General features: G+C 32.0%; 54 protein-coding genes, 1 tRNA gene and 1 rRNA gene (1 of these 56 running past the window's edge). 21 read left to right on the top strand and 35 right to left on the bottom strand.

Annotated features, from left to right (window positions below; genetic code table 11):
- Positions 1 to 263 carry the 3' portion of a class I SAM-dependent methyltransferase gene (locus tag B3578_RS05495; RefSeq protein WP_257468107.1) on the top strand. The gene continues 487 nt to the left of window position 1, outside the view, so only the last 263 of its 750 coding nucleotides appear in the window; its start codon lies off the left edge, out of view; it ends in the stop codon at positions 261 to 263.
- A gap of 70 nt (positions 264 to 333) precedes the next feature.
- Here the strand turns inward: B3578_RS05495 and B3578_RS05490 are convergent, their stop codons facing one another.
- From B3578_RS05490 to B3578_RS05475, 4 genes are all read right to left on the bottom strand, one after another.
- Positions 334 to 1026, bottom strand: coding sequence for a GLPGLI family protein (locus tag B3578_RS05490; protein ID WP_286495559.1), 693 nt, complete (start codon positions 1024 to 1026; stop codon positions 334 to 336).
- A 27-nt stretch (positions 1027 to 1053) separates the two neighbouring features.
- The gene (locus tag B3578_RS05485; RefSeq protein ID WP_291047202.1) at positions 1054 to 2088 is read right to left on the bottom strand and encodes a hypothetical protein; all 1035 of its coding nucleotides are present in this window, start codon (positions 2086 to 2088) and stop codon (positions 1054 to 1056) included.
- A gap of 140 nt (positions 2089 to 2228) precedes the next feature.
- Positions 2229 to 5066, bottom strand: a complete 2838-nt coding sequence (polA, locus tag B3578_RS05480) for a DNA polymerase I (RefSeq protein WP_291047200.1) — start codon at positions 5064 to 5066, stop codon at positions 2229 to 2231.
- A gap of 96 nt (positions 5067 to 5162) precedes the next feature.
- Positions 5163 to 5495: a 2Fe-2S iron-sulfur cluster-binding protein gene (locus B3578_RS05475; protein ID WP_286495515.1), complete on the bottom strand. Its 333-nt coding sequence runs from the start codon at positions 5493 to 5495 to the stop codon at positions 5163 to 5165.
- Positions 5496 to 5638: 143 nt separating this feature from the next.
- On the opposite strand from B3578_RS05475, the gene B3578_RS05470 reads away from it, so the two are divergent.
- Positions 5639 to 6430, top strand: a complete 792-nt coding sequence (locus tag B3578_RS05470) for a TIGR00266 family protein (RefSeq protein ID WP_286495514.1) — start codon at positions 5639 to 5641, stop codon at positions 6428 to 6430.
- 112 nt (positions 6431 to 6542) lie between these two features.
- Positions 6543 to 7988 (top strand): DUF5723 family protein, encoded by a 1446-nt coding sequence (locus B3578_RS05465; protein WP_280049431.1) that lies wholly within the window; start codon positions 6543 to 6545, stop codon positions 7986 to 7988.
- Positions 7989 to 8049: 61 nt separating this feature from the next.
- Here the strand turns inward: B3578_RS05465 and B3578_RS05460 are convergent, their stop codons facing one another.
- The 3 genes from B3578_RS05460 to B3578_RS05450 all read right to left on the bottom strand — a co-directional run bounded on the left by B3578_RS05460 (position 8050) and on the right by B3578_RS05450 (position 10709).
- The gene (locus B3578_RS05460) at positions 8050 to 9102 is read right to left on the bottom strand and encodes an NAD(P)/FAD-dependent oxidoreductase (RefSeq protein ID WP_115001902.1); all 1053 of its coding nucleotides are present in this window, start codon (positions 9100 to 9102) and stop codon (positions 8050 to 8052) included.
- Positions 9103 to 9250: 148 nt separating this feature from the next.
- Positions 9251 to 9324 (bottom strand) — tRNA-Met (locus tag B3578_RS05455).
- 203 nt (positions 9325 to 9527) lie between these two features.
- Positions 9528 to 10709, bottom strand: a complete 1182-nt coding sequence (locus B3578_RS05450; RefSeq protein WP_219034881.1) for a pyridoxal phosphate-dependent aminotransferase — start codon at positions 10707 to 10709, stop codon at positions 9528 to 9530.
- 112 nt (positions 10710 to 10821) lie between these two features.
- On the opposite strand from B3578_RS05450, the gene tpx reads away from it, so the two are divergent.
- The gene (gene tpx / locus B3578_RS05445; RefSeq protein ID WP_114997736.1) at positions 10822 to 11322 is read left to right on the top strand and encodes a thiol peroxidase; all 501 of its coding nucleotides are present in this window, start codon (positions 10822 to 10824) and stop codon (positions 11320 to 11322) included.
- Between the two features lie 67 nt (positions 11323 to 11389).
- On the opposite strand, the gene B3578_RS05440 is transcribed toward tpx, so the two are convergent.
- Together B3578_RS05440 and B3578_RS05435 are read right to left on the bottom strand one after the other, a co-directional pair.
- A complete protein-coding gene (locus B3578_RS05440) occupies positions 11390 to 12280 on the bottom strand; it encodes a 3-hydroxyacyl-CoA dehydrogenase family protein (RefSeq protein ID WP_114997739.1) in 891 nt (296 codons plus the stop codon).
- A gap of 198 nt (positions 12281 to 12478) precedes the next feature.
- Positions 12479 to 13483 (bottom strand): Gfo/Idh/MocA family protein, encoded by a 1005-nt coding sequence (locus tag B3578_RS05435; RefSeq protein ID WP_114997742.1) that lies wholly within the window; start codon positions 13481 to 13483, stop codon positions 12479 to 12481.
- 71 nt (positions 13484 to 13554) lie between these two features.
- Here B3578_RS05435 and B3578_RS05430 point away from each other — a divergent pair, with 71 nt between their 5' ends.
- Complete coding sequence (locus B3578_RS05430; RefSeq protein ID WP_038332579.1) at positions 13555 to 14202, top strand: protein-L-isoaspartate(D-aspartate) O-methyltransferase; 648 nt, start codon at positions 13555 to 13557, stop codon at positions 14200 to 14202.
- 35 nt (positions 14203 to 14237) lie between these two features.
- On the opposite strand, the gene B3578_RS05425 is transcribed toward B3578_RS05430, so the two are convergent.
- The 3 genes from B3578_RS05425 to B3578_RS05415 all read right to left on the bottom strand — a co-directional run bounded on the left by B3578_RS05425 (position 14238) and on the right by B3578_RS05415 (position 16679).
- Positions 14238 to 14666: a PepSY-like domain-containing protein gene (locus tag B3578_RS05425; RefSeq protein ID WP_114997745.1), complete on the bottom strand. Its 429-nt coding sequence runs from the start codon at positions 14664 to 14666 to the stop codon at positions 14238 to 14240.
- A 65-nt stretch (positions 14667 to 14731) separates the two neighbouring features.
- Positions 14732 to 16006 carry a sensor histidine kinase gene (locus tag B3578_RS05420; RefSeq protein ID WP_221854498.1) on the bottom strand — a complete coding sequence of 425 codons (1275 nt, stop codon included), beginning with the start codon at positions 16004 to 16006 and terminating at the stop codon, positions 14732 to 14734.
- Position 16007: 1 nt separating this feature from the next.
- On the bottom strand, positions 16008 to 16679 hold the full coding sequence (locus B3578_RS05415; protein ID WP_221854497.1) for a response regulator transcription factor: 672 nt from the start codon (positions 16677 to 16679) through the stop codon (positions 16008 to 16010).
- A gap of 94 nt (positions 16680 to 16773) precedes the next feature.
- Here B3578_RS05415 and B3578_RS05410 point away from each other — a divergent pair, with 94 nt between their 5' ends.
- Positions 16774 to 17790 carry a threonine aldolase family protein gene (locus tag B3578_RS05410; RefSeq protein WP_280036984.1) on the top strand — a complete coding sequence of 339 codons (1017 nt, stop codon included), beginning with the start codon at positions 16774 to 16776 and terminating at the stop codon, positions 17788 to 17790.
- Positions 17791 to 17828: 38 nt separating this feature from the next.
- On the opposite strand, the gene B3578_RS05405 is transcribed toward B3578_RS05410, so the two are convergent.
- Together B3578_RS05405 and B3578_RS05400 are read right to left on the bottom strand one after the other, a co-directional pair.
- Positions 17829 to 18338, bottom strand: a complete 510-nt coding sequence (locus tag B3578_RS05405; protein ID WP_286475725.1) for a hypothetical protein — start codon at positions 18336 to 18338, stop codon at positions 17829 to 17831.
- An 89-nt stretch (positions 18339 to 18427) separates the two neighbouring features.
- Positions 18428 to 19603 (bottom strand): trans-sulfuration enzyme family protein, encoded by a 1176-nt coding sequence (locus tag B3578_RS05400; protein ID WP_280049430.1) that lies wholly within the window; start codon positions 19601 to 19603, stop codon positions 18428 to 18430.
- Between the two features lie 243 nt (positions 19604 to 19846).
- Here B3578_RS05400 and B3578_RS05395 point away from each other — a divergent pair, with 243 nt between their 5' ends.
- Positions 19847 to 20989, top strand: coding sequence for a DEAD/DEAH box helicase (locus B3578_RS05395; protein WP_286495891.1), 1143 nt, complete (start codon positions 19847 to 19849; stop codon positions 20987 to 20989).
- A 72-nt stretch (positions 20990 to 21061) separates the two neighbouring features.
- On the opposite strand, the gene B3578_RS05390 is transcribed toward B3578_RS05395, so the two are convergent.
- Together B3578_RS05390 and aspA are read right to left on the bottom strand one after the other, a co-directional pair.
- A complete protein-coding gene (locus tag B3578_RS05390) occupies positions 21062 to 21367 on the bottom strand; it encodes a hypothetical protein (RefSeq protein WP_114997765.1) in 306 nt (101 codons plus the stop codon).
- A 52-nt stretch (positions 21368 to 21419) separates the two neighbouring features.
- Positions 21420 to 22817 carry an aspartate ammonia-lyase gene (gene aspA / locus B3578_RS05385; RefSeq protein ID WP_114997768.1) on the bottom strand — a complete coding sequence of 466 codons (1398 nt, stop codon included), beginning with the start codon at positions 22815 to 22817 and terminating at the stop codon, positions 21420 to 21422.
- 108 nt (positions 22818 to 22925) lie between these two features.
- Here aspA and B3578_RS05380 point away from each other — a divergent pair, with 108 nt between their 5' ends.
- Positions 22926 to 24134, top strand: a complete 1209-nt coding sequence (locus tag B3578_RS05380) for an acyltransferase family protein (RefSeq protein ID WP_286495890.1) — start codon at positions 22926 to 22928, stop codon at positions 24132 to 24134.
- Positions 24135 to 24296: 162 nt separating this feature from the next.
- Here B3578_RS05380 and B3578_RS05375 read toward each other — a convergent pair whose 3' ends face one another.
- Entirely contained in the window at positions 24297 to 24956 is a 660-nt protein-coding gene (locus B3578_RS05375; RefSeq protein WP_286495889.1) for a helix-turn-helix domain-containing protein, read from the bottom strand.
- Positions 24957 to 25049: 93 nt separating this feature from the next.
- Between B3578_RS05375 and B3578_RS05370 the strand changes: the two genes are divergently transcribed.
- From B3578_RS05370 to B3578_RS05345, 6 genes are all read left to right on the top strand, one after another.
- Entirely contained in the window at positions 25050 to 25442 is a 393-nt protein-coding gene (locus B3578_RS05370) for a YbjN domain-containing protein (protein WP_219034890.1), read from the top strand.
- Between the two features lie 12 nt (positions 25443 to 25454).
- On the top strand, positions 25455 to 26159 hold the full coding sequence (locus B3578_RS05365) for a PspA/IM30 family protein (RefSeq protein WP_125350044.1): 705 nt from the start codon (positions 25455 to 25457) through the stop codon (positions 26157 to 26159).
- Between the two features lie 69 nt (positions 26160 to 26228).
- Positions 26229 to 26426: a DUF4177 domain-containing protein gene (locus B3578_RS05360; RefSeq protein WP_125350043.1), complete on the top strand. Its 198-nt coding sequence runs from the start codon at positions 26229 to 26231 to the stop codon at positions 26424 to 26426.
- A 19-nt stretch (positions 26427 to 26445) separates the two neighbouring features.
- Positions 26446 to 27138 carry an OB-fold-containig protein gene (locus B3578_RS05355; RefSeq protein ID WP_125350042.1) on the top strand — a complete coding sequence of 231 codons (693 nt, stop codon included), beginning with the start codon at positions 26446 to 26448 and terminating at the stop codon, positions 27136 to 27138.
- Positions 27139 to 27237: 99 nt separating this feature from the next.
- Positions 27238 to 29322 carry a flotillin family protein gene (locus B3578_RS05350; protein ID WP_221856601.1) on the top strand — a complete coding sequence of 695 codons (2085 nt, stop codon included), beginning with the start codon at positions 27238 to 27240 and terminating at the stop codon, positions 29320 to 29322.
- A gap of 85 nt (positions 29323 to 29407) precedes the next feature.
- On the top strand, positions 29408 to 34246 hold the full coding sequence (locus B3578_RS05345; RefSeq protein WP_221856599.1) for a DNA repair ATPase: 4839 nt from the start codon (positions 29408 to 29410) through the stop codon (positions 34244 to 34246).
- Between the two features lie 30 nt (positions 34247 to 34276).
- On the opposite strand, the gene prfH is transcribed toward B3578_RS05345, so the two are convergent.
- From prfH to B3578_RS05320, 5 genes are all read right to left on the bottom strand, one after another.
- Positions 34277 to 34903, bottom strand: a complete 627-nt coding sequence (gene prfH, locus B3578_RS05340) for a peptide chain release factor H (RefSeq protein ID WP_257468282.1) — start codon at positions 34901 to 34903, stop codon at positions 34277 to 34279.
- Positions 34903 to 36294, bottom strand: a complete 1392-nt coding sequence (locus tag B3578_RS05335; RefSeq protein WP_219035380.1) for an RtcB family protein — start codon at positions 36292 to 36294, stop codon at positions 34903 to 34905. The genes prfH and B3578_RS05335 overlap by 1 nt, the downstream gene beginning before the upstream one ends.
- Before the next feature lie 2 nt (positions 36295 to 36296).
- Positions 36297 to 37058 carry a hypothetical protein gene (locus B3578_RS05330; protein WP_219035379.1) on the bottom strand — a complete coding sequence of 254 codons (762 nt, stop codon included), beginning with the start codon at positions 37056 to 37058 and terminating at the stop codon, positions 36297 to 36299.
- Between the two features lie 374 nt (positions 37059 to 37432).
- Complete coding sequence (locus B3578_RS05325; protein WP_409410640.1) at positions 37433 to 39121, bottom strand: beta-mannosidase; 1689 nt, start codon at positions 39119 to 39121, stop codon at positions 37433 to 37435.
- Entirely contained in the window at positions 39046 to 39609 is a 564-nt protein-coding gene (locus tag B3578_RS05320; RefSeq protein ID WP_219035377.1) for a glycosyl hydrolase 2 galactose-binding domain-containing protein, read from the bottom strand. The genes B3578_RS05325 and B3578_RS05320 overlap by 76 nt, the downstream gene beginning before the upstream one ends.
- Positions 39610 to 39872: 263 nt before the next feature.
- Here B3578_RS05320 and B3578_RS05315 point away from each other — a divergent pair, with 263 nt between their 5' ends.
- The 3 genes from B3578_RS05315 to B3578_RS05305 all read left to right on the top strand — a co-directional run bounded on the left by B3578_RS05315 (position 39873) and on the right by B3578_RS05305 (position 42524).
- Positions 39873 to 40163, top strand: a complete 291-nt coding sequence (locus tag B3578_RS05315; protein ID WP_219035376.1) for a helix-turn-helix transcriptional regulator — start codon at positions 39873 to 39875, stop codon at positions 40161 to 40163.
- Positions 40164 to 40289: 126 nt separating this feature from the next.
- Entirely contained in the window at positions 40290 to 42086 is a 1797-nt protein-coding gene (lepA, locus tag B3578_RS05310) for a translation elongation factor 4 (RefSeq protein WP_038332533.1), read from the top strand.
- Positions 42087 to 42179: 93 nt separating this feature from the next.
- Complete coding sequence (locus tag B3578_RS05305; RefSeq protein ID WP_125350035.1) at positions 42180 to 42524, top strand: DUF4260 domain-containing protein; 345 nt, start codon at positions 42180 to 42182, stop codon at positions 42522 to 42524.
- On the opposite strand, the gene B3578_RS05300 is transcribed toward B3578_RS05305, so the two are convergent.
- The gene (locus B3578_RS05300) at positions 42519 to 43511 is read right to left on the bottom strand and encodes a 2-hydroxyacid dehydrogenase (protein WP_125350034.1); all 993 of its coding nucleotides are present in this window, start codon (positions 43509 to 43511) and stop codon (positions 42519 to 42521) included. The genes B3578_RS05305 and B3578_RS05300 overlap by 6 nt on opposite strands.
- Before the next feature lie 173 nt (positions 43512 to 43684).
- On the opposite strand from B3578_RS05300, the gene B3578_RS05295 reads away from it, so the two are divergent.
- The 3 genes from B3578_RS05295 to B3578_RS05285 all read left to right on the top strand — a co-directional run bounded on the left by B3578_RS05295 (position 43685) and on the right by B3578_RS05285 (position 46832).
- Complete coding sequence (locus B3578_RS05295; RefSeq protein ID WP_291047178.1) at positions 43685 to 45223, top strand: serine hydrolase; 1539 nt, start codon at positions 43685 to 43687, stop codon at positions 45221 to 45223.
- A 62-nt stretch (positions 45224 to 45285) separates the two neighbouring features.
- Positions 45286 to 46170: a DMT family transporter gene (locus B3578_RS05290; RefSeq protein ID WP_286495880.1), complete on the top strand. Its 885-nt coding sequence runs from the start codon at positions 45286 to 45288 to the stop codon at positions 46168 to 46170.
- A 29-nt stretch (positions 46171 to 46199) separates the two neighbouring features.
- On the top strand, positions 46200 to 46832 hold the full coding sequence (locus tag B3578_RS05285; protein WP_286495878.1) for a CatA-like O-acetyltransferase: 633 nt from the start codon (positions 46200 to 46202) through the stop codon (positions 46830 to 46832).
- Positions 46833 to 46872: 40 nt separating this feature from the next.
- On the opposite strand, the gene B3578_RS05280 is transcribed toward B3578_RS05285, so the two are convergent.
- The 6 genes from B3578_RS05280 to B3578_RS05255 form a co-directional block, all read right to left on the bottom strand.
- Positions 46873 to 47463 (bottom strand): hypothetical protein, encoded by a 591-nt coding sequence (locus tag B3578_RS05280; protein ID WP_286495877.1) that lies wholly within the window; start codon positions 47461 to 47463, stop codon positions 46873 to 46875.
- A gap of 23 nt (positions 47464 to 47486) precedes the next feature.
- Positions 47487 to 48134, bottom strand: a complete 648-nt coding sequence (locus B3578_RS05275) for a hypothetical protein (protein ID WP_291047175.1) — start codon at positions 48132 to 48134, stop codon at positions 47487 to 47489.
- Positions 48135 to 48228: 94 nt separating this feature from the next.
- Positions 48229 to 48729 carry a regulatory protein RecX gene (locus B3578_RS05270; RefSeq protein ID WP_291047174.1) on the bottom strand — a complete coding sequence of 167 codons (501 nt, stop codon included), beginning with the start codon at positions 48727 to 48729 and terminating at the stop codon, positions 48229 to 48231.
- A 188-nt stretch (positions 48730 to 48917) separates the two neighbouring features.
- Entirely contained in the window at positions 48918 to 49565 is a 648-nt protein-coding gene (gene rpe, locus B3578_RS05265) for a ribulose-phosphate 3-epimerase (protein WP_280036965.1), read from the bottom strand.
- Between the two features lie 84 nt (positions 49566 to 49649).
- Positions 49650 to 50225, bottom strand: coding sequence for a DUF3575 domain-containing protein (locus B3578_RS05260; RefSeq protein WP_291047173.1), 576 nt, complete (start codon positions 50223 to 50225; stop codon positions 49650 to 49652).
- A 60-nt stretch (positions 50226 to 50285) separates the two neighbouring features.
- Entirely contained in the window at positions 50286 to 50675 is a 390-nt protein-coding gene (locus B3578_RS05255; protein WP_219035270.1) for a hypothetical protein, read from the bottom strand.
- Positions 50676 to 50771: 96 nt separating this feature from the next.
- Between B3578_RS05255 and mgtE the strand changes: the two genes are divergently transcribed.
- A complete protein-coding gene (gene mgtE / locus B3578_RS05250) occupies positions 50772 to 52091 on the top strand; it encodes a magnesium transporter (protein WP_125350025.1) in 1320 nt (439 codons plus the stop codon).
- 38 nt (positions 52092 to 52129) lie between these two features.
- Here the strand turns inward: mgtE and B3578_RS05245 are convergent, their stop codons facing one another.
- The 6 genes from B3578_RS05245 to rrf form a co-directional block, all read right to left on the bottom strand.
- Positions 52130 to 52996: a sigma-70 family RNA polymerase sigma factor gene (locus B3578_RS05245; RefSeq protein ID WP_019975176.1), complete on the bottom strand. Its 867-nt coding sequence runs from the start codon at positions 52994 to 52996 to the stop codon at positions 52130 to 52132.
- A gap of 124 nt (positions 52997 to 53120) precedes the next feature.
- On the bottom strand, positions 53121 to 54062 hold the full coding sequence (gene hutG / locus B3578_RS05240) for a formimidoylglutamase (RefSeq protein WP_219035272.1): 942 nt from the start codon (positions 54060 to 54062) through the stop codon (positions 53121 to 53123).
- 2 nt (positions 54063 to 54064) lie between these two features.
- A complete protein-coding gene (locus B3578_RS05235; protein ID WP_125350023.1) occupies positions 54065 to 54670 on the bottom strand; it encodes a trimeric intracellular cation channel family protein in 606 nt (201 codons plus the stop codon).
- 38 nt (positions 54671 to 54708) lie between these two features.
- The gene (locus tag B3578_RS05230) at positions 54709 to 55317 is read right to left on the bottom strand and encodes a trimeric intracellular cation channel family protein (protein WP_125350022.1); all 609 of its coding nucleotides are present in this window, start codon (positions 55315 to 55317) and stop codon (positions 54709 to 54711) included.
- Positions 55318 to 55444: 127 nt separating this feature from the next.
- A complete protein-coding gene (locus tag B3578_RS05225; RefSeq protein ID WP_291047172.1) occupies positions 55445 to 56827 on the bottom strand; it encodes an NAD(P)-binding domain-containing protein in 1383 nt (460 codons plus the stop codon).
- A gap of 663 nt (positions 56828 to 57490) precedes the next feature.
- Positions 57491 to 57599 (bottom strand): 5S ribosomal RNA (gene rrf / locus B3578_RS05220).
- Positions 57600 to 57671: the final 72 nt, after the last annotated feature.

Here is a 57671-nt window from a genome sequence, read left to right as displayed (position 1 = left end):
GAATTCTGCAAGTTCCAATTTCGTATCAACGTGATGTAACGTACGAAGATCCAACGGTTACAACAAAAGAAGAACGTAAAGAAAAATTTGGACAATATGATCACGTTCGTGTTTATGGTTTAGATTATTACAAACGTTTGGAAGATGTAGGATTTATTGTAGAAAAAGCAGATTACACCAAACAAATTCCTTCGGAAGATGTACTAAAATATTGTTTAGAAAAAGGTGAAATTTTACCAGTTGTTCGCAAACCAGCGGTATAATTCATTTAAAAATAGTCAAAATAAAAGCNNGCTTTTATTTTGACTATTTTTCAACTCCTTCATTCGATGTTTACGATGCATTCATATCGTTTTGCATTTCTCTTAACGTCATTACTTTTCCTCTTGTAGGTAAATTAATTTTAAGATTTTCTTTCAAAATTTCAAGTTGATTAATCTTAAAAATCACTGTAAAATAAGGCGAAATAATTTCTGCTTGTAAAATCAACCCCGGTAAATTCGAAAAATAATAAGGTCCATCTTTATATCTTATTTCAGGCGAATACCAAGCCGTAAATTCATTTCCATCTCGATCTTGATCAATCGCTTTTACGACATTATAACCATTAATCACAGCTTTTTCTTTCGTTAATTTCCAATTAAAATTAGGTATATTTTCTTTAACCAAATACGTTTTTACATTAATATCAAACTGTTTATAATATTCATTTTTAGAAAAATCTTTATACAAAGGATTTTGTTCCGATTTCAAAATCTCTTGTACAACCATATCCGCTTCATGTTGTGCGTTATTCACTTTTGTATCTGCTCGAAAAACAGATAAATTTTTATTACTTTCTAATATAAAATCGACAAAAACTCCTCTATCTATAGCCATTTTGAAAGCTGGTTGCAAATTCTTTGAAAACATATCCTTCGATTGTTCATAATCAAAAATAAATTCGGCTTTGTAAGTTGCTCGTATGCTTTCTTTTTGCGTTTGTGCTGACAGATTAATTCCTAAAAACGAGGTAATTGCGACAATTATATTTTTATTTATTGGGTTTTTATTTTATTTAAAACTTTTTCTAATATCCATCTTTTCGTTCACCGATTTGTTGAACTCTGAAAAAGATTGCGTGTTATAATCATTTACGATTATACTAAAATTCATATCTAAATCTGTTTTTTCATCATCTTTTTCATAAGTAGTGTTCCAAATTGCAGACGTTTCTTTCAACACCCAATTCCCGTTATGAGGACGATATTTATAAACAACTTTTGCTTCTCTTAAAAATTCATTTTCTGAATATTTAGTTTCCGGAATAGTCGTTTCCCAATAAAACTCAACAACAGCAAATGTATCTTTATCAATTGTCAGAAATACATCTCTTGATTTTGTTTTTATTGTAACTTCATAAACAAAACTATCTCCATATTTTGTTAATGATAAATTAGATTCTTCATATTTCTTTTCCTTTAATAAGTATACAAATTGCTTAATATATTTTTCTTTCAAATAAATACTCTCCAAATAATAAATCAAACGAATATTTGAATTTGGTTCTCGTCCACTTTTTATTTCGTTGTTTATAATTCCTTTTGATTTAATTTTCAAATCTCCTCGTTTAAATTTAAACTGTAAATCTGCATCAATAAAATCCCGTTCATTATTATTAAATAACAAATCTTGTTGAAAATTAACTAAGAAATAATATTGTTCAATATTAAAGTTTTTATCATAATTATCATAAACTTTCTGTAGAACATCTTCGGCTTTCAAGTTTGTTACAAAAGCTTCTTTTAACTCGATTTCGGATACTCTTTCGAGTTTGATTATCATTTCAGATTTTAATTCCGATACGTTGATTATTGCATCTTGATAATCTTTTTTCGAAACGATTAACTCATCTGTTTGCGAAACATTGTTTAAATCAACCACAACTTTTCCTTTCATGTCTGATACAAAATTCTTAGTCGAATTTTTGAAATATACATCTGCATCATAAAGTGGTAAATTATCCGAAAGGTCTAATATTTTTAGATTTATAATTTGAGCATTTAAACAAATCGTAAACAATGTAAATAAGTAAAATAGTTTTTTCATATAATTTAAAATCAATAATGAATTAAAGATATATTTTAATCTCGTTAAGAATTTGTTAATCAGAATATTTTGTAGATATTTTAACAAAAAAAAACGCTACTAAAAAGTAACGCTTTGTAATTATTGTAAATAATATTTTTCTAATGAGCTTCTAACCAATTCGCTCCTACTCCGACTTCTGCAATCAACGGAACATCCATTTGCATTGCAGCTTCCATAGTCGATTTGATTAATTCAGAAACTTTTTCAAACTCATCTTTGGGTGCATCAAAAATTAACTCATCATGCACTTGTAAAATCATTTTGGTTTTATAATTTTTCTTCAATTCTTTCTGAATTTGAATCATTGCCATTTTCACGATATCCGCCGCAGTACCCTGTATTGGCGCATTTACAGCATTTCGCTCAGCATGCGAACGCACCACAGCATTTCTCGAATTGATATCTTTCAAATAACGGCGACGACCCATTAACGTTTCTACAAAACCTTGGTCACGAGCTACCTCAACTTGTTTTTCGATATACGCTTTCAACGTTGGATAAGTTTCATAATACGCATCAATCAATGCTTTGGCTTCTTTACGAGAAATATTTGCTTGATCTGCTAAACCAAAAGCCGAAACACCATAAATAATTCCGAAGTTTACCGTTTTCGCTTGACTACGTTGTTCACGCGTCACCTCATCTAAATCTACATTGAAAACTTTTGCGGCAGTAGAAGCGTGAATATCTTCTCCATGTTTGAAAGCTTCTACCATTGCAGGATCTTGTGACATTTGTGCAATCAAACGCAATTCAATTTGCGAATAATCGGCAGAAATAATCACATGATTTTCATCTCGCGCAACAAAGGCTTTACGAATTTGCTGACCTTCTTCTGAACGAATCGGAATGTTTTGTAAATTCGGATTTACAGAAGACAAACGTCCCGTTGCAGCAACCGTTTGCGCGTATGTTGTATGCACGCGACCAGTTTTTGGATTCACCAATTCTGGCAACGCATCAATATAAGTCGATTTTAATTTTTGTAATTGACGGTACTCTAAAATATCATTGATAATTGGATGCTTATCTTTCAGTTTTGATAAAATTTCTTCTCCTGTTGCATACTGACCAGTTTTAGTTTTCTTCGCTTTTGGATCTAATTGTAATTTATCAAACAAGATTTCTCCCAATTGTTTTGGCGAATTAAGATTGAATTCTTCTCCAGCATCTTCCTGAATTTTTGCTTCTAATTCTCTTAATTTCGCTTCGTGTTTTACCGAAAGTTCTTTCAAGAACGGAACATCCAAATTAACACCTTCCAATTCCATATCAGCCAAAACTTGCATCAATGGCATTTCAAGATCAGTGAATAATTTGTGTGTATTTGATTTGATTAATTCTGGTTCGAAAAGATTTTTCAACTGATTTGTAATATCAGAATCTTCTACTCCATATTCGGTTTGCTCCATCAACGGAACATCACGGAAATTCTTTTGATTCTTTCCTTTTTTTCCAATCAAACTTTCGAGTGAAACTGGTTGATAACTCAAATATGTTTCTGACAACACTTCCATATTGTGATGCATATCTGGATTAATCAAATAATGCGCAATCATCGTATCAAAATTTTGACCTAAAACAACAATGTCATATTTGTTTAAAACTTTAATATCATATTTTAGATTTTGACCAATTTTCGAAATTGATTCATCTTCAAAAAATGGTTTAAATTCGTTGATAATTGCTTTTGTTTCTTCAAAATCTGTTGAAAAAGGCACATAATAACCTTTTCCTTTTTCCCAAGAAAACGAAATCCCGACCAATTCTGCTTCTAACGCATCCAAAGAAGTTGTTTCTGTATCGAAAGTCACTTCTTTTTGTTTCAGAATATTTCTCAACAATAATTCTCTTCCTTTTTTCGTATCGATTAATTGATACAAATGATTGGTTGTTGAAATATCTGTAAAAGCTGAATTTTGTGGAACGATTTCTTCATCAGACGTAAAATCGAACAATGATTGTTGAGCCATTTGCACTTGATTCGAAGAAATCTGACTTGCCGCAGAAATTTCTTCTTGCGCTTCTTTGATAATTCCCGAAACATCCAAACCATAAATTCTGTAAACCGTTTCTAACATACGACGGAATTCTAACTCCGTGAAAAGTTCAGTAACTTTTTCTATATCTGGCGGGCAAACCGTTAAATCTTCTTCATCAAATTCTACAGGAACATCTGTAATAATCGTTGCTAATTTCTTCGAAAGAATTCCAAGCTCTTTATTCTCTTCAATCTTTTCTTTAGCTTTCCCTTTCAGCTTATCTGTATTCGCTAAAAGGTTTTCCAATGATCCAAATTCTTTCAAATATTTACTTGCCGTTTTTGCTCCAACACCTGGTAAACCTGGAATATTATCCACAGCATCACCCATCATTCCAAGGTAATCGATAACTTGAATTGGATCGTCGATTTCAAATTTTTCTTTTACTTCTTCAATTCCCCAAATCTCAACACCTTTTCCATTTGCAGCAGGACGATACATTTTAATTTTTTCCGTTACCAATTGCGCAAAATCCTTATCGGGTGTCACCATATAAGTTGTATAACCAGCTTTCTCTGCTTTCTGTGCTAATGTTCCGATCACATCATCTGCTTCGTAACCTTCGGCGAAAAGTACTGGAATTTTTAACGCTCGTAAAATATCTTGAATATACGGAACGCCTTGACGAATGGCTTCTGGCGTTTCATCACGATTTGCTTTATATTCAGGATAATCTACCGTACGAACTGTTGCTTGACCAACATCAAAAACAACCGCCAAATGCGTTGGTTGTTCACGTCGAATGACATCGAACAAGGAATTCGTAAATCCCATAATTGCCGATGTATTGAAACCTTTTGAGTTGATTCGTGGATTTTTGATAAATGCATAATACCCTCTAAAAATTAAGGCATAAGCATCTAACAAAAAAAGTCTTTTATCTAATTGATTCATTTAATAAGTTTTAAGTATTACGCCAAACGTTTTACGCTAAACGATAATAACAAAATTGTAACGTAGAACTTATAACGTACCACGTAAAACTAAAATTTAATATTCTGGTGCTAATTCAACAACTAATCCATCCATTTCATTCGAAAGATGTAACTGACAACCTAAACGTGAATTATCTTTCACATTAAATGCCTCTGCTAACATTGCATCTTCATCAGGCGTCATTTCTGGTAATTGAATTTCTGGTGTTAAGACATAACATTGACAAGAAGCACACATCGCCATTCCACCACAAATACCAATGGTTCCTTCTGGTGCTAATTCGTAGGCGCGCACAAGCTCCATGATATTCATATTCATATCAGTAGGCGCGTCAACTTCGTGCGAAACACCTTCTCTATCTATAATTGTAATTTTAATATCTGCCATAATACTTTTTCAAGTTAAACAAAAATACGGATTGTTTACTTTCAAAAAAAGAATATACCTCATTGGTTCATATTTAATACTAATTTTAAATAAGAACTGTTACGAATTACGAATTTTGTCGAATAATTAGTAAAATTAAAAAAATGAATTCACACGAAATAGATTATAAAATTTACGGTGAAGAAATGCAATTTGTCGAAATTGAATTAGATCCACAAGAAACTGTTGTAGCAGAAGCAGGTAGTTTTATGATGATGGATGATGGTGTAAAAATGGAAACAATTTTTGGCGATGGTTCTCAACAAAGTGGTGGAATTTTCGGAAAATTATTAAATGCCGGAAAACGAATGTTAACAGGTGAAGGTTTGTTTATGACTTCGTACACAAATTACGGACAAGGAAAAAAGAAAGCGTCTTTTGCTGCACCATATCCAGGAAAAATTGTTCCGATAGATTTACCAGAAGTGAACGGAAAATTTATTTGCCAGAAAGATGCTTTTCTTTGTGCTGCAAAAGGAGTTTCGGTTGGAATTGAATTTAATCGAAAATTAGGAACTGGACTTTTTGGAGGAGAAGGTTTCATTATGCAAAAATTAGAAGGCGACGGAATGGCTTTCATTCATGCTGGTGGAACATTACATCGTCGTGTTTTACAAGCTGGCGAAGTTCTGAAAGTTGATACAGGTTGCATTGTTGGTTTCGAACAATCTGTTCATTACGATATCGAATTTATAGGCGGAATTAAAAATACATTTTTCGGAGGAGAAGGTGTTTTCTTTGCTACATTAAGAGGTCCTGGTGTTGTATATATACAATCTTTACCTTTTAGCCGATTGGCTGATCGTATTATTGCACATGCACCTTCTGCAGGCGGTTCTTCACAAGGTGAAGGTTCTATTTTAGGAGGTTTAGGAAGATTAATTGATGGTGATTAAAATTTAATTTTATAAAGAAGGGTTTCAAATTGAAACTCTTTTTTTTGAGCTGTACGTAAAACCGTAATTTATTTCAATTGATTTTTCTTATTTATAATAAAAATTTTATCATTTGAAAAAACTTCTATTAACCGTTATTTTTTGTTCAGGATTTACGTTTGGACAAAATATTTTATCTTTTAGTAATGATCAATATAGCGGGATTAACGGTAGTGTTTTTTCTCCGACAACTTCATATTTTAACCCGAATAAATGGGATATTAATATTATTTCTGAGGATATTTTATTCAGAAATGATTACGCTTACGTATCCGATCAAAACGTATTAGGTTTAATAAAAGGTGAAACAAAATCAGCAAATATAAAAGCTGGAATAAGAGGAGAAACGCATTCTAATATTTTAGATTTCGCAACTAGAAATACGATTTCTTATCATTTGGAAAATGATTTTCTGGGACCTTCCGTTTCTTTTAAAAAGAAAATTAATAATCAAACTTATCGTCTTGGAATTTTCACCCGACTTCGTACACAAGGTTCTATTAAAGATTTAGATAATTATTTTCGTTTTAGTAATCAGAATGAAATAGAACCAAAAAATTATGAGTTTGAACCTACAAAGACAAATGCAATGAATTGGGCTGAATTAGGCTTAAATGTTTCGACAAATTTGTATACAACTAATACTTCTGAAGTTATTATTGGGGCAAATATTAAATATCTTTTGGGTTTAGATGGCGCGTATATCAAAAGTAAAAACGCGATAAAATTAGAAGCTGAACCAACTATAACAAGTACAATCGACAATCCTGATGCAAATATTTATGCGTCAAATTATGATATAAAAGCAGGATATTCTACCAATTATGATTTTGATCGAGATAAATATGTTTTACGAAATAGAGGAAATGGAGTTGGAATAGATTTAGGAATTTCTTTTGTGAACAGAAGAGCGAATGATGAATTATATGATTTCAAATTTTCGGCAAATTTATTAGATGTTGGATTAGTAAAATTCAGAGGCGATAACCATCATTTCTACAATCCCTCGCAAAGAGTTCAAATTCGTAATAATCCAAAATTAGATGGAGTTGAATTTGAAAGTGTTGATCAATATTTAGGACTTTTGAGCAAAGAAGTTTATGGTGATGAAACAAAATCTAAAACGGGAAATAATTTTTCGATCGGTTTACCAACGAGTTTACATCTTAATCTGAGTAAAAAAATTATTGAAAATCATTACTTAAATTTCAATTTGATGCAACGAATTCCAGTTTTTGAAAATAGTTTGAAACGTATCAATGTGCTACAAACTTCTTATACTATCCAAAAAAATGGATTTGGAATTGGACCTTCCCTTTCTATCTATGATTTTGAAAATATAACATTTGGTGGGTATGTAAGAATTGGCCCTCTAATTTTGGGCAGTGATAATGCAATTCCAATCGTTTTTAAACAGAAAAAATTAACTTCTGCGAACTTTTATTTTGGATTAAAATTTTATCCTTTTTGGGACAATGAAGCCAAAAGACGAAGTAGAGAACCTTGTGAATGTGAATAAAAAAAACCTTTTACGCAAAACGTAAAAGATTTAAAAAATATTTCTATTTATTTTGTTAAAATTAGTCAATAGCTTTGACAACCGCTTTTTCGGCTTCTTTTCTTGTCCCGTCGAAACCATCAACACCAGAAACTGTTGTGTATTTCAAGACAAATTTTTTCCCAGGATTCATTCTATTGTAAACAGACTGACACATTAGCGTTGCTTCATGGAAACCACATAAAATCAACTTCAATTTTCCTGGATAAGTATTTACATCACCAATCGCGTAAATTCCTTCGATATTTGTTTGATAATCTAACGCATTATTTACCTTGATTGCATTTTTCTCAATCTCCAATCCCCAATTTGCAATAGGACCTAGTTTTGGAGAAAGACCAAACAATGGAATAAAATAATCTGTTTCAAGTTCAAAAGTTTCACCTTCTTTTTCAATTACCAAACTTTCCACTTTTCCTTCACCTTTGATTCCAGTAATTTCAGCTGGAGTAACCAAATTAATTTTTCCTGCTTTTTTCAATTCAATTACTTTATCAACAGAATCTAAGGCTCCACGGAATTCATTTCTTCTGTGTACCAACGTAACTTCGGCAGCAACATCAGCCAAGAAAATAGACCAATCCAAAGCAGAATCACCACCACCAGCAATTACGATTTTTTTATCACGGAACAATTCAGGATTTTTTACAAAATACTCCACTCCATTTTCTTCGTATGCTTCGATGTTTTCGATAATTGGTTTACGAGGTTCAAAAGATCCAAGACCACCTGCAATCGCAACTGCTTTTCCTTGCACTTGCGTTCCTTTATTAGTTGTTACAATAAAAGTTCCGTCTTCTTGCTTATCGATTGTTGCAGCTTGTTCGTTCAATGTAAAACCTGGCTCAAATTGTTTGATTTGCTCCATCAAATTATCAATCAATTCACCTGCACCAACAGAAGGATAACCAGGAATATCAAAAATTGGTTTTTTTGGATACAATTCTGTCAATTGTCCTCCAGGTTGAGGAAGTGCATCAATAATATGACATCTCATTTTTAATAAACCTGCTTCGAAAACGGCAAAAAGACCAGTTGGTCCAGCTCCGATTATAACTATATCTGTTTGAATCATTTTTTTGAATTTTATTTAGAACGTTACTAAATTGAATGCAAATTTAATGAATTTGAAAGGATTAATCGATGATTATCATCAGAAGTCTAATAATATTTATTGATAATAAAAAAGACAAATTCAATAATGAATTTGTCTTTTGAAGTTGTAGCGAAGAGCAGAATCGAACTGCCGACCTCAGGGTTATGAATCCTGCGCTCTAACCATCTGAGCTACCTCGCCTTGTTTTTAGTGGTGCAAATATAAGAGGTTATTTTCGATTAAAACAAATCTTTTTTGAAATATTTTCAATAAAAAGTCGCTTAAATAGGCTAATCAATTGAATTTCATTAAAATTAAAATCACATTTTTTTTAAGAAAATATCATCCACAAAAAAATCCTCAAGTAAAACTTGAGGATTTTGATATTTTATCTATTTTTCTACTTACGCTAAAGCATTTTTGATACGTGTCATTGCTTCTTTCAACTCTTCTACAGACGCCGCATACGAGATACGAATACAATTTTTAGACCCGAAAGCCGAACCAGAAACAACTGCAACTTGTGCATGCTCTAATAAATATAAAGCTAAATCATCTGCATTGTTAATTGTAACGCCATTGTATGTATTTCCGAAAGTTGCCGTAACATCTGGAAATAAATAGAAAGCTCCTTTTGGTTCGTTTACTTTGAACGTTGGAATTTCTCTTGCCCAACCTAACATCAATTCACGACGTTCTGCAAACGCATCAACCATGTATTGAACAGAACTTGGATCTGCTTCTAAAGCCGTAATTGCAGCACGTTGAGCGATAGACGTTGCTCCCGAAGTCACTTGTCCTTGTAACGTTTCGCATGCTTTTGCTAACCAAGCTGGCGCTCCAATGAAACCAATTCTCCAACCTGTCATTGCGAAAGCTTTTGCTAAACCATTTACAGTTACTGTTTGATTATAAACTTCTGGGAAAGATGCAATCGAAACATTTTTTTCTCCGTAAACAATGTGCTCATAAATTTCGTCCGAAATAATAATCACATCTGGATATTTTGCTAAAACCTCAGCCAAACCTTTCAATTCTTCTCTTGTGTAAACTGATCCTGACGGATTACAAGGAGATGAATAAATAATAGCACGAGTTTTATCTGTAATTGCAGCTTCTAACTGTGCTGGTGTAATTTTGAAATCAGCTTCTAAAGTTCCTTCCACAAAAACTGGCGTTCCTCCTGATAATTCTACGATATCTGAATAAGAAACCCAATAAGGTGTTGGAATAATTACTTCAGTTCCTTCGTCTACAATTGCTTGTAAAACATTATAAATAGATTGTTTTGCTCCAGTAGAAACAACAACTTGATTTGCTGTATATTCAATATTGTTATCACGTTTAAACTTCTTACAAATTGTTTCCTTCAAATCTGCATACCCTGCAATTGGAGGATATCCTGAATAATTTTCGTCGATAGCTTTTTTAGCTGCCTCCTTGATAAAATCTGGTGTATTGAAATCTGGTTCTCCAATACTTAAACTAATCACATCGATTCCTTGTGATTTTAATTCTCTTGCTTTCGCAGACATTGCAATAGTTGCAGATGGTTTCAAATTCTGTAAACGCTTTGAAAGTTGCATAATATTTGTGTGTTATTTGTAATGTAACAATTTATTATTGCGAAGATACTTTTTTCTCCGTAGAATTTTGTTACTTTTAATCATTAAAAATCTAAGAATAAAATAAAAAATTATGGCTGAAATTACATTCAAAGGAAATCCTATTCATACAGGCGGAGATTTACCTATAATTGGTGAAAAAGCGCCGATTTTTGCTTTAACAGCAGGAGATTTAAGCGACAAAACATTGGCTGATTATGCTGGAAAAAATGTTGTTTTAAATATTTTTCCAAGTGTTGACACTGGTGTTTGTGCGCAATCTGTACGAACTTTTAACAAAGAAGTTTCTTCTGCTGCAAATACAGTTGTGTTATGTATTTCGAAAGATTTACCTTTCGCTTTATCTCGTTTTTGTGCTGCCGAAGGTTTGGATAATGTAGTCACTTTATCTGATTTCAAAAATGAAGAATTCGCAAATGCTTATGGTGTTAAAATGGTTGATGGACCATTAAATGGATTATTATCTCGCGCAGTTGTAGTAATTAATCCAAATGGAGAAGTTGCTTATGCAGAACAAGTTCCTGAAATTGGACAAGAACCAGATTACACACATGCTTTAGCTGCAATTAAGTAATCAAAATAAAAAAAAGCGTTACCCGAAAAGTAACGCTTTTTGTTTTGACTATTTTGTGTAAGATAAACTACTTCGCAAACTGAGCAGCTAATTTTTCTGCTTTTTTAGATTCTGAATAATCATAGAATCCTTCTCCAGATTTTACTCCTTTTTTACCAGCAGTTACCATGTTAACTAACAATGGACAAGGTGCATATTTAGGATTTTTGAAACCATCGTACAACACTTCTAAGATTGATAAACAAACGTCTAAACCGATAAAATCTGCTAATTGTAATGGTCCCATTGGATGAGCCATACCTAATTTCATTACTTCGTCAATTTCTTTCACGCCCGCAACTCCTTCATATAAAGAATAAATTGCTTCGTTAATCATTGGCATTAAAATACGATTGGCGATAAAACCTGGATAATCATTCACTTCAACTGGAACTTTTCCTAATTTTTCTGACATTTCCATAATCGCTTTCGTTACTTCGTCTGTTGTATCGTAACCACGAATAATTTCAACCAATTTCATCATCGGAACTGGATTCATGAAATGCATTCCAATCACTTGTTTTGGACGACTTGTAACAGACGCAATTTTTGTAATCGAAATAGAAGAAGTATTAGACGCTAAAATTGCATTTGCTGGCGCAGCTTCATCAATTTGTTTGAAGATTTTCAATTTCAAATCTAAATTTTCTGTTGCAGCTTCTACAACTAAATCCGCATTTTTTACCGCTTCCGCAGTATCTGTAAATGTTGTAATATTATTTAAAGTTGCTGTTTTGTCAGCTTCCGTAATTTTTTCTTTGGCGATCATACGCTCCAAATTTCCAGCGATTGTTTTCAATCCACGCTCCAAACTATCTTGAGAAACGTCAACCAAATTCACTGCAAATCCTGATTGTGCGAAAACGTGAGCAATTCCATTCCCCATCGTTCCAGCTCCAATAACTGTAATGTTTTTCATCTTTTTGTATGTTTGTTTTTATTATTTATTTTTTTTCGAGATTCGAAGTTCGAAATGAGTTTTGCGAAATTTGATTTTTCAGAATGAGAAGCTGAAATGAATTCAGCTTGACAAATTTTCGTCATTCTGAACTTGTTTCAAAATCACATCATATTCATGCGTTTAGCGAAATTCGAACTTCTAAAATCTAACATCGATTTATTCTTTCTCGATTGTTTGATTTTTGATGACTTGCTGTTCTTTTTCAAAATAAGCAATAATCTCCAATGCAACTTTCAATGCATTTCGTCCATCTTGTAACGAAACTTTAATTGGTGAATTATTCACAATAGAATCTGCAAAGCTTTCTAATTCATCCAAAATTGCATTATTTGGTAAAATTTCTGGATGTTCAAAACAAATTTCTCTACGATCTCCTTTATCGTTTTCCAAAATCATCGCAAATTCACTTGGATTTTCTGGCGCTTTGTGCATTTTAATAATTTCAGTCTTTTTCGTCAAGAAATCAATTGAAATATACGCATTTCGTTGAAAAACACGCATTTTTCGCATATTTTTCATTGACATTCTACTTGTCGAAACATTCACCACACAACCATTTTCAAACTCAATTCGAGCATTTGCAATATCAGGTGTATCACTAATTACCGAAACTCCAGACGAATGAATTGATTTAATTTCTGATTTTACAATCGATAAAATCACATCTAAATCATGAATCATCAAATCTAAAACTACAGGAACATCTGTACCGCGCGGATTAAATTCTGCCAAACGATGCGTTTCAATAAACAATGGTTCTTCGATAAAAGGTGCAGCCGCTGTAAATGCAGGATTAAAACGCTCTACGTGTCCAACTTGCGCTTTCAAACCTTTTTCATTTGTCAATTTCAACAAATGATCTGCCTCTTCTAAGGTATGCGTAACTGGTTTTTCGATGAAAAAATGTTTATTTTTTTCGATCACTTTCAATGCCACTTCATAATGTGATAACGTTGGTGTCACAATATCGACAACATCAACAGCATCAATCAATTCGTCCATCGAACTAAAATATTTATACCCAAATTCAGCTTCAACTTTTTTTCCATTTTCTTCAAAAGAATCAAAGAAGCCAATTAATTCGTATCTTTCCGATTGATTTAATAACTTTAAATGGATTTTTCCAAGGTGCCCAGCACCGATCACTCCTACTTTTAACATTTGGTAGATTTTGCCGTTAAAATTAATGAGAATAAGTTGTATTTAATGCATTTTTGTAAAAATTTTGGAATATGTCTGTAGACGATTTTAAACACAGAGGACGACGCAAAATGTTGGTTGATTTGTTGCGCTCGAAAGGAATTGAAGATGAAAACGTATTGGAAGCTATTAATTTAGTGCCACGACATTTATTTTTAGACAGCGCATTTACGGAATTCGCATATCGCGACGAAGCTTTTCCGATTGCTGCTGGACAAACGATTTCGCATCCGTTTACAGTTGCTTTTCAGACACAATTATTAGACATTCAGCCTAATGAAAAAGTCTTAGAAATCGGAACTGGTTCTGGTTATCAAACTGCTGTTTTGGTTGCTTTGGGTGTTGAAGTTTTTACGATTGAAAGACAAAAAGATTTGTTTGATTTCTCGAAAATCATGTTGAAAAAAATCAATTTCGAGCCACGTTATCAAACGTATGGAGATGGTTACAAAGGTTTACCTTCTTTTGCTCCTTTTGATAAAATTATTGTAACGGCTGGTGCGCCAGAAATTCCAGAAGAATTAAAAAAACAATTGAATATTGGAGGAATAATGGTGATTCCAGTTGGTGAACAATCGCAACGAATGATTGTCATTATGAGATTATCAGAAGATCAATTTGAGCATTACGAATTTGGAGATTTCAAATTTGTACCAATGTTAGAAAGCCGAGATAAATAAAATAAAAAACTCCNNGGAGTTTTTTATTTTATTTATTAATCATCAATTTTCTTAAAATTTCCGTTTTTATCAAATTTTAATTCAAGTCCATTGTTCAATTTCACTTCAATTTCTTTTCGGTCTCTTTCAATTTTTGTTATTGTAGTATTCGGAAAACTTCTTTTCACATAATTCGAAATTTTAGCTGGAATAAATCCTGTTGGAATAGCATTTCGTTTTCCATCGACTTCTTTCCAAGCTCCGTCTCCATCAAATTCTACTTTTGTTCCATTTGCCAAATACACTTTATATTCTTTCGAAAAATAATCGTCGTCCAACATCACAGAACCAACTTGTTTTACACCAAAATATTTGTTGATAAATTGCTGTCCCATTTTTGGAACTTGGTTATATTTTATTGCTTTATCTTGAGCAAAAGAAATCAACGTTGCACTTAACATGATAACACTTAAAAACTTTTTCATTTTGTTTGATTTTATAATTATTAAGACAAAGTTGCAAAGTGAATTAGGAAAGATTTGGGAATAATTTATTTTTTCAAAATAAATTGATGAAAAGGAAACTCATAATTGTAACGTAACGTCAAATTTTGTTGATTTTTGATAATCGTGTCCACAATCGAAAGCCCCAAGCCATTATTTCCATCACTTGTTCCTTGTTTATAAAAACGACTAAAAATAAGATTCGAATCCAATGTTGCGTTTTTCCCTGTATTCGAAATTATAAATTGATTTGAATCACTTTCTATCTTAATAATTTTCTCATCATTATTATGTTTGATCGCATTTCGAATCAAATTTGAAATTAAAATTCGCGCTAAATCGATATTAAAATCAAGAATAAAATCTGCCTTAAAATTCGTTTCTAATTTAATTTCTTCTGCTTCTAAAATTTCTTCATAATCTTCGATCAAATCTTTTGTCAAAGCTGTAAAATTAACTTCAACATTATTTTTGTATTGATTATTCTCGATTCGAGATAACATTAACAACGATTTATTAAGATTCACCATTCGCCAAAGTGTTTGCTTGGTTTCTACCAAACTCATCACCTCTTTTTCTTTTAAATCTGAATTTTCTATTAGCAAATCAAGTTTGTTTAGCGCAATTGTCAAAGGTGTTTGCAATTCGTGGGAAGCATTTTCGATGAACAATTTTTGTGAATTAAAAACCTCATCATTTCGATTAATCATTCGCTCAATTTCTTTTTGCAAATAAGAAAATTCTTTCACATTCGTTTCGACAAGTTTTGGTTTTTCGTTATTTCCTACTTCATATTTTCTTAATTGAGAAATAATTTGCCCAAAAGGTTTGAAGGCTTTTTTCAATCCAAAATGATTAATCAATAAAATACTAATCAAAATAAAAACATACAACGCAATCAAAGAAATCGATAAATCATAAATCAATTCATCTTCTTCGACTGTTGAGGTTCTTATTTCTAATGAATACGGATGATTTTCTTTGTCATAAAAACCAGTTCTCAATATACGATAAGGTTCCATATCATCATCGTATCCCATGTAAACCAACTCATTCGAAAAGTGATTTCTTTCATCATATTTACTTGGATCAACTTTGGAAATTTTGAATTGACTTAATCCAAATTCGGTTGTATTTAATAAATTCGGATCGCGATAAGCTTCTCGAATAATTTCAATTTTTTGATTCTTTAATCCGTCATCTACATTGTCATAAACTTCATCCAAAATCAAGGAATGAAAAAGAAATGCCCAAATCGCAATAACGATAAGCAACCAAAATGTGAGGTAACGAAATGTATAATTTTTTAGTGATATTTTCATGTTAAATCAACTTATAACCAATCCCATAAACCGCTTGTAAATCGGCTTCAGAATTTGCTTCTTTCATTTTTTTTCTTAGATTTTTTATTTGCGAATAAATAAAATCTAAATTATCAGATAGCTCAATATGATCTCCCCAAACACTTTCTGCTAAAGTTGTTTTCTGAAAAACACGTTCGGGTCTCAACATAAAATAATACAGCAAATCATATTCCTTTCTGTTTAATTTCAGTTCGATATTATTTACTTTTACCAAACGATCTTCGGGAAAAATTTGAATATTTTTATAACTCAAAACATCCTCTCCTTTTTGTAGATTTTTGCGCAAAGCAACTTTAATTCGAGCCAATAATTCAGCAAAATGAAATGGTTTCGCTAAATAATCATCCGCGCCAACCAATAATCCTTCTACTTTATCATCAACCGAATCTTTCGCCGACAAAATAATCACCGAAGTTTCTTTATGAAGATTCTTCAATTCCTTCAACAAAGACATTCCATCACCGTCTGGTAACATCATATCCAATAAAATGCAATCATAATCGAACGAAATTATTTTATCCAAAGCTTGCTGATAATTATCTGCTGTTTCGACAATCATCTTTTCCTTTTCTAAAAACTCAACAATTGTTTCTTGCAATTTTATTTCATCTTCTACGACTAAAATCTTCATAACTTCAGTTTAAATAATTGGTAAAAATAGATAGTAAAATAGGAAAGAATTAGGAAAACTCCTACTTTTATTCTCAAAATTTAAGATTTCAATTTTGAAAAAATATAGCTTTAAAAATGATTATAGCGAAGGTGCTCACCCAGCAATTTTGCAACGATTAATCGATACAAATTTAGAACAAACAATTGGTTACGGCGAAGACGAATTTTGCAATGAAGCAAGAGAGTTCATCAAAAAAAGACTGAAAAAAGATTCAGCAATTCATTTTGTTTCTGGTGGAACACAAGCCAATTTAATTGTAATTTCTTCTATTCTAAAACCACACGAATCTGTAGTTGCAGCCGAAAGCGGGCATATTGCCGTTCACGAAACGGGCGCGATAGAAGCAACAGGACATAAAATAAATACCATTGCGACGGATAATGGAAAAATAACTCCTGAGCAAATTTCGATTATTCTTGCCACACATACGGACGAGCATATGGTAAAGCCAAAATTGGTTTATATTTCTAATTCTACGGAAGTTGGAAGTGTTTATTCAAAAAAGGAATTGCAAAAGCTTTATCATTTTTGCCAAGAAAATAATTTATACCTTTTTGTTGATGGCGCACGTTTAGCTTCTGCTTTAACTTCTTCTAAATGTGATTTAAACTTAGAAGATATGGCAAATTTTGCAGATGTTTTTTACATTGGTGGAACTAAAAATGGTGCACTTTTAGGTGAAGCAATTGTGATAAATAATTTAAAATTGGACGAAGATTTTCGTTATCATATTAAGCAAAAAGGCGGAATGTTAGCGAAAGGACGTTTGATAGGAATTCAATTTTCGGAAATGTTTCGAGATGATTTATTTTTCGAGATGGGAAAACACGCCAATCAAATGGGAGAAAAATTAGCAAATGCTATTTCAGCAAAAGGTCACAACTTTTTGACAGAACCATCTTCCAATCAAATTTTCCCTATTTTACCAAATTCAATTATCGAAAAACTACAACAAGATTTTGAGTTTTATATTTGGCAAAAAATTGATGAACAAAATTCTGCAATTAGATTAGTCACTTCTTGGACAACACCAGAGGAACAAGTAGAAAATTTTATCAAATCAATATAAAAAATAAAAGGATCCATAAATTATTGGATCCTTTTATTTTAATAATAATCTTTCACATTTTTCAAACGCTCTTTCGCGCGTTTATATTCTGCTTTTCTGATTTCTTTTTTACGTTTCATCAAATTTTTATCGTGAGAATAATTACGTTCTATTCGCTTGATATCTCTTTCGTATTCGTCTTCTAAACGCTCTAATCGATCATCAATTCGGTCTTTGTAATAATCGTCACGATGAGAATTTGACCATTTATAACGTTGATTATCGTTTAAGATTTTATCAATATCACGTTGTAAATTGTAAGAAATCTCTCTTTTTCTTCTACCTTTTTCGTAACCAGATAAATTACGATCTCTTCCAACTCTTTCGAAATCTTTACTTGCTTGTTTTTTTAAAGCAATTATTTTATTTTTTTGACTACTTGATATTCCGTAATAATCAGATCTTTCAATTAAAACATCGACATTTCTATTATTTCCATCATTTGGTCTATTTTGCGCATAACTTGACATTGTAAACAACGCAAAACCAAAAATTAAAAACTTCTTCATATTCTAAACTTTCGTTTAGAATAAGCAAAGTCCGTGCTGAAATGAATAAATTATTAAAATTTATATTTAATCAACAACTAATCAATTAATTAAACCTTAGTTTTTTCTAACGCTTGCAAAATATCTTCGATAATATCCACTTTATCCTCCAAACCGACCGATAAACGAATAGAACCTGGCCTAATTCCCAAATCTGCACGTTCTGCATCTGATAATTTTGCGTGAGTTGTAGTTGCTGGATGCGTTGCAATCGATCTCGAATCTCCTAAATTAGACGTATATAAAATCATTTCTAATGCATCAATAAATCTGAAAGCACGTTCTTTTCCTCCTTTCACTTCAAATGTTACGATTCCACCCCCGCCTTTCATTTGTTTTTTCGCCAACTCATATTGCGGATGCGATGGTAAAAATGGATATTTCACATCTGCAATTTCAGCATGATTTTCCAAAGCTTCTGCCAACGCCAACGCATTTTCGCAATGACGATCCATACGAAGTGGCAACGTTTCTAAACTTTTAGAAATTGTCCACGCATTAAAAGCCGACATCGCCGGACCTGTATGACGAATAAAAAACATCATTTCATTGATTAATTCTTCTTTTCCTACAACTACTCCACCCAAAACTCGACCTTGTCCGTCCATATATTTTGTTGCAGAATGAATAGATAAATCAAATCCAAATTGCAAAGGTTGTTGTAAATATGGCGTTGCGAAACAATTGTCAATTGCAAAAATAACATTCGGATGTTTTTCTTTCAATTTTGCCAAAGCTTCTAAATCAAATAATTCTAATCCAGGATTTGAAGGCGATTCTAAGAAAACAATTTTTGTATTTGATTGAATTGCTTTTTCCCAATCCTCGATATTTGGCGTTTCTACATATGTATAAGTTACGCCCCAACGCGGAAATAATTGCGTAATTAATTGATGTGTAGAACCAAAAATTGCACGACTCGATACAATATGATCTCCACTTTTTATATACGAAGCAAAAGATGCAAAAACAGCAGCCATTCCCGAAGCAAAAGCTAAACCTGCATCTGCTTTTTCCAAAGCACAAACGCGATTAATAAACTCTGTTGTATTTGGATTTGCATAACGTGAATAAACCATACCTTGCTCTTCTTCTGCAAAAATTGCACGTCCTTGCTCTGCGCTATCAAAAATAAAACTTGATGTTAAATATAATGGAACCGAATGCTCGCGAGTAGCAGATCTTGGCGCTTGCTCACGAATTATCTTAGACTGATCTTTTTTCATAAGAATCAAAGTTAACGATAGTTTTATTAAGCAAAAAGCTTTTAATAAAGTTTTAAACAGAAATTATTTCTGTTTTCAATCGTTGTTTCGATAATTTGACTGTTTCTAAAAAGATTTTTAGAAATATTTCAGAAACGATTTTAAAACTTTCATTTTCATCACGATTAAAAATGATTAAACGAGTAATTATTCCTAAAATATCATTCAAATTTAATCTCTACCTTTGCAGTCTTATATCAATTTATGTCATTCGAAAATTTAGGATTATCACCATATTTATCAAAAGCAATTACAAAACTTGGATTTTTAAAACCTTTTGAAATTCAGACCGAAACAATTCCATCTATTTTAAAAGGAAAAGATGTGATGGGAATTGCAAAAACTGGTTCTGGAAAAACCTTGTGTTTTGTTGCGCCTTTGCTACAAAAAATTCAGCATCAATCGTACGAAAAATCTCGTAATATAAAAGCGTTAATTTTAGTTCCAACACGTGAATTAGCAGTTCAGATTGAACAAACTTTTGCAGGATTACAAACTGCTTTACGTCGCGAAGTACAAACACAAGCTGTTTATGGTGGAACTTCAATTAATCCACAAATGAAGAATTTATATGGAACTGAAGTTTTGATTGCAACTCCTGGTCGTTTATTGGATTTGATGGATCATAATGCGTTATCATTGGATCAATTGCAATATTTGGTGATTGACGAAGCAGACAAAATGTTCCAATTAGGATTTGGAGATGAGATGAACCGAATTTTGAAAAGTGTTCCGAAAAAGAAACAATCAATTCTATTTTCTGCAACTTTGAATGATAAAATTGATGAAATAAAATCTACATTAAGTATTGATCCAATTGTTGTTGAAATCAAAAAACAAGAAATTGATTTGGAACAAATCGAACAAGTTGCTTATAAAGTTGATGCCGAAACAAAAGGTCCTTTTTTACGTTATTTAATCAAATCTGAAAACTTAGAACAAGTTTTGGTTTTTGTTTCTTCGACACGAACTGCAGATAATTTAGTAGAAAAATTAAAAAAGAATAAAATCTCTGCAATGGCGATTCACAGTAAGAAATCCCAAGGCGCTAGAATGGATAATTTGGAAGATTTTAAACTAGGTGATATTAAAGTTTTGGTTGCAACAGATTTGATTGGACGCGGAATTCATATCGAAGGTTTACCAACTGTTATTAATTACGAATTACCTCGTTCGCCTTTAGATTATGTGCACAGAATCGGGCGTACAGGTCGTGCAAATGCAAACGGAAAAGCCATTAGTTTGATTACAGAAGAAGATTTGCATCATTTCAAAATCATTCAGAAAAAAATGGGTAAAAAAGTTGATTTACTTCCAACTGATAATGTGAATTTACACGGATATTAAAATAAGTTTTAAGTTATGAGTAACAAGTTCTAAGTTTTCTCTGAACTCATTACTCATAATTTTTTAATTAAATCAAGTCCAAAGATATTGTCTAAACTCTATTAATTTTTTCAACATTTGATTATCTTCTTCATATTGATTATTTTCTAAATTATCATTATCGAGCTTACGTTTATTCCACCAATTATATAAGTTTTCAATTTCAATTTTTGCATTTTTATGTTCATCATCATACATCCAATCAACATGACTTGTAAATAAATTTTCTTTTTCAATACAATCGCATAAAATCTGAAAACAAGCATGTAAAATAATCACATCCTTATCTAGCCATTCATCGTTTAATGTTTCTATTTTTAGAAGATTCGAAGGTTTCATTATTAATTTATTTTTTCAAAACTTATCACTCATAACTACTAACTCACAACTTCTAGATATGTGGACCAAGCATATTTTTAGGATCAAGGATTTCGTCCAAACGTTCTTTCGACAATAAACCGTGATCTAAGACCAATTGATATACACCTCCTCCTGTTTCTAAAGCTTCTTTCGCAATTTTTGTACTTGCTTTGTAACCAATGTAAGGATTTAAAGCTGTAACAATTCCAATACTATTTTGTACTTCATTTTTCAAATGTTCTGCGTTTGCTGTAATTCCATCCACACATTCAACACGTAGCGTATTCATCGCATTTGTTAAATATTGAATCGATTCCATAATCGAAAAACCAATTATTGGCTCCATTACATTTAATTGTAATTGACCAGCTTCGGCAGCCATTGTTATTGATAAATCATTTCCAATCACTTTAAAACAAACTTGATTCACTACTTCTGGAATTACTGGATTTACTTTCCCTGGCATAATCGAAGATCCTGGTTGTTTTGGAGGTAAATTAATCTCGAACAAACCTGTTCTCGGACCAGATGTTAACAAACGTAAATCATTACAAATTTTCGACAACTTCACACAAAGACGTTTCAAAGCTGATGAATAATCCACAAACGAGCTTGTATCCGAAGTTGCTTCAACTAAATTATCAGCCAACGAAACATCTTCATTCATGATTTCAGCTATTTTAGTTGTACACAATTGTGCATAACCTGGAACAGCATTCAATCCAGTTCCAATTGCAGTTGCACCCATATTAATTACTAATAATTCGGCAGCAATTCGGTTTAAATTATCAACTTCTTTATGTAATGTATTCGAAAAACCTTCAAACTCTTGCCCAAGCGTCATTGGAACTGCATCTTGCAATTGCGTACGTCCCATTTTTATAACATTACCAAATTGTTTCCCTTTTTTATCAAGTGCCTCATACAACGAAGTTAATGCCTCAACCAAAGGTTTATTCATATTAAATAATGCTAATTTCAAAGCAGATGGATAGGCATCATTCGTAGATTGCGAAAGGTTTACATGATCATTTGGCGAACAAAATTGATACTCTCCTTTTTGTTTTCCTAAATACTCCAAAGCAATATTTGCAATTACTTCATTTGCATTCATATTTGTAGAAGTTCCCGCACCACCTTGTATCATATCGATTGGAAATTGCTCTGTATATTTACCAGCTATTAACTCATTCGAAGCAAAAGAAATCGCATCAAATAATTCTTTCGATAAAATTCCTAATTCGTGATTGGCTTGCGCTGCTCCTAATTTCACAACACCAAGCGCTTTTACAAATTCGGGATAATGTGACAAATAGTTATTGGAAATTTTGAAATTATTAATGGCACGTTGCGTTTGCACACCATAATAAGCCGTTTCAGGAATTTGTAATTCTCCTAATAAATCAGACTCCGTTCTCATTTTATTTATTGTTTGTTATTGACAATTAAAGGTAAGGAATAATCTAGTATCTTTTTGAAAAGCATTTTTCCAAAAAATTTAAAAAATCTATATCTTTAAAACATTAACACAAAAGAGATGAAAGCAGCTCGTTATTATTCATTAGACGTTTTTCGTGGCGCAACTGTTGCGTTGATGATTTTGGTAAATAATCCAGGAACTTGGTCGGCTATGTTCGATCCTTTGGAGCATGCAGAATGGCACGGATGCACACCAACAGATTTGGTTTTTCCTTTCTTTTTGTTTGCCTTAGGAAATGCAATGGCTTTTATGATTCCAAAATTACAACAACAACCTCAACAAATTTTCTGGCAAAAAGTAATAAAACGAACAATTCTAATTTTCGGAATTGGATTATTCATCAATTGGTGGCCATTTTTCAAGTGGGATAATAATGAACTTATTTTCAAAGCATGGAAAGATTCAGAAGAAAGCGGAATCCGAATAATGGGCGTTTTACAACGAATTGCAATTGCTTATTTTTTCGCTTCGGTGATTGCTTTTTATTTTAAACAAAAACAAGTTTTATTGATAAGTTGTGCGATTCTTCTACTTTATTGGGTTTTAACTTTCGGACTTGGAACTTCTACCCCTTATTCATTAGAAGGTTTTATCGGAACTAAAATTGATAATCAATTGCTTGGTTTAGCGCATATTTACAAAGGAGAAGGAGTACCGTTTGATCCCGAAGGAATTTTCAGTACAATTTCTACTATTCCACAGGTTTTATTTGGGTATTTGGTTGGTGATTATATTCAGAAACAAGGAAATATCAATTGGTTGAATCGTCCTTTACCAAAAACTGACAATCCGCAATATAAAATGTTAGCTGGCTTATTTGTTTTAGGAACAATTGCGTTGACAATTGGTTACGTTTGGCAATGGGATTTTCCGTACAATAAAAAGATTTGGAGCAGTTCTTATGTTTTCAACACAACTGGTTTAGCAATTTTGACAATTGGATCAATGATTTGGTTCATCGAAATTTTAGGCATCAAAAATGGTTTCATGAAATTCTTTGATGTTTTTGGAAAAAATCCTTTATTCATCTTTGTTTTGAGCGGATTATTACCTCGATTATTAGGTTTAATCAGAATTGAAGCTGGTTTAAACGACAAAAGAGAAATCAAATTCATTTCACCATTGGGTTGGTTCTACGAAAATGTTTGCGCTAAAATTCCTGGAATTCCAGAAATTGGTTCATTTGTTTATTCGCTAATTTTCTTAGCTTTCTTTTGGTGGTTAGCTTATTTATTAGATAAAAAGAAGATTTATATTAAAGTTTAAAAGTCTTGAGTAGTAAATTATAAGTTTTTAGAAGAGATGTCTCGATTCCTCGACATGACATTAATTATCAGCCTAGATTGGATTTTCTTGTCATGTTGAGCGAGTCAAACGATGTAGAAACATCTAATATTTAGAAAACAATCTTACTTATAAAAATTATTTCTAAACCTTCTTATAAACAGCATAAAACTGATAAAAGTGCTGAATATTTTCAACATCAAAAATAATTTGTTTCCATTGATTTAATTCCAAAATCAATTGATTTTCGTGTTGAGTAAACTTCCCAACAAAAATTTCATCATCATTCAAATACAAACCAAACTTATCATTTACCAAATGTAAATTTTCCACTTCCAAATGTTCAAAAAATAAAATAGACGATTCTTCTTCTGTAAAATCGATAGGTGAAGCGATACCCGAAGAATATTCTAACGCAATAAACTGATGCGAATTATAGATTGGAAAGTAAATCGACGGATAATTTTCTATATTAGAAAATAATTCTTTTTTTAACTGAATTATTTCTCGTGATAAAAAAGGAATCGCGCTCAAATTTTTAACATTTCGTAACATATCAGCTTCCTCAAAATAGTTATCAAAGTGTAATATTTCGTTAACTGTTAAGTTTTTTTCGATCAAATGACTTATTGGAATGCTAAAATATTTAGCAATTTGAGAAATTGTTTCAATTCGTGGCTCTGCACGTTTTTCTTCATAAGATGAAATATTCCCTCTACTAACTTCGAACAAATCAGCAAAAGCCTGTTGAGTTAAGTTCTTAACTTGTCTTAATTTCTTTATATTTTCACCTATTTTTGTCATTATTTAAAATTTTAACACTTTTATTTGCTAATTATTTTAGCAAATTGTTTAATTTTATGGAAACAAATTACAAAAAACACTAATAACAACAAAATGAATTATTTTTCGAAGATTGAAAATTTTATTCAAAACATCAATTACACCATCACTTACAAAGACGAAAAAGAGGGTGTTTTTATGATTGAAAATTTATTGGATGGTGTTCAAAATCTGATTGTAGGAATTGCACCACCTGTTATCATTTTCGAGTTGTATTTATTTACAATTACAAATGATAATCTGGAAATGCTAAAAGCGTTGTTGATGAAAAATCGCGATATCATTCATGGTGCTTTTGCAATAACAGAAGACGGAAAAAAAGTTATTTATCGTTACACACTTCAAATTGCGAATCTTGATCAAAACGAATTTGAAGCAACGTTAAATTCTTTGAGCTTATTGATGAGCGAATATTCTGCTCAATTAATCGAATTTTCTAAACAATAAAACAATATCACTATGAATATTTTCAAACGTATTTTTAGAATTGGACAAGCGGAAATACATTCGGTTGTCGAAAAAATGGAAGACCCAATCAAAATGACAGAACAAGGAATTCGCGAAATGCGCGACGATCTTAATCAATCATTAGAGGCTTACGCAAAGGTAAAAGCAATGGCAATTCGTTCGCAAAATAGCGTCGACAAAAAGAAAGAAGAAGCTGCAGATTATGAACGAAAAGCAATTCTTTTGTTAGAAAAAGCTGAGCGAAATGAAATTACAATTGAACAAGCCGAAAATTTAGCGAAAGAAGCTTTGAGCTTAAAAAATCAATTGTTAGAAGAAATTACTGAATTAGAAAATCAAGTGATTATTCATGAAAAATCTGCAAATGAAGTGCACAAAAACGTTGAGGTTCTTAAATTCAACATTAATAAATGGGAAAATGAATTAACAACATTAAAAGCTCGTGTAAAAGTTGCTGATGCCACAAAACAAGTAAACAAACAAATGGCAAAAATTGATGCGAATAGCACAATTAGCATGTTAGAACGCATGAAAGCCAAAGTAGAAGAAGACGAAGCACTTGCACAAGCTTACGGAAGTTTAGCGGACAATTCGAAAACCGCTGATGACGAAATTAACGAAACCTTGAAAGGTGATTTGATTCAAAATGAATTAGAAGCTTTAAAGCTAAAAATTCAGTCGAAAAATCAAGAATAAATCACTTTTTATAGTGAATTATTTCTATAAAATTTTTAGTAAATTAATCTCTTTTAAAAAATCAAAACTATGGCATCTAAATATGAATACAAAACAATAGAAATAATGCCTAACGCTGGCTTATTTTCTATCAAAATAGATAAAACATTTTTGGATGATTTACTAAATAAATATGGAAATGAAGGCTGGGAATTAATCACTTCCACTCCGCTTTCCATCAACAGCACAACGAAAATTATTTATTATACATTCAGAAGAGCTATTTAACATTAAAAATTAACACTAAATGACCGAAATTTTAGACCTTCTTTTTAATCCATTGGCCAACGGAATTATGACCATTTTGATGGGATTTTCTCTTGTCTATTGGGTATTTCAACTGTTAGCTGGTGACGGAATTGATCTTGGAACAGATTCTGATTTTCATATCGGAGACATCAATGATGTTGATGCCCACCACGAAATTGACGCTGATCACGATGCTGATGCAGACGTGCATCACGAACCAGGTTTTTGGGCAAAATGTTTAGAATTCATCAATGTTGGTAAAGTTCCGTTAATGGTGATTATTACTTTGTTCAAATTTATCAGTTGGGTGATTACCATTATTTCTTCGATTGTTTTTGGATTAAGCAAATTAGGATTGTATTCAGTTTTAATCTTAATTCCGGTTTTCATCATCGCTTATTTTATGATGCATTGGATCACTAAACCATTAGTTAAAATGTATTCAGAATTAGGTTATCATGGAGAAGAAGAAACTGATTTTATCGGAAGAGTCGGAAAATCAAAATCTAAAATCACAGGAGATAAAATAGGCTCTGCGGAATTTCAAATCGAGAAAGATATTATTACGCTTAACATCAAAAGTCAAAATGGCGAAGAAATTAATTTTGGAGATACCATTATTATCACCGACGAATCGCCTTCAAATCATTATTATTTCGTCATCAAACATATAACCTTAAACAACATTTAACACTATTATGACACTAATATTTCAACTTACTTCGTTTCTTATCGAAGAAATTTTAATCTTAATTATTCACTAAATCAATCAAAATATAATAAAAATCTCATGACAAATTTTATTCTTTTAGCAGTTGGTGTTATCGTTTTCATCTTTATTGCTTTCATCGTCGTTTTAAGCGTTTTCTATAAAAAAGTTCCGCAAGGAAAAGCCATCGTTCGTACTGGTGTTGGTGGATCGCAAGTAGCTTTCAACAAAGGAATGTATGTAATTCCTGTTTTCCACAAAATGGAAATTATGGACATTTCGATTAAGAAAATTGATATTACTCGTCAACAACACGATGGTTTAATTTGTAAAGACAACATTCGTGCAGATATCAAAGTTGCATTTTTTGTTCGCGTTAATAAATCGGTGAATGATGTAATCAATGTTGCACAAAACTTAGGAACAGAACGAGCATCAGAACCAGAAACATTAAAAAGTATTTTCGAAGCAAAATTCTCAGAAGCTTTAAAAACAGTTGGAAAAAAATTCGATTTTATCGAATTATACGAAGCTCGTCGCGAATTTAGAGATGAAATTTTAAATATCATCGGAACAGACTTGAATGGATATATTTTAGATGACTGTGCGATTGATTATTTAGAACAAACTGAATTACAATTCTTGAGCCCTGATAATATTTTAGATTCGGAAGGTATTAAAAAAATCACGGAATTAACGGCTCAACAAAATATGAACGCCAACTTAATTCGTCGTGAAGAAGAAAAAGTAATCAAAAAACAAAACGTTGAAGCGCGCGAAGCAATCTTAGAATTAGAGCGACAATTAGCCGAAAAAGAAGAGCGTCAACGCAGAGAAATCGAAAATATAAAAGCGCGCGAAGAGGCAGAAATTGCAAAAGTTCGCGAAGAAGAACGTCTAAAAGCTGAATCTGTTCGTATTACAACAGAAGAGCAATTGGCGGTACAAGAAGAAAATAAATTGCGTCAAATTATTATCGCAGAAAAAAATAAAGTTCGTACTGATGCAATCGAAACGGAACGCGTTGAAAAAGATCGTGCATTAGAGCAAACAGAACGTGAGCGAATTGTGACTTTAGCTCAGATTGATAAAGAAAGGTCTATCGAAGTTGAGAAGAAAAATATTCAAGGCGTTATCAAAGAACGCGTTCTTTTAGAAAAAGGCGTGATTGAAGAGCAACAAGGTGTGAAAGATGTTGAAGTTTACCGTGAAGTTGAGCGTCAGAAACAAGCCGGAATTATTGCTGCATCGCAAGAAGCGGAAGAGCGTTTAATCGAAACTGTAAAAGCTGCGGAAGCGGCAAAAATTGCGGCAGAGCAAGAAGCTGCTCGTCAAGTTATCGAAGCAGATGCACAAAAACAAGTTGCAGAACGCAAAGCGCAAGAGTTATTAATTGATGCGGAAGCTAAAAAAGAAGCTTCTGCAAAAGAAGCTGAAGCTCGTAAAATAATTGCTGAAGCACAAGCAAAAGAAGAAGCTGCAATTGGTCTATCTGAAGCAGAAGTAATGGTTGCAAAAGCAGAAGCAGAAGAAAAACAAGGAACTGTAGAAGCATCTGTTATCGAGAAAAAAGCAGAAGCGTTACGTAAAGAAGGCTTAGCACAAGCAGAAGTTGTTCGTGAAAAAGCATTAGCAGAAGCAAAAGGAATTGAAGAAAAAGCAGAAGCTATGAAGAAACTGGACGGTGTTGGAAAAGAGCACGAAGAGTTCAAACTTCAATTACAAAAAGAAAAAGATATCGAATTGGCTCATATCAACATTCAAAAAGATATTGCTGGAGCCCAAGCTGAGGTGTTATCAAATGCATTGAAATCTGCGAAAATTGACATTGTTGGTGGAGAAACAATGTTCTTCGAAAATATTGTGAAACAAGTTTCGAATGCAAAAGGTTTCGATCATTTAATCGACAATTCGAAACATGCAACAGATATCAAAAATGCATTGATTGACGAAGATGGCGGAAGCGATTTAGCTGGAAAAGTGAGAAGTCTTGCCGATAAATATGGCATTTCATCAAACGACATCAAAAACTTAACAATTACTGCGGCATTAATTAAATTACAGCAAGCTGCTTCTGCTTCTGGAAACAGCGAAGACACAGGATTTATAAATTCTCTTTTCGGAATTGCGAATCAGTTAGGTGTTTCAAATAAAAAAATAGGTTAATCCATTAAACAATAATAGAGTGATTGAATCTATTCGTTTCAATCGCTCTTAATTACAGTTTAATCACCTTCTAGATTTTAATTTAATGCAAGAAGAAAAAAATATTAACGTTACCGAAACGCTTGATGCAGGCGCGTACGAAATCATCCGAAAAAGACTTCTTACACAAAAAGATTTTCTTTCGGAAAGATTAACGAAATTGAATGATGCTCGAAAAGAAGTCTTCAATTCTACCAATTTTGCATTAAGCGCAAACCAAAGAATTACGACAGAAAATACATGCGTCGCACGTGGAATTATCGCGTTCGATAAATTGTGTATTTTTGGTTACAACGTGCATTTCGGTTTACGCACAGACATTCAGTTGAGCGATGTTTTTAGTATTTATCTGTTTCAAGAAAATCAATTTATTCCTCAACCTCTCGACTTAATAAACGATCAGAATTTCTTTACAGATTTTCAGAATTTATATAAATATTACCGCGATTCTATCTTTTCTAAATTTCGTAGAACAGATAATTATCTATACATGGTTTTCCAAACCAGTAAAAGCGCACAAGATTTGAAAGCGTTTAAATGGTTAATCAAAGACGGAAAATTAATTTATCAAGATGATCGCAGCATTCACGAAGTAAAAAAAGCAGATCAATTTGATTTTGAATGGCAAAAAACTTCTATCGATGATCGTCGATTAGGAAAGTTTCCACATATTTCTATTTTAGATAAGATTTTTATCGAAGCAATTGGTGGTGATATTACTTTTAAAATTGAAGATAATACGGATTCAGGAAAAGGAATTTTCACTGAAAAAGTGACACATTTAGATCAACAATTAGACGATGCCGAATATTATTATGCCGATTTAGGAAATCTAATTGCGGTTAAAATAAAACCGTTTCAAGAAGATTTCAGAGCCTATATTTACAATGTTCGCACCAAAGAAGTTATCAACATTCCTGCACTTTTAGATGCAGCAGTTCTGTTACCCGATAATCAAGGTTTAATTTTTTCGAATGGTTATTATTTACAAAACGGAACGTATCATCTTTTCGATAATAATAATTTAGAGCATTTTCAATTTTTCCGTCGTGTAAATTCTCCGAACGGAGAAGATTTTATGTACATTTTCAATCAAGATGAAACCAATACATACATTCTTTTATCGTACAATATCATTCAACAAACTGTGGAAACACCTATAGTTTGTAATGGTTTTACGATTTTTAAAGATGGAAGTTTAATTTATTTCCGCACCGAAGAAGAAGCGACAAGACATCATCAAGTTCAAATTTGGCAAACACCTTATGTTGAACGTTTGATTGAAAATACAGAGAAAACAAATCATCCATTATATAAAATTGGGAACAAAGACATTGTGAAAGCAATGGCTGAATCTCAGGAGGTTATTCAATTAATCAACAAAGAAGATTCGTACGAAGGTTTATACGAGGACATTGTAAAAAAAGCGAATAATATTGTAGATGGCTATTTTTGGATTAATGATCAAGAGACTTTTGAGCTTGCTGTTCCTTTATTAGAAATAAAAACAGTTGCCAATACAGCGATTGATGAATTTGCTAAAGTTCAAATTCAGAAAAAATTTGCGCAAGAAACCTTAGAAAAAACGGAAGAATCGATTGAAGAAATCGTTTTCAAAGTAAATAGCACAACGTACAATCAATTGGATTTATTGGTTGAACATTTAGCTGAGGCTCGTAAAATTCAAGGAAAAGTTATTGATTTACGTTCAATTCGCTACATCAATTTAGAGCGTGTTCAAGAATTAGAAAACCGATTGCAAGAGGTAAACGAAAATTTATCAACCAAAACAATTGAGTTTCTTTTATTGGATGAAGCACTAATTCCATACGAAGAAAAAGTTGCTGAACAGAAAAACTTAGTAGCTTCTATCGAAAAAGTCATTGATGCGAAAGTTATCGAAGAAGCCTGTCTTAAAATTGCCTCAGAATTAGAATTATTGATTGATATTCTGAACAGTTTAAAAATTGAAGACGCAACACAAACAACAAAAATCATTGAGAAAATCTCGGTTATTTTTGCTTCGCTTAACGAAGTTCGTGCCCAATTAACACGTCAAACTTCTGCGTTAAAAAGCAAAGAAGCTGTTGCAGAATTTTCTGCTCAAATCACGTTGTTAGAACAAAGTGTGGTTAACTTTTTAGAATTATCAACAACTGCCGAAAAAACGGAAGAATACAATACAAAAATAATTGTTCAACTTGAAGAATTAGAAAGTAAATTTTCTGATTTTGATGATTTCGCCTTGAAAATTGCAGATAAGCGCGACGAAATTATCAAGGCATTCAATTCGAAACGTGAACAATTAGTTGAACAAACCAACAAACGCACCAATTCATTAGAACAAATTGGCTTGCGCGTCTTGAAAAATATCGAAAATAAAGCCAAAACTTTTTCTGAGAAAGAAGAAATTTTAGCGTTTTATTCTTCGGATTTAATGATTGACAAAATGCGTCAAATCATTCAAGAATTGAAGGATTTAAAAGATGTTTCGAAAGCCGAAAACCTTGAAAATCTATTAAAAAAATCGCAAGAAGATACGCTTCGTGTTTTACGAGATAAAACTGAACTTTTTGTTGATGGGCAAAATATTATTGCGCTTGGTCAAAATAAATTTACGGTCAATACGCAGCAATTAGCGCTGACATTGTTGAATCGTAACAACGAATTATTTTATCATTTAACAGGTACAAGTTTCTATCAAAAAGTTAAAAACGATGAGATTTATCGTTACCAAGATATTTGGAACCAAGAATTTGTTTCGGAAAATCAATTGGTTTATCGTGCTGAATATTTAGCTTATCAAGCTTTTTTAGCAAGAAATGAAAACGATTTTGATGCTGAAAAATTTATCAATCAAATCATTGAACAAAATTATTCGGAAGGTTATATAAAAGGCGTTCACAATTTTGATGCGTTTCGAATTTTTACTGAATTGGTCAACATAAATTCGAAATTAGATGTGTTGCAATTTGATGCGCCAACTCGTACAACTGCTCAAATTTTTTGCCATTCTTTAGAAAAGAATTTGCAAGATAAGTTGAATGCAATGATTAATTCGGCTCAATTAATTTTGAAAAATTTTCCGAATTCAACTCGATTTGAAAATATTCTAAATGAAATCAAATCGCTTTTTGAAAATTGGGAAACTGAATGGGATAAAACAATAACAACTTCAGAAAAAGTTGCCAATTATTTGTTTAGAACTTTCACAAAATATCAAGCTTTTTCGATGAGTAATGAAGCTGAAAATTTTCGAAAAGAATTCATTAATTACTTAGAGAAAAATAAAAATTCAGATGATTTTAATGCGTTGATTGCAGATGAACAATTTTCTTCAACCGAAAAATTTTACTTGATCGAAAACTGGATTCATTCTTTTATCGATGAAAATGAAAATTTTTCAACTTACAGAAATGTTGTAAATGAAGTAGCAACGATGTTATTGTTTTCTAAAGATAAATTTCAGTTAATAAATGGAAATTCATCTATTATAATTGAAGATTTAAAAGGAAATCATACCGTAATAATTGATGGTATTTATACACAAAATTATCATGAAATCATTTCTAAATTAGAGCATTTTTCAACTGTTGATGTTCCAAATTTTAAATCATTCCAAAAGTTAAAAGAAGAAATTTCGAAAGCTTATGAAAAGGATTTAAAAATCGCAGAATTTGAACCAAAAGTTTTAACATCATTTGTTCGAAATAAATTAATCAACGAAGTTTATTTTCCTTTAATCGGAAATAATTTAGCCAAACAATTGGGAACTGCAGGCGATAACAAGCGTACTGCACGAATGGGAATGTTGTTGTTAATTTCGCCTCCTGGTTATGGAAAAACGACGTTGATGGAGTATTTAGCAAAAACAATGGGCCTACATTTTGTGAAAGTAAATGGACCAACAATTGGACATAATATTACATCAATCGATCCAATAGAAGCCAAAACTTCTGGAGAAAGAGAGGAATTAAAAAAGATAAATCTTTCGTTTGAAATGGCAGATAATGTAATGTTGTACTTGGACGATATTCAGCATTTGAGTGCCGAATTTTTACAGAAATTTATTTCATTAGCCGATGGACAGCGAAAAATTGATGGAATTTTTGAAGGAGAAAGTAAAACCTACGATTTACGCGGAAAACGTTTTTGCATTGTAATGGCAGGAAATCCATATACGGAAAGCGGCTCTAAATTTCAGATTCCAGATATGTTGGCTAATCGTGCTGATGTTTATAATTTGGGTGATGTAATTGGTGATACGGAAACGTTGTTCAATTTAAGTTTGATTGAAAATGCAACAGGAGATAATCCTTATTTGGATAAAATTGCTTCAAAAAGTTTGACAGATTTTTACAAGTTAACAAATTTTGTAACCGAAAATCAAGAACAACTTCCGGATTTGGAAGGCAATTATTTGAAACAAGAAATTGATGATTTTATTGCAGTTCTAAAACATGTGATTAAGATTAGAAATATTGTCGTAAAAGTCAATCAAAATTATATTTCGAGCGCAGCAATGCAAGATGATTACAGAACGGAACCGCCTTTCAAAATGCAAGGTTCGTACAGAAATATGTCAAAATTGGTTTCGAAAATTGTTCCAATGATGAACGAAAAAGAAATTAACGAAACTATTTTAGCGCATTACGAAAGTGAATCGCAAACATTGACAACAGATACAGAATCGAATTTGTTGCGATTAAAAGAAATTGCAGGTTTGATAACTGCTAAAGAAAAAGAACGTTGGGAAACGATAAAAGCAACCTTTGTAAAAAATAACAAACACGGTGGCTTGAATAAAGACGATAAAGTTTTTGCTCAATTGCTCGAATTCAATGAAAATTTGGAAGGAATTATCCAAGCTATTTTGAAAAAATAAACTAAAAGCCGCTCATTGAGCGGCTTTTTTTTATTCACTAAATTTATCTCCTCTGAATATTTTCACAGGATTCCCTCTTGCAATAGACGTTTGATTATTCCATTTTTTTTGAACCAAGTCCTTCAATTTATTGGTTTCAAATCCTTGTAATTTCAATAACAAACGAGTTGTTGCAGTTTTTTTGTTCTGATGTTGTGAACGTAAATCCATCGAAACAGCCGAAATTCCACTTGGTTGATGTATCGCACGAACAGCCGAATTTACTTTGTTTACATTTTGTCCACCATTTCCAGAGCTTCGCATTGTTTGGTATATAATTTCATTCGGATTGATTGAATTTTCTTTCGGAATTTCTAATTCAAAACAACCAATAAACCAATTTTTTCGTTGATGAAATTTTCGGTATGGACTTTTACCAATCCATAAAATTGCTCCAAGCCAAGTTTTTAAAAACGTGTTTAAATCATTTCCTTCAAGTTCTATAATCACAGATGAAAGTTGATGAAAATCTTTATCCATTTCTCTTTCAATTATGTCAAACTTAATTTCAGATTTTGTGCACGCTTCCGAAAACTTTTTAAAAACATTAGTCACCACAAAATTGCATTCCGCTGGTCCTCTACCCGATGTAAGTTGAATAATTTTTTTCCTCATCATTATTTATCCATTCGTACAATTTTCGGTGTAAAAGTTCCCAACACTTTCACTAATTCAGTCTGTAAATTCATCACCGTTTTTATGTTTTTATATGCCAAAGGTGCTTCATCTACACTTCCGCCAATCAGCTCAATTCCTGCATCTTTCAATTGTGAATTCATAAAACTTTTAGTAATTGTTGATTTACATTTCGCACGCGACATTTTTCGTCCCGCACCATGCGAAGCCGAATTAATACTCAATTCATTTCCCAAACCTTCAACAATGTAACCGTTCGCGGTCATCGAACCTGGAATAATTCCTAAAATTCCTTTTCCAGCTGGCGTCGCTCCTTTACGATGAACAATTCGTTCCGTTCCTTCAACCATTTCTTTCCACGCAAAATTGTGATGATTTTCGATGTTAAAAACGATACGTTTTCCCAAAGCTTTCGCAATTCTTCGGTGAATATCATCGTGACAAGCCTTGGCATATTCGCCAGCCAAATTCATCGCTGCCCAATATTCTTGGCCATCGTACGTGTCCAAATCTAACCAAGCCAAATGCTGAACTTGCTTCGGAAGTGGACATTGTTTCGTCGCCAAATACGTATAATGTTTTGCAATATTTGCACCCAAACCACGCGAACCACTATGCGATAAAACAGCCAAATATTCTCCTGGAATCAAGTTCCATTCAGGTTTTACCTCATCTAATTTCACAATCCCAAATTCAACAAAATGATTCCCTCCACCAGAAGTTCCTAATTGTTGATAAGCTTTTGTTTTTAAACTTTTCAAGATTGGAATTTCATCAAAAATAGAACGTTCAAAAATTTCATGATCCGCTTTTAGTTTATGCGTTTCATACATTCCGAATTTGGTATGATCTTGCAAAATCTGAATCAATTGATGCGATTTTCCTTTCAAAAAACTAGCTGGCAAATCGTAAACCGAAAGACTCATTCTACAACCAATATCCACACCAACTCCATAAGGAATCACCGCATTATCCGTCGCTAAGACACCTCCGATTGGCAATCCATACCCCGAATGCGCATCTGGCATCAAAGCTCCTTTTACCGAAATTGGCAATTTCAATGCATCATATAATTGAAATTTTGCTTGCTCGTCAATTTCATTTTCTCCAAAAATCGAAAAAGGTGAACGCGTTGTTTTTAATTCTTGTAATCTAACCTCAACTGGTTTTATTAATCCTTCCGCAACTTTTCCCCAAATTCCGTGACCGATGTATTTTTCTGGCTCAAGTAAAACTTCTTTTGCTTCGTTAATAATCGTTTGTTTCTTTTCTTTTTTTCTGTATCGATGAATTTGCCCAATTGCAATATTGATCGAATTATATTTTGGAAAGCCTATTTTTATAAAGTCCTTTCCAGAGATTTTATTTCCCATGATTAATATCTTTTAGATAACTGATGTTCTTTTTCCATCAGCATTTCAGCGATTTCAATCGCTAAATTTTTATTATTAAAAAATTTCCTTTTTGTAAAAGGATTTTTAAATTTTGGTTTTCGTTCATACGAATACCCTCCTCCAACTATTTTCTTTAAAAGGATTCCTTGATTTTTATACTTGTCAAAAAAATGATCGATTTGCGCTTCTTCGCGCTTCAAATCAATATCAAGCGGTTTGTAATACGTAATCATATTTGGTTTTATAATCAATCGAAAACGCCACGGTTGTAGAAATTCATAAATTCCTTTGAAACGTTTTGTCTTGGGATCATACACCTGAATACACACAAAATATAGACGTTCTTCATCATTCAAAATTGAATACGGACCTGAATATTCGTAAGGTTGCAATTGTTTCAACTCTTGAATTCTCTGAACATAAATTCGCTTTCCGTTTCGTTTTCGTTTTTTTACAAACTTTCGCGTTTCTGCATATTGAGAAGTATTTATTTTCTTTAGAATTTGAGTAAAAAACTCAATCTCATTTTCTTTTTTAATATCTTCTCTCAATACAATATATCGCTCAAAACCTTTTTGACACGGCTCTTTTAAAAGAACAAGCGGAATTTCTTTTTGTTCTTTAAAAATTTCTTTTTGACGTTTATATTTCTCTCTTACATTTTTTTCTTTCGTTGTTTTTACACTTCTTTTCCTCGCTCTTTTTGTTCGTAATTGAGTAGAAAAGAAAATTGAATCTTCCATAAAATGGATTATTTGATTGCAAATAATTATTTTGAAATAATTAGCGCTAACTATTTCTTCTTCGGAAGTTTTTAGAAGTTATTCTGAATCTAGAATGGAATAATAAAAGAAAAAGCCCGAAGAATCCTCCGGGCTTTTGATATAATAAGTAAATTATTTACGATTTATAAGCACGAAGAATGCTCATTGCAAAATCTGTTGCAATAGCTAAAAACTGATATGTCGTTTCTTTGAACATTTTATTTCTTCGTTATTAAATTGTTATACGTTATGATTTTTATCAGTGCAAATTTAAGTCAATAAAATTCACATTTCCAAATCCTTTGTGAAATTTCACTAAAAATAGGGAGAAAAATATTATTGATTTTTAACATTCATTTAGTTGAAGAAGTTCCTTTCAAAATTTCATCAGTTAATTCCATTATCTTGGTTGAAGAATTTGATAAAATAATTACATCTTTATCATTAGTCCAATGTTTATTTCCATTAAAATCTACCACAGAAAATTTTACTTTTCCTTTCAAATCTTTCAATAAGTCATTTACGATATAAATTTTGTACACATTTTCTTCTTTTTCTACTGAAATTAGCACATTTTCGAAACTTCTTTTCACTTGATAATGTAACGCTTTCCAATTTCCTAATTTATCCAAAGACGACCACGAAGTTACTGGCCAAACGTCATTCAATTGCCAATACAAACTTCCCATATTATAAGGTTTTGCACGTCGATGTGCTTCAATTGCCAACTGAATTCCGCGTGCTTGTAACAATTGAGAAACGTAGTTGTACTGCACAAAATCGGTCGGAACAACATAATCTCGCTGCATATATTCGTTGATTGTTTCCCAACCTTTTGGATTTTTTTGATGCGCTAAAATTATTGCAGAATTTTTACTCAATGTATCTTTTTCAGAAAACATTGATTTCACCGTTTTCAACGTTGGCATTCCTTGAAAACCATATTCAGAAGCAAAACGTGGAACTTTTTTTTCATACGTTTCAAACGGTTCCATTCCCCACCAAACGCCCCAATAATGCGAATCTCCTTGCGTCAAACTTTCTTTTCTTCCCCAACCAATCGAAGGTGAAGACGGCCAATAGCGATTCTCTGATTTTGGTAAAATCGAATCTAAAACATTCGGAATAATATGATGAAAAGTCGTTTGATAATCTTTCCAAATACTCAACGAATCTTGTTTCGACCAGCCCATTTGTTTCTGATATCCCCAATTTTTCCACGCTTCATCAATTTCATTATTTCCACACCAAAGCGCAATAGAAGTATGATTTTTTAGGCGATTCACTTGATCAATTGTTTCTTGTTTTACATTGTGAAGAAAATCTTGATCGCCAGGATAAAAAGCACAAGCGTACATAAAATCTTGCCAAACCAACAAACCTTTTTCGTCGCATAATTCATAAAAATAATCGTCCTCATAAATTCCACCACCCCAAATACGAATCATATTCATATTGGCTTCAACCGAACTATTTATCAACTTTTCATAATCATTTTTTGAAACTCGTGAAACAAAATTATCTTGCGGAATATAATTTGCACCTTTCATATAAGTTGGAACCCTATTCACTTTAAAATAAAACCTAGAGCCAACTTCGTCTTTTTCTTGTACCAATTCTATCGTACGTAAACCAAATTTTAAATACTTAAATATCTGTTCATTCCCTTGTTTAATTTTGAATTGATAATCGTATAAATACTGTTCGCCCATTCCATTTGGCCACCATAATTTTGGATTGTGAATCGTTTCATCAATCGAAAAATGATTAATTCCTTTGGTTAATTTTTGAGTGATTATTTTCTGATTAAAATTAATTTCTACAGCTGTATTTTGTTCCGATTGGATAATAAATTTAAACTTTACTTTCGCTTGATTTTTATCCAATTTGACAATTTCATAAGACAAGTCATTCAGTTTTAAATTATTCCAAGAAATAAGTTCAATTGGTTTATAAATCGCAACCGTTACCAATCTTGGTCCCCAATCCCAACCATACTGATATTGCGCTTTTCGAGTAAAAACACGCTCACCTTCTGGTATTTATATGGAAGAAGATTTGCTAATCGTTTTCCTTCATTAGGCGACGATTTGAATTGTATTTCGAGCAAATTATTTTTATCTTTCAGTAAATCTTTGACCGAAACTTCCCAAATTCGAAACATATTATTCGCATCCAGAATTAATTTTCCGTTCAGAAAAACTTTTGCATATGTATCCAATCCATTAAATTTTAACTGAATGTTTTGCGCTTTTCGTTCGGCTTCAGTCAAATCAAAAGAAGTTTTGTAGTTCCAATCTTCGTTTTCTACCCATTGCACTTTTGCATCATTAACGTCTTTGTAAGGATTTGGAATAATATTATTTAACATCAAATCGGTATGAACAGAACCAGGAATCTCAGCTTTCAGCCATTTTGAATCTCCTTTTTGTTGAAAAGTCCAATTCTCTAAATTCAAATTTCGAGTCGTTTGAGCAGAAAGTTGAATAAATGTAAAAAAAGTAATAACAAAAAATAGTAATCTCCTCATTTTGTGCTGATTTTCATAAGGATAAAATTAGGTTTAAAATTCATATAAACACAAAAGAGATTATTAAAAACAATTTCTTTTGTTGAATACATAATATAGGCTTCGTTAATTATGGGAATAACGAATATGCTAAACTTAGGTTGACTCGGCTATATTTGAATTTCAGAAAAAAGCAACTGATTATTCAATCGATTTGTACAATCAAGATCAAGCGGAAACTACAAAAAAATGGAAATGATTCTTCTATCAATTTAAAACAAGTTATGCGAGAAGAAAATTTAATGGATTATGATTTTGAAAGTGCTAAATTTAGAATTCAAGAATTACATTCAAACTTTTTCAAAACGCTAAACGAGCATTCTAAGCAAAAACTAACACCTCTTAATTTGAAATATTGTTCGTATATCTATCTTGGTTTAGACACCAAACAAATTGCAACTCTTCTTAATATTGAACCAAAAAGTGTACGAATAACAAAGTATCGTTTGAAACAAAAATTTGGTCTAGTAAAAGAAGATAAATTATATACTTTTTTTCATCGGATAATTGCCTAGATTTATTTTTTAGTAAAAAACACACTTCAACTCTCGTTAATTTATTAAAATATAATTCATAATATTTTTCAAAATACTTGCAGTCTGCACGGAAAAGATTATTTTTGCCTATTCGACAAATAGAATATGAAAAATATCCGTAATTTCTGTATTATCGCCCATATTGACCATGGTAAAAGTACCTTGGCCGATCGTTTATTGCAAGTAACAAACACGATTTCTGATCGTGAGTTACAAAATCAAACTTTAGACGATATGGATTTGGAACGCGAACGCGGAATCACAATTAAATCGCACGCCATCCAAATGGAATATGAAAAAGATGGTGAAAAATATATTTTAAATTTAATTGACACTCCTGGTCACGTGGATTTTTCTTACGAGGTTTCTCGTTCGATTGCCGCTTGTGAAGGAGCTTTGTTAATTGTAGATGCTGCACAAAGTATACAAGCACAAACCATTTCTAACCTTTATTTGGCTTTAGAAAATGATTTGGAAATCATTCCAGTTTTGAACAAAATCGATTTACCTTCTGCAAATCCAGAAGAAGTAACAGACGATATTGTTGATTTGATTGGTTGTGATCCCGAAGATGTTTTGCGTGTAAGTGGAAAAACAGGTGAAGGTGTGTTAGAATTGTTACACACAATTATCGAGAAAGTTCCTGCACCAGTTGGTGATCCAGATGCACCGTTACAAGCCTTGATTTTTGACTCTGTTTATAATCCTTTCCGAGGAATTGAAGCTTTTTACAAAGTGGTAAATGGAGAAATCAAAAAAGGAGATCAAGTAAAATTCATGGCTACCAACAAAAAATATGGTGCCGATGAAATTGGAACATTAAAACTGAATCAAGTTGAGAAGAAAGTCATTAAAACTGGAGATGTAGGTTATATTATTTCTGGAATTAAAGAAGCTTCTGAGGTAAAAGTTGGAGATACAATTACATTAGTTGAGAATCCTGCAAGCGAAGCTATTGATGGTTTCGAGGAAGTAAAACCAATGGTTTTCGCTGGTATTTATCCGGTTGACACAGAAGATTACGAAGATTTGCGTGCTTCTATCGAAAAGTTACGTTTGAATGATGCTTCATTAACTTTTGAAGCTGAATCTTCTGCTGCTTTAGGTTTCGGTTTCCGTTGTGGATTCTTAGGAATGTTACACTTAGAAATTATTCAGGAGCGTTTAGAACGTGAGTTCAACATGACGGTAATTACAACTGTTCCTAACGTTTCGTATGAAGCGTACTTGGAAAAAGATCCAGAAAAAATGATTCCGGTTCATAATCCATCTGAATTACCAGATCCATCAGGATTAAATCGTGTTGAAGAACCATATATTCGAGCAGCAATCATTACAAAATCTGAATTCGTAGGTCCTGTAATGAGTTTATGTATTGAGAAACGTGGTGAATTACAATCTCAAAACTATTTAACTCAACATAGAGTAGAAATGATTTTCAATATGCCTTTGGCTGAAGTTGTTTTCGATTTTTATGATCGATTAAAATCTATTTCAAAAGGATATGCATCGTTTGATTATGCACCTTCTGGAATGAAAGCTTCAAAATTGGTAAAAGTTGACATCATGATTAACGGTGAAGTTGTAGATGCTTTATCTGCCTTAATTCACGTTGATAATGCCTACAATATTGGAAAGAAAATGTGTGAAAAATTACGCGAATTAATTCCTCGTCAACAGTTTGATATTCCAATTCAAGCCGCGATTGGTGCAAAAATTATTGCGCGTGAAACAATCAAAGCATTACGTAAAGACGTTACTGCAAAATGTTATGGTGGTGATATTTCTCGTAAACGTAAGTTATTAGAAAAACAAAAAGCTGGTAAGAAGAAAATGCGTCAAATTGGACGTGTAGAAGTTCCCCAATCTGCATTCTTAGCTGTTTTGAAATTGAATGATTAAAATTCTTTTTATATACCAAAAGCCGTTCTAATGAACGGCTTTTTTTGTAACAATTGGTAAAATATTTATACTAATAAATTAAGCATCAACATTATGAAAAATTTATTAAAATTAGAACAATTAGCAATTTTAATTGTAACGCTAATCATCTATTATAAACTTGATTATTCCTGGTTTTTGTTTGCAATTCTTTTTCTTGCTCCCGATATTTTTATGTTAGGTTATCTTTTTGGAAATAAGATTGGCGCAATATCTTATAATTTTATTCATAATTATTTTACGACAATTTCATTGATTCTCATTGGTTATTTTTTACACATTGAATGGTGTTTAATGATTGGATTAATTTTTTTCGCTCATATTGCGTTAGATCGTTTTTTAGGATTTGGTCTCAAAAAATATGATGGTTTCAAATCCACTCATTTAGATAATTTATAACATCACAACCTCATCTGTTGAACCTTTTTCTAAAATTTCTAAAATACTTCGCATCGTAATTTCTGAAATTTGTTCCAACGCTTCTTGTGTAAAAAAAGCTTGATGCGCAGTTACCAAAACATTTGGAAAACTCATCAATCGCTGAATCATGTCATCCTGAATAATTTCTGCTGATAAATCTTTGAAGAATAATTTTTCTTCTTGTTCATAAACATCAATTCCCAAATAACCAATTTTATGATTTTTTAAAGCTTCAATCGCTTCATGTGTATTGATTAATCCACCTCTACTCGTATTAATAATCGTTACGCCATCTTTCATCATCGCAATCGTTTCTTGATTAATCATGTAATGATTTTCTGGCGTCAGCGGACAATGCAACGAAATAATATCTGAAGTTTTAAACAACTTATCCAGCTCAACATATTCCACGCCATTATTCATCAATTCTTGATCTGGATACAAATCATAAGCAATAATCTTACATCCAAAACCTTTCGCAATATTGATAAAAGCCTTTCCTATTTTTCCTGTTCCAACAATTCCAATCGTCTTCTGAAAAAGATTAAAACCAAGTAAACCGTTCAATGCAAAATTTTGTTCACGAACACGATTATAAGCTTTATGTGTTTTTCGATTCAATGTTAACAACATCGCCATTGTATGTTCAGCAACAGCCTCGGGAGAATATGCAGGAACACGACAAATTTTAATTCCAAATTCTTTCGCAGCTTCCAAATCGACATTATTAAAACCAGCACATCTCAATGCAATAATTTTAACGCCTTTTTTTGCTAAAACTTCAATGACTTGTCGGTTCACTTTATCATTCACAAACACACAAACAGCATGCTCATCTTCAATCGCGTTTACGATATGCGGACCTAAATGTGTTTCATAAAAATTAAGTTCAAAACCGTAATTTTTATTTTCAGCCTCAAAAAAAGTTTTGTCATAAGGCTTAGACGAAAAGAAAGCTATTTTCATTGAATTATTTTTAACTAATTTATGTTTTTAATTAATTGTAATTTACTTTCTACTTGATTATTATAAAATTTTAAATCATTCAAAATTAATTCATCCTCTATTTTTGATATTTTATTAAAAGCTATAAGCTGATGAATAAAAATTTCTAACTTCGTGAAAATTCAAATTCACACATGAAAAATATACTTTTATCAACGATTACATTAGCTTCTTTTACAGCTTTTGGACAAAATATTTCGAATCAAGCTATTGATAAAGTCACAGAAAATGCAATGAAAGCATTTGATGTTCCTGGAATGTCTGTTGCGGTTATCAAAGACAGGACAATTGTGCATTCGAAAGGTTATGGCGTAAAATCTCTTAAAACGGGAGAAAAAGTTCAGTCGAATACAAATTTTGGCATTGCTTCTAACTCGAAAGCTTTTACAGCAGCTGCTTTGGCGATTTTGGTTGATGAAGGAAATATAAAGTGGGATGATAAAGTGATTACGCACATTCCTGAATTCAAGATGTACAACGATTATGTAACCAAAGAGTTTACAATTCGTGATTTATTAACGCATCGAAGTGGATTAGGTTTGGGTGCTGGAGATTTGATGGTTTGGCCTGATGGACATAATTTCACTCCAAAAGATATTATTTCTAATATTCAGTTTTTAAAACCAGTTTCAGATTTCCGTGTAAAATATGATTACGATAATTTATTATACATTATTGCAGGAGTTGTGATTGAAAGAGTTTCGGGGCAATCTTGGACAGATTTTGTAACAAAAAGATTGTTGGAACCAATTGGAATGACGAATACTGCAGCGAATTGGCATTTGCTAAAAGACAAGAAAAATGCAATTAATCCGCACGTTCCAATTGACGGAAAATTACAAGTGATTGATCGTTATACGAACACCATTTTTGATGCAGCTGCAGGAATTTATTCGAATGTAGATGATCTTGCAAAATGGTTGCAATTCAATTTAGATAAAGGAAAAGTGAATGGAAAACAAATTATTTCGGAAAAACAAATGAACGAAATGATTACACCACAAACTTTACAACCAAATCGTACTACTCCACCTTATAATTCATTATTCAAAGCGTATGGTTTGGGATGGCAATTGCAGGATATGAACGGAAAATTGGAAGTTTCGCATACTGGTGGATTGGAAGGAATTGTAACACAAACGATGTTTTATCCTCAAGAAAAATTAGGAATTGTGATTTTGACAAACCAACAATCGGGTGCAGCTTTCCGAGCAATCTCGAATACAATCAAAGATTTTTACTTAAAAAATCCATCTACAGATTGGGTAAAAACGTATGATGATATAATGAAGAAAAATGTGGAAGAAGCCGATGTTATTACCGATGAAGTTTGGAAAACAGTTGAAGCAAATCAAAAAAATAAAGCCATCAAATTTGATTCAAAAAGTGTAATCGGAACGTATAAGGACAATTGGTTTGGTGATGTTGTAATTTATGAAAAGAAAGGAAAAATCATTTTCGAATCGAAACGTTCACCTCAATTAACTGGTGAAATGCTTTTTTACAAAGACAATACGTTTGCAGTAAAATGGTACAATCGTTATTTCCATGCAGACGCTTTTGTTTATGCAGAAATAAAAGATGGAAAAATGACAGGTTTCAAAATGAAGGCCATTTCTCCGTTAACAGATTTTAGTTACGACTTCCAAGATTTAGATTTTACGAGAAAATAAATTTTAATAAATACTAATCAAATGCGAAGTTCGAAATTAGAACTTCGTTTTTTCTATTAAAAATGAAATTCAAAGGTTACGCATATGGACTAATTTCTTCCATATCTTATGGATTAATTCCATTATTTATCCTACCTATAAAACAGGCAAATTTTTCGATGGATACTACATTATTCTATCGATTCTTTTTTTCTGCATTGATTGTCGGAACATATTTATTCATCAAAAAACAATCATTCAAAATAGATGTGAAACAGATTCCATTTTTAATCATTTTAGGATTATTGTACGGAATCTCAGCGGATGCTTTATTTTTAGGTTATGATTATTTAACTCCTGGAATTGCCTCCACATTATTATTCGTTTATCCGTTGATTGTTGCCATCATAATGGCTGTTTTCTTCAAAGAAAGAATTACAATTTCAACTATTGTAGCCATTGTTTTTGTACTGGCTGGTGTAATTTTATTAAGTTTTAAAGAAGGAAAATTCGAGCTAAATCCAATCGGATTAGGAATTGTTTTTATTAGTGCTTTGGGTTACGGATTATATATTGTGACAGTCAACAAATCGAAAGTACGAGATATAAAAGGCTTTACATTAAGCTTTTATTCGTTTCTATTTACAACGATTTATTACGCAACAAAAATGATTATTCACAAAGAATCCTTCATTTTACCATCATTAGAATTAACCTTCAACTTTTTTACATTTGCGTTTGTTACGACAGTTGTTTCGAGCATCGCATTGATTTATGCGATTAAAAATATTGGTTCTACAGCCACTTCTATTCTTGGCGCATCAGAACCTGTGGTTGCCGTTGCTGTAAGTGTTATGATGTTTGGTGAAGATTTTTCGCTGAGTTTAGCTTTAGGAATTTTTATGATTATTCTAGGCGTAACTCTGAATGTAATTGGTGATGCATATCAACAAAAAAGATTGAAGTAATTGTAAATCCTATTTTTAACTTTGCAGCAATGAAACAGAAATTTAATCCTGAAGGTTGGAATCGTATAGAGCATTTTAATATGTTCTCGAAAATGGATAATCCGTATGTCGGAGTTGTTGCGGAGGTTGAATGTTCTAAAACGTACAAATTTGCCAAAGCAAATAAATTGTCTTTTTTCGCAGTCTATTTACATTGCTCGATGTTGGCAGAAAATAAGATTAATGAGTTTAAATATCGCATCGAAGATGATGAAATTTTTGTGTACGATCATTTAGATTGCGGAACAACAATTGGAAGAAAAGACGGAACTTTTGGTTTTGCATTGATGAATTTTACCGAAGATTTTGATGCATTTAACGCGCAACTTCAAGAGCAAATACAAAGTGTAGAAAACTCGGTTGGTTTGCATATCAAAAATGAAGAAATTACCATTGGCTTGGTTCGTCATTCTACATTTCCATGGTCGAGATTTACAGGTCTAACACAACCAAGTAACTTTGGAACGGGAGAATCTATTCCGCGAATTATTTTTGGAAAAGCGTATACGCAAAACGATAAAATGTATATGCCTGTTTCGGTTGAGGCGAATCATGGTTTTGTAGATGGTTTTCATTTGGCGAATTATCTGCAAGAATTTGAAAACGAATTAGGTAAATATTAGAAATAGTAAGAACGAATTTCGAGTTTCGAAATTCGTTTTTTTATTTTACATCATTAGGATGAATAAATGGTTCTGGTTCTAGAATTTCCTCATATTGAATAGGAAAATATTTTTTATCTTCTTCTAAAACAAAATCATCCGTATAATTATAAAAATGCTCCAACTCTCTTAATTGATACTTTCCTTCTTCATCTTTATGAAATCGAAAAGCGTAACCTTTTATTTCACAACAGAATGTTATTTTTTCTTTATCTAAAGGGATATAATTTAAATTTGAGATATCGATATATTCATCTAATACTTCATTTTTATCTAAAAGAATAGTATAATCTGTATTTTGAATAGTAATTGGTAATGTATAATAATTCCCTATTGAACAGTCTTGTCCAGTCGAAGAAATATATAAATAAAATTTTTCTTTTGCGAAAAAGAGAGAGATTGTTCTAATTGGTATATGATTACTTTTTGTAATATCAATAGCTTGTTCAATAACTTCATTTACATTCTCATCTTTAAAAACTGAATCTGCTTTTATTTCATTCTTCTTTTCCCAACCTTTAGCAGATTGACTGCTCGGTTGCTCACATTGAACAAAAAGAATGAATAAGAGTAAAAAATATAAATTCTTCATATAAGTGTTTTGATTAAAGATAATCAATTCACTGCAACTTTTTTATTTAGTTTTTTTGACCAAGAAAAAATATAAATCGTTCCGATAATTGAAGGCACAATCCAAAAATAAATATTATCTCCAAATCCAGCGCCTGCAACCAAAAACGCTGTTACTGAAGCGATATAAGCACCAACCATTTTTCCAACATGATTCATTGTCCATTTTTTATAATTCTCTGTATTCTTGTAAAAAACAAAATCTCGATAACACATAAACCCTCCTAAAAACCCAAAAATTAAATACAATAATCCAATTGCATTGCTTGTGAAAAGTGGAAGTAATCCAAAAACAATCATCACAATAGATGTGATAAACATTGCTCCAGAAATGATTTTATCCAAATTATTAGAATAGTTTTTGCGCTTATAATTTAGAATTCTATTTCCGATCAAAATCATATAAATCGTGAAAATACCAATCATTAAAAGAAAAGAATTGTGGTGATTTGGAAAAGCACAAATAATCAACGAAAGAACAGAACTGACTAACATACCAATCGAAAATATTTTTCCCACTTTTTTGTGTGTCGAATTTCCTTTTTTTATAATCATAACAGCTGTTCCAGCAACCAAGCCAATTCCTCCAAAAAATGCGTGAATGTAAATAATGATGTTGACTAAATTTTCCATAATGTGTTTATTTATTATGGAATAAAATTAAGTGAAGTCGTTTTTAATTTTAAAAATAGTTGACCGAATTGTCGAATTTTAAGGATGAATTGTATTACTCTTTTGTTTTCACTGTTTCTATAGCATCATTCATCAAATCGAACTCGTAACCTTTGTACGCTAAATATGCTTTTACTTTGTTTATTTTCTTGAAAGATTCTCGCTCAGAAGCTAATAAATTGAACTTTTTTTGTGTTAAATGCAATAAATTATTCCAATATTTATCCAAATCAATTTCTTCTTTAAATGCTTTTTCAATTAATTTTTGATCAATTTGACGCATTTTTAATTCTTGACGAAGACGATTTCTTCCCCACATTTTTTGATTGACTTTTCCTCGAACAAAATTATGAACAAATCGTTCTTCATTCAGGAATCCGTAATGAATTAGCTTAAAAATAATCTCATCTTTCGCTTCTGGAATCAAATCAAAATCACGAAGTTTTTTCTCTACTTCCCAATGACAACGATCTTGATAAAGACAATATTTTGCCATTTTATCTTTGATTTCATCAATCGTATAAATCTTTTTTGGGTTGTCTTTAGAGAAATTCATGCAACAAAGTTAAGATTTTAATAAGAAAATTGTTTGATTAACTTGATGAGGATCCTGAAAAAAGTTCAGGATTAATCAACAAAAAAACTGAATCATTTCTGATTCAGTTTTTTATTATTTGTTTAAATAGTTGAAGGAAAAATATGAACTTCTCAATTCTAATTTCTCACATCTCAATACTATTTTTATTAAGCTTTTTGTAATTCCGCGATATATGCTGTTGGATCCTCAGCATTGAAAACTGCCGAACCAGCAACTAAAGCATCTGCACCAGCTTCTACCAATTTTGATGCATTTTGTACTCCAACTCCTCCATCAATTTCGATGATCACATTTGCATTAGCTTCTGTAATCATTTTTTTCAATTTAGAAACTTTGTTGTAAGTATTTTCAATGAATTTTTGACCTCCAAAACCTGGATTAACACTCATAATTAACACCAAATCTAAATCATTAATCACATCTTCTAAAACAGATACTGGTGTATGCGGATTAAGCGCCACTCCTGCTTTCATTCCTTCTGCTTTTATAGCCTGAATTGTACGATGTAAATGTGTACACGCTTCGTAATGAACAGTCAAAATATCTGCGCCAACTTGTTTGAAAGTTGAAATATAACGATCTGGATCAACAATCATTAAATGCACATCCAAAACTTTGTCTGTTAACGAATTTATTTTCTCGATAATTGGCATTCCGTAAGAGATATTCGGAACAAAAACGCCGTCCATTACATCTAAATGAAACCATTCGGCTTGAGAATTATTAACCATTTCGATGTCTTTTGCTAAATTCCCAAAATCGGCTGCTAAAATTGATGGTGCTACTATTGGCATAATCTTATTTGTTGTTTGTTTGTATTTTGTGGTGCAAAGGTAATGAAATAAAAAAATCGTTGAAAACTCAACGATTTATATTTTTTAGAAATTATAACCAAATTTGAAACCTAATTCAGGTAAGAAGTCGATGTATGTTTCTTTATCTGAATATATCCAATCAGAACCATTAATAGAATATTTAAAAGGATAATAAGTATCTATAAAAATTCCTGCTCCAAAATTGAATTCATAAAAAAATTTTTTAGCAAAATTTCTTTTAATTCCATAATTCACCACAAGTTTTGCAAAATCATCATCTTTTCCCATCCCTTGGTATGTTGATAACCAATCTGTATAATAGTCAAATTTCAATCCTATAAAATTTGCAGAATTATTTAAAGTAGATTTTCCTTTTGAACTTCTTCGATCAAAATTATAGTAATAACGACCTTCTAATCCTAACTTTACTGTGAAATCCATATCCAAACCATCATCTGAACCTGTAAAATTAATTGTAGAATAATTTAAATTACCAAGAATTGTAATTTTATCTGTTATGGCTTTCTCATAATTTGCTCCAACTCCCAAAACATTAATATGTGCTGAAATCAAATCTGTTGCTTTTTCTTGAGCATATAGTGAAGTTGATAATAAGAGAGTAAATAATAGTTTTTTCATTTTCAGTGTTAATTAATACAATACGAATATAACAGAAAAAATGATTCAGTAAAATTATTTTTAATCCAAGAAAACTCTATTATCAATAAAGTTATAAGGTTCTTCGTCTTTCAATTCTTCGTTGATAATAAAATGAATCGAATCTTTTGACATAAAAATATAAGTGTAAATATCTGCCATTTCATCAGAATCTCTAAACTCATAATATTCATCACCAATAGTACACCAAACGCCTTCATCTTCAGAAAATGTAACGCAATCATCACTGTGAATGGTCTTAAAGTTAACTGTCATTGTACCGTCAACTTTTCTATTGACCATCCAACTATTTGTTTCACCTTTAAAAAATTTCCCATGATCGGTTCCAGACCAAATTCCAACAAATCGTTCATCTACATCCATAGATTTTATAAATTCTTTAATTTGTTTTTGATCTGTTTTATTCATCATAATTTCTATATTAAAATTAGCTTAAAAGTAGCCAATCTATACTTCTTCTCATCTCAAAAAGACTTAATTTGCAGCTCGGGATAAAAAAACAAATTTATGGAAAATAATATGCTTAATCAACATCCAGCAGATATTGCCGAACAATTAACTGCACTGAACGTAAAAGAAAGAAACATCGCTTTTTACTCGCTTTTGAATGATGATAAAGTTGAAGTATTCTCCTATTTTGAACCCGATATTCAGTACGAAATTGTAAAAAGTTTGACGGACGAAGATTTAGCTGAAGTTTTGAACAATCTTGATCCTGATGACCGAACAGAACTATTTGAAAATTTCCCAGATCAATTAATCAAACATTCCATTAATCTTTTAAATCCTGAAGAACGTGCTACAGCACTGAATTTGATTGGATACAAAGAAGATTCGATTGCACGTTTAATGACACCAAATTATATTCAGGTAAAAGAACATTATACAGTAAAACAAGTTTTGGCTCACATCAAAAAGTATGGAAAAAAAGCCGAAACATTAACGTATATTTTTATTGTTGATGGAAAAAATAGATTGATTGATGATTTAAAAATTGGCGAAATTCTTTTGGCTGATGAAGATACTAAAGTAGAAGATTTAATCGATCATAATTTTGTTTCAATCAAGACGACAACTCCTTTAGAAGATGCGTTAGAAGTTTTTGATAAATACGATCGTTCTGCGATGCCAATTGTGACAGAAAATGATGTTTTGGTCGGAATTGTAACATTTGACGATATCTTGGATCGTATGAAAATGCGTGATACAGAAGATATTCAGAAATTTGGAGGTATGGAAGAATTGGATGTTTCGTATACTAAAACACCTATTGCGGAATTAATCAAAAAGCGCGCAGGTTGGCTGGTTATCTTATTTATTGGCGAAATGTTTACTGCTTCTGCTATGAGTTATTATGACCAAGAAATCGAAAAAGCGGTTGTGTTGGCTTTATTTGTTCCATTGATTATTTCGAGTGGTGGAAATTCTGGTTCTCAAGCGGCTTCACTAATTATCCGAGCAATGGCTTTGGGTGAATTGAAACTAAAAGATTGGTGGTATGTAATGAAGAAAGAGTTTGCTTCGGGATTAATCTTAGGTGCAATTCTGGGATTTGTTGGTTTTATCAGAATCTTAATTTGGCAAAAAACTGGAATTTATAGTTATGGAGAATATTGGCTATATGTAGCTTTAACAGTCGCTTTATCTTTAATCGTCATTGTTTTATGGGGAACACTTTCTGGATCTTTAGTTCCATTTATTTTGAGAAAAATTGGATTTGATCCCGCAACAGCATCCTCGCCTTTCGTCGCAACCTTGGTTGATGTTTCAGGATTGATTATTTATTTTACAATTGCTGCAATTTTACTAAGCGGAAAATTATTATAAAAAAAATCCAACCAATTGGCTGGATTTTTTTATTTTTATTATCGTCCGATATATGTTTTCAAAATCTTAGATCTCGAAGTATGTTTTAAACGGCGAATTGCTTTTTCTTTAATTTGACGAACACGTTCTCTTGTTAAATCAAACGTTTCTCCAATTTCTTCTAACGTCATTGGATGTTGACCGTTTAATCCGAAGTATAAACGAATTAAATCAGCTTCACGAGGCGTTAATGTTTGCAATGCACGTTCAATCTCTACACGTAATGACTCAATCATCAATTGTACATCTGGAGATGGAGATTCACCAATGTTTAATACATCGTATAAGTTAGAATCTTCTCCTTCTACTAATGGTGCATCCATTGAGACGTGACGACCAGAGTTTTTCATCGACTCTTTTACATCACCTTCAGACATATCCAAAACTTCAGAAATTTCTTCTGCAGATGGAGCACGTTCATGTTCTTGCTCTAATAAAGCATAGGCTTTATTAATTTTATTGATCGATCCAATTTTATTTAATGGTAAACGTACAATACGAGATTGCTCTGCTAATGCTTGTAAGATAGATTGACGAATCCACCAAACCGCATAAGAGATAAATTTGAAACCACGCGTTTCGTCAAAACGTTGTGCAGCTTTTATCAAACCTAAGTTTCCTTCATTAATTAAATCTGGTAAACTTAAACCTTGATTTTGATATTGTTTCGCAACAGATACCACGAAACGTAAGTTTGCTTTTGTTAATTTTTCTAAGGCAACACGATCTCCTGCTTTGATACGTTGTGCTAACTCTACTTCCTCCTCCGCTGTAATCAAATCTACTTTACCAATCTCTTGTAAGTATTTATCCAACGACGCAGTTTCACGATTTGTTACCTGCTTTGTAATTTTAAGCTGTCTCATTTAACTAAAACCCTCCTATTATTAATGATTATTATCGATTTCTTTTGGCATTTTATCAACACCACTATATATGTATACGCAGATAACTGAAAAAGGTTACAAAATATTGTAAATTATTTCAGAATTAATATCTTAAAACTTCGTAAATCATTTGAGCAGAGAGTTTCGCTGTCGAGTTATCAACATCAAAAAGCGAATTATATTCAACTAAATCAAATATTTTCACTTTGTTTGAGTTCATTAGAACCTTCAAAATATATTTAACCTGAAAAGGTGTCAAACCATTAATTGTCGTTGCACTTACACCTGGCGCATAAGCTGCATCAAAAACATCCATATCCAACGAAACATAAAGCACATCAAATTGTTGAACAATCGTTTTCAAATCATCTAATACTTTATTCAAATTGAAATGCACTTCATCTGCCAAAATAAAATTAACTCCTATATTTTCAGCACGTTGAAATAATGCTTTCGTATTTCCTAATTCTTGAATACCGATTGGAATATAATTGAACTTCATTTCATTTTCTTCGCAATACTTTGCCATTTCGTAAAAAGGCGTTCCAGAAGTTGATTGCGGATTTGGCGTTCTCAAATCAAAATGCGCATCAAGATTGATAATTCCAATATTTTTGTATGATTTTGCTAAAGCCAAAAAATCACCCAAAGCTGTTTCGTGTCCACCACCAATTACAATCGGAAAATGATTTTGTTGGATAATTTTATCCACTTGATTGATTTGTTCTTCACGTGCAGATTCTAAATTATTATCATCACAATGAATATTTCCAGCATCAAAAATAAAATCAGTTTCGGAAAAATGTAAAGGTAAATTCGCCAAACTTTTTCGAATCAAATCTGGTGAATCTTTCGCACCAATTCTACCCTTATTCCGTTTAACACCTTCTTCCGAACAAAATCCTAACAGTACTTTTGGTTGAACAGATGATGATTCAAATTTATCATAATCAGAAATTACTTGATGAATTCTTAAACCTAATTCTCCATCTTCAGAATCAATTCTTCCTGTCCAATTTTCTTGATTAAATGGTGTTTTTTGCATGATTAATAAAATTTAGGTAACGACAAATTATATTTTACAGTAACAATACGAATTGCGGCAATAATAGCTCCCGAAACAATAAAATTGATATTACGATCTAATCCAAAACTTTCAAAAATTAAATACATTACACCTCCTGCGACACATGCCATTGCATAAATTTCTTTCACAAAAACTGTAGGCGTTCTATTCATCAAAACATCTCTTAACATTCCTCCCATTACAGCGGTCATCATTCCCATCATCACAGAAATAAAATCATTTGCGCCCAAAGAATGCGCTTTTTCCAAACCTACAATTGTAAATAAAGCAATTCCCAATGTATCGAAAAGCATTAATGTTATTCTTAATCGTGAAAAATATTTAAAAAATAATCCTGCCAACAAAATTCCAGCAAAAACTGCGTAAATGACATTCATATCATTTATCCAAACTAACGGATAACTGTTAAGAAATAGATCGCGTAAAGTTCCACCACCAACAGCCGTTATAAAAGCAAAACAAGCAATTCCGAACCAATCATGTTTTTGTCTTTCATCTCCAGCTAAAGCACCAGAAATAGCAAACACAACCGTCCCAAATAATTCAAAAATGTATTGAATTTCCATCTATAAAAAATTAGTTCGCTAAGATACGAATCTATAAATTAATGGCTTTTGAATTTCGGTAATGATAAGTTATACTTAATTGCAGTCAAACGAATTGCGACAATTACAGCCCCCGAAATAAAGAAATTGATGTTACGATCAAGTCCCAATTTCCATAAAATCATATAAATAACTGCACCACAAAGACATGCAAACGCATAAATTTCTTTCTTGAAAATAATAGGAACTTCGTTCAACATCATATCGCGAATAATGGATCCAAAAACCGCCGTAAACATTCCCATTACAGGTGCAATTACAGGATGAATTCCAAGATTTAGAGCTTTTTCTAAACCAACAATCGTAAACAAAGCAATTCCTAACGTATCAAAAAGCATAAATGTTTTACGAAGTTTCAACAGAGGTGTATAGAAAATTGCCGCTAAAATAACACCAATCCCTACCGCATAAATAAGATTAACATCCTTTATCCACATAATTTCAACGGAAAGTAAAATATCACGAATTGTGCCACCTCCAATTGAAGTTAGGAAAGCAATAAAGGTTACACCAAACCAATCGTTACCAGATTTTTCATCTGCTGCTAAAGCGCCCGAAATTCCAAAAAAAAGTGTACCAAATAATTCGAAAAAATATTGAATCTCCATTTCTATTGTATTAAATCATATTGTGTTGTGCTCTGTCAAAAATAAACACTTTTCTTTTTTAACGATGTTTAAATATACAATCGAAAATAAAAAAAGACCAACACATTTGTTAGTCTTTTTGTTAATATTAATAATAATTTGTTTTTTCTAATTGCTTTTCATCAATCGGATCTTCATCCAAATAGCGTTCTAAACTATCATCCAACTCTTTCATCCAAGGTGTGTGATGTTTTTCTGCTTTCGTTTCGTCCATAACTGAGGTATAGGTTTTATCTCGATAAGTTAAAATATTTTCTTCTTTATCTTTTAACCAAGATTTGAACATATTAGCAACTTTATCCAAATCGAACATAGGATAATCAGTTAAATGAATTAAATCCTTCAAATAATCAGTTTGAAAATCAACATGATCATCAGCAGAAATCGATTGTTTTTCATAATCAACCCATTTCTGAATATCTTTTTGAATTTCTTCTTTTGAAGGTAAATTAATTCGTCCTAAAATATAATCACGTGCAAACCATGCTTGCGCATCAAACATATTAAATGTGTAATATTGATCCTGCATTCCCAAAAATAACAATTGAGCATTAACATCTGATATTACACCTTTATACATTCCTTCTGGATACAAACAGTTTTTTGTTTTTAAACGGAAATTATCTGGTAAAAACGGAAATTTGTGTTGATAACCTGTACACATAATTACTGCATCAAACTCTTTTGATGTTCCGTCTTTGAAAAATGCTTTCTTATCTTCAAAATGTGTCACTAAAGGCAATTCTTTTATCCCTTCGGGCCATTTACAATCAATCGGGTTTGTACGATAAGAAATTATGACCGATTTAGTTCCGTGTTTATAGCATTGTACCGCAATATCTTCTGCCGAATAACTACTACCAATCAATAAAATTTCTTTGCCTCTAAATGGATCAGCTCCGCGAAAATCATGCGCATGCATTACATTTCCTGTATAATTCTCGATACCTTTAAAATAAGGCATATTTGGTGTAGAAAAATGTCCAGTTCCGACAATTAAATAATCGAAATATTCTTCGAAAGTTTCATTTTTCTTTAAATCATCAAAAACAACGCGAAACTGTTTTTTATCCTCTACATAATCTACCCACCTTGCAACGGTATTAAACTGAATGTACTTTCGCGCATTACTTTGTTTAATTCTCCCTTCTATATAATCGAATAATACTTCTCTAGGTGGATAAGAAGATATTGTTTGACCAAAGTGTTCAGAAAATGTATAATCTGCAAATTCTAAGCATTCTTTTGGTCCATTCGACCATAAATATTTATACATACTGCCATGCAATGGCTCTCCGTATTTACCTACTCCTGTACGCCAAGTGTAGTTCCACATTCCTCCCCAGTTTTCTTGCTTCTCAAAACATTTAATTTCTGGAATTTTGTTACCTTTCTTTTCTTCTGACTCAAATGCTCTTAACATCGCCAAACCACTTGGTCCAGCCCCGATAATGCCTACTTTTAAACTCATGAATTGTTTTTAATTAAACTTATATGAACTACTCAACTATCATTGATAGTAATTGATTTTTATGTCTGAAACGACCTGATATAGAAACTAACTTCTATAAAAACTGTGTAAAACAGAATAGAATGAGTAATCTAATGATTACAACATATAAAGAGATAGAAAACCTCTTGCTGAATAAATAAAATTTTATTCAAAATTAAATTATTCTTCAATGTACTAAAATTATAGCAGATGGACAAATATTAATAAAACATAATGATAAGCGTAATTATTATGGCGTTCCCTTCGGTCGGGGTATCCGTTGCAATCTTTTGTATAAGAAGATTAGAAGTGATTACAGAAAAACCATTCCTCCAAAAGGATTTCCACTACTATCCCTAACGCGGGTTTTTAAGTTCTGAGTTTTGAGTAATAAGTTATAAGACATAAGATTTAAGACTGCCAATAAAAATCTAAGCAAACTAGGAGTGTTATCGAGTTCTGAGTTAATTTTAAAAAGGAAGCTTCCTTTTTATCAAGAAGAAGCTCCTCGTTGAATAATTAGAAGCCTCTTGTTTTATAGAACATAGTCTGGAGATGCGTAAAGCTTAAAACGTTCAGCCTAAAGCGCGACGTATACCCACAAAAAAAGCCTCAAGTTGTTTACTTGAGGCTTTTAATAAAAACTGGCGACGACCTACTCTCCCGTAAATAACAGTACCATCGGCGCAGGCAGGCTTAACTTCTCTGTTCGGAATGGGAAGAGGTGAGCCCTGCAGCTATAGTCACCCTAATATTTGTCTATAGGGTTAGTTCCTATTGTATCTTGACATTATTAGAAGCTCTATGCATTCAGCTTGAGGAC

Source organism: Empedobacter sp. UBA1574, assembly GCF_002322895.1.
GTDB lineage: Bacteria > Bacteroidota > Bacteroidia > Flavobacteriales > Weeksellaceae > Empedobacter > Empedobacter falsenii_B.
The sequence above is the reverse complement of the archived record's forward strand: the minus strand, read 5'-3'. Positions and strand labels throughout refer to the sequence as shown.

Excerpts from the sequence above, each read along its gene's own strand:
- B3578_RS05485 (WP_291047202.1), bottom strand. The coding sequence starts at position 2,088 with ATGAAAAAACTATTTTACTTATTTACATTGTTTACGATTTGTTTAAAT.
- polA (WP_291047200.1), bottom strand. The coding sequence starts at position 5,066 with ATGAATCAATTAGATAAAAGACTTTTTTTGTTAGATGCTTATGCCTTA.
- B3578_RS05475 (WP_286495515.1), bottom strand. The coding sequence starts at position 5,495 with ATGGCAGATATTAAAATTACAATTATAGATAGAGAAGGTGTTTCGCAC.
- B3578_RS05470 (WP_286495514.1), top strand. The coding sequence starts at position 5,639 with ATGAATTCACACGAAATAGATTATAAAATTTACGGTGAAGAAATGCAA.
- B3578_RS05460 (WP_115001902.1), bottom strand. The coding sequence starts at position 9,102 with ATGATTCAAACAGATATAGTTATAATCGGAGCTGGACCAACTGGTCTT.
- B3578_RS05450 (WP_219034881.1), bottom strand. The coding sequence starts at position 10,709 with ATGCAACTTTCAAAGCGTTTACAGAATTTGAAACCATCTGCAACTATT.
- tpx (WP_114997736.1), top strand. The coding sequence starts at position 10,822 with ATGGCTGAAATTACATTCAAAGGAAATCCTATTCATACAGGCGGAGAT.
- B3578_RS05440 (WP_114997739.1), bottom strand. The coding sequence starts at position 12,280 with ATGAAAAACATTACAGTTATTGGAGCTGGAACGATGGGGAATGGAATT.
- B3578_RS05435 (WP_114997742.1), bottom strand. The coding sequence starts at position 13,483 with ATGTTAAAAGTAGGAGTGATCGGTGCTGGGCACCTTGGAAAAATCCAT.
- B3578_RS05430 (WP_038332579.1), top strand. The coding sequence starts at position 13,555 with ATGTCTGTAGACGATTTTAAACACAGAGGACGACGCAAAATGTTGGTT.
- B3578_RS05425 (WP_114997745.1), bottom strand. The coding sequence starts at position 14,666 with ATGAAAAAGTTTTTAAGTGTTATCATGTTAAGTGCAACGTTGATTTCT.
- B3578_RS05420 (WP_221854498.1), bottom strand. The coding sequence starts at position 16,006 with ATGAAAATATCACTAAAAAATTATACATTTCGTTACCTCACATTTTGG.
- B3578_RS05415 (WP_221854497.1), bottom strand. The coding sequence starts at position 16,679 with ATGAAGATTTTAGTCGTAGAAGATGAAATAAAATTGCAAGAAACAATT.
- B3578_RS05405 (WP_286475725.1), bottom strand. The coding sequence starts at position 18,338 with ATGAAGAAGTTTTTAATTTTTGGTTTTGCGTTGTTTACAATGTCAAGT.
- B3578_RS05400 (WP_280049430.1), bottom strand. The coding sequence starts at position 19,603 with ATGAAAAAAGATCAGTCTAAGATAATTCGTGAGCAAGCGCCAAGATCT.
- B3578_RS05395 (WP_286495891.1), top strand. The coding sequence starts at position 19,847 with ATGTCATTCGAAAATTTAGGATTATCACCATATTTATCAAAAGCAATT.
- B3578_RS05390 (WP_114997765.1), bottom strand. The coding sequence starts at position 21,367 with ATGAAACCTTCGAATCTTCTAAAAATAGAAACATTAAACGATGAATGG.
- B3578_RS05380 (WP_286495890.1), top strand. The coding sequence starts at position 22,926 with ATGAAAGCAGCTCGTTATTATTCATTAGACGTTTTTCGTGGCGCAACT.
- B3578_RS05375 (WP_286495889.1), bottom strand. The coding sequence starts at position 24,956 with ATGACAAAAATAGGTGAAAATATAAAGAAATTAAGACAAGTTAAGAAC.
- B3578_RS05370 (WP_219034890.1), top strand. The coding sequence starts at position 25,050 with ATGAATTATTTTTCGAAGATTGAAAATTTTATTCAAAACATCAATTAC.
- B3578_RS05365 (WP_125350044.1), top strand. The coding sequence starts at position 25,455 with ATGAATATTTTCAAACGTATTTTTAGAATTGGACAAGCGGAAATACAT.
- B3578_RS05360 (WP_125350043.1), top strand. The coding sequence starts at position 26,229 with ATGGCATCTAAATATGAATACAAAACAATAGAAATAATGCCTAACGCT.
- B3578_RS05355 (WP_125350042.1), top strand. The coding sequence starts at position 26,446 with ATGACCGAAATTTTAGACCTTCTTTTTAATCCATTGGCCAACGGAATT.
- B3578_RS05350 (WP_221856601.1), top strand. The coding sequence starts at position 27,238 with ATGACAAATTTTATTCTTTTAGCAGTTGGTGTTATCGTTTTCATCTTT.
- B3578_RS05345 (WP_221856599.1), top strand. The coding sequence starts at position 29,408 with ATGCAAGAAGAAAAAAATATTAACGTTACCGAAACGCTTGATGCAGGC.
- prfH (WP_257468282.1), bottom strand. The coding sequence starts at position 34,903 with ATGATGAGGAAAAAAATTATTCAACTTACATCGGGTAGAGGACCAGCG.
- B3578_RS05335 (WP_219035380.1), bottom strand. The coding sequence starts at position 36,294 with ATGGGAAATAAAATCTCTGGAAAGGACTTTATAAAAATAGGCTTTCCA.
- B3578_RS05330 (WP_219035379.1), bottom strand. The coding sequence starts at position 37,058 with ATGGAAGATTCAATTTTCTTTTCTACTCAATTACGAACAAAAAGAGCG.
- B3578_RS05320 (WP_219035377.1), bottom strand. The coding sequence starts at position 39,609 with ATGAGGAGATTACTATTTTTTGTTATTACTTTTTTTACATTTATTCAA.
- B3578_RS05315 (WP_219035376.1), top strand. The coding sequence starts at position 39,873 with ATGCGAGAAGAAAATTTAATGGATTATGATTTTGAAAGTGCTAAATTT.
- lepA (WP_038332533.1), top strand. The coding sequence starts at position 40,290 with ATGAAAAATATCCGTAATTTCTGTATTATCGCCCATATTGACCATGGT.
- B3578_RS05305 (WP_125350035.1), top strand. The coding sequence starts at position 42,180 with ATGAAAAATTTATTAAAATTAGAACAATTAGCAATTTTAATTGTAACG.
- B3578_RS05300 (WP_125350034.1), bottom strand. The coding sequence starts at position 43,511 with ATGAAAATAGCTTTCTTTTCGTCTAAGCCTTATGACAAAACTTTTTTT.
- B3578_RS05295 (WP_291047178.1), top strand. The coding sequence starts at position 43,685 with ATGAAAAATATACTTTTATCAACGATTACATTAGCTTCTTTTACAGCT.
- B3578_RS05290 (WP_286495880.1), top strand. The coding sequence starts at position 45,286 with ATGAAATTCAAAGGTTACGCATATGGACTAATTTCTTCCATATCTTAT.
- B3578_RS05285 (WP_286495878.1), top strand. The coding sequence starts at position 46,200 with ATGAAACAGAAATTTAATCCTGAAGGTTGGAATCGTATAGAGCATTTT.
- B3578_RS05280 (WP_286495877.1), bottom strand. The coding sequence starts at position 47,463 with ATGAAGAATTTATATTTTTTACTCTTATTCATTCTTTTTGTTCAATGT.
- B3578_RS05275 (WP_291047175.1), bottom strand. The coding sequence starts at position 48,134 with ATGGAAAATTTAGTCAACATCATTATTTACATTCACGCATTTTTTGGA.
- B3578_RS05270 (WP_291047174.1), bottom strand. The coding sequence starts at position 48,729 with ATGAATTTCTCTAAAGACAACCCAAAAAAGATTTATACGATTGATGAA.
- rpe (WP_280036965.1), bottom strand. The coding sequence starts at position 49,565 with ATGCCAATAGTAGCACCATCAATTTTAGCAGCCGATTTTGGGAATTTA.
- B3578_RS05260 (WP_291047173.1), bottom strand. The coding sequence starts at position 50,225 with ATGAAAAAACTATTATTTACTCTCTTATTATCAACTTCACTATATGCT.
- B3578_RS05255 (WP_219035270.1), bottom strand. The coding sequence starts at position 50,675 with ATGATGAATAAAACAGATCAAAAACAAATTAAAGAATTTATAAAATCT.
- mgtE (WP_125350025.1), top strand. The coding sequence starts at position 50,772 with ATGGAAAATAATATGCTTAATCAACATCCAGCAGATATTGCCGAACAA.
- B3578_RS05245 (WP_019975176.1), bottom strand. The coding sequence starts at position 52,996 with ATGAGACAGCTTAAAATTACAAAGCAGGTAACAAATCGTGAAACTGCG.
- hutG (WP_219035272.1), bottom strand. The coding sequence starts at position 54,062 with ATGCAAAAAACACCATTTAATCAAGAAAATTGGACAGGAAGAATTGAT.
- B3578_RS05235 (WP_125350023.1), bottom strand. The coding sequence starts at position 54,670 with ATGGAAATTCAATACATTTTTGAATTATTTGGGACGGTTGTGTTTGCT.
- B3578_RS05230 (WP_125350022.1), bottom strand. The coding sequence starts at position 55,317 with ATGGAGATTCAATATTTTTTCGAATTATTTGGTACACTTTTTTTTGGA.
- B3578_RS05225 (WP_291047172.1), bottom strand. The coding sequence starts at position 56,827 with ATGAGTTTAAAAGTAGGCATTATCGGGGCTGGACCAAGTGGTTTGGCG.